The sequence below is a fragment of the Marinobacter pelagius genome, assembly GCF_900114925.1.
GTDB classification, from domain to species: Bacteria; Pseudomonadota; Gammaproteobacteria; order Pseudomonadales; family Oleiphilaceae; genus Marinobacter; species Marinobacter pelagius.
Window position 1 is genome coordinate 57672 of the sequence record NZ_FOUR01000010.1, and the last position, 57417, is coordinate 115088.

General features: G+C 57.0%; 52 protein-coding genes, 1 tRNA gene and 1 pseudogene (2 of these 54 running past the window's edge). 19 read left to right on the plus strand and 35 right to left on the minus strand.

What is annotated here, in order from left to right; translation table 11 throughout:
• The 3 genes and pseudogenes from BM254_RS16665 to BM254_RS16675 form a co-directional block, all read right to left on the minus strand.
• On the minus strand, window positions 1-377 hold the start of the coding sequence (locus tag BM254_RS16665) for an MFS transporter (protein WP_245777467.1). It extends 682 nt beyond the left edge of the window; only the first 377 of its 1059 coding nucleotides appear in the window; its start codon is at window positions 375-377; the stop codon falls past the left edge of the window.
• Window positions 370-558 carry a hypothetical protein gene (locus BM254_RS16670; protein ID WP_092006479.1) on the minus strand — a complete coding sequence of 63 codons (189 nt, stop codon included), beginning with the start codon at window positions 556-558 and terminating at the stop codon, window positions 370-372. Before BM254_RS16670 ends, BM254_RS16665 begins: the two co-directional genes overlap by 8 nt.
• A gap of 121 nt (window positions 559-679) precedes the next feature.
• Window positions 680-1813, minus strand: a pseudogene (locus BM254_RS16675) (IS3 family transposase).
• 210 nt (window positions 1814-2023) lie between these two features.
• Between BM254_RS16675 and BM254_RS16685 the strand changes: the two are divergent.
• The 3 genes from BM254_RS16685 (at window position 2024) to BM254_RS16695 (ending at window position 4734) form a co-directional block, all read left to right on the plus strand.
• The gene (locus tag BM254_RS16685) at window positions 2024-2440 is read left to right on the plus strand and encodes a very short patch repair endonuclease (protein WP_092006485.1); all 417 of its coding nucleotides are present in this window, start codon (window positions 2024-2026) and stop codon (window positions 2438-2440) included.
• A 140-nt stretch (window positions 2441-2580) separates the two neighbouring features.
• Window positions 2581-3570 (plus strand): DNA cytosine methyltransferase, encoded by a 990-nt coding sequence (locus BM254_RS16690; RefSeq protein ID WP_092006488.1) that lies wholly within the window; start codon window positions 2581-2583, stop codon window positions 3568-3570.
• A gap of 3 nt (window positions 3571-3573) precedes the next feature.
• Window positions 3574-4734, plus strand: a complete 1161-nt coding sequence (locus BM254_RS16695; protein WP_092006491.1) for a restriction endonuclease — start codon at window positions 3574-3576, stop codon at window positions 4732-4734.
• Window positions 4735-4807: 73 nt separating this feature from the next.
• On the opposite strand, the gene BM254_RS16700 is transcribed toward BM254_RS16695, so the two are convergent.
• The 3 genes from BM254_RS16700 to BM254_RS16710 are packed head-to-tail and all read right to left on the minus strand — an operon-like array spanning window position 4808 to window position 12953.
• The gene (locus tag BM254_RS16700; RefSeq protein WP_245777465.1) at window positions 4808-9826 is read right to left on the minus strand and encodes an FtsK/SpoIIIE domain-containing protein; all 5019 of its coding nucleotides are present in this window, start codon (window positions 9824-9826) and stop codon (window positions 4808-4810) included.
• Window positions 9823-11118, minus strand: coding sequence for a hypothetical protein (locus BM254_RS16705; RefSeq protein WP_092006494.1), 1296 nt, complete (start codon window positions 11116-11118; stop codon window positions 9823-9825). The genes BM254_RS16700 and BM254_RS16705 overlap by 4 nt, the downstream gene beginning before the upstream one ends.
• Entirely contained in the window at window positions 11118-12953 is a 1836-nt protein-coding gene (locus tag BM254_RS16710) for a hypothetical protein (protein ID WP_092006497.1), read from the minus strand. Before BM254_RS16710 ends, BM254_RS16705 begins: the two co-directional genes overlap by 1 nt.
• Before the next feature lie 683 nt (window positions 12954-13636).
• Between BM254_RS16710 and BM254_RS16715 the strand changes: the two genes are divergently transcribed.
• The 3 genes from BM254_RS16715 to BM254_RS16725 are packed head-to-tail and all read left to right on the plus strand — an operon-like array spanning window position 13637 to window position 15961.
• Entirely contained in the window at window positions 13637-14452 is an 816-nt protein-coding gene (locus BM254_RS16715) for a TIGR04255 family protein (protein WP_092006500.1), read from the plus strand.
• Window positions 14442-15122, plus strand: a complete 681-nt coding sequence (locus BM254_RS16720; protein ID WP_092006503.1) for a hypothetical protein — start codon at window positions 14442-14444, stop codon at window positions 15120-15122. The genes BM254_RS16715 and BM254_RS16720 overlap by 11 nt, the downstream gene beginning before the upstream one ends.
• Window positions 15122-15961, plus strand: coding sequence for a hypothetical protein (locus BM254_RS16725; protein WP_092006506.1), 840 nt, complete (start codon window positions 15122-15124; stop codon window positions 15959-15961). Before BM254_RS16720 ends, BM254_RS16725 begins: the two co-directional genes overlap by 1 nt.
• A gap of 334 nt (window positions 15962-16295) precedes the next feature.
• Here BM254_RS16725 and BM254_RS16730 read toward each other — a convergent pair.
• The 4 genes from BM254_RS16730 to BM254_RS16745 all read right to left on the minus strand — a co-directional run bounded on the left by BM254_RS16730 (window position 16296) and on the right by BM254_RS16745 (window position 20092).
• Window positions 16296-16371, minus strand: a tRNA-Phe gene (locus BM254_RS16730).
• A gap of 120 nt (window positions 16372-16491) precedes the next feature.
• Window positions 16492-16764, minus strand: coding sequence for an oxidative damage protection protein (locus BM254_RS16735; protein WP_092006508.1), 273 nt, complete (start codon window positions 16762-16764; stop codon window positions 16492-16494).
• A 65-nt stretch (window positions 16765-16829) separates the two neighbouring features.
• The gene (mutY, locus tag BM254_RS16740) at window positions 16830-17894 is read right to left on the minus strand and encodes an A/G-specific adenine glycosylase (RefSeq protein ID WP_092006511.1); all 1065 of its coding nucleotides are present in this window, start codon (window positions 17892-17894) and stop codon (window positions 16830-16832) included.
• Entirely contained in the window at window positions 17894-20092 is a 2199-nt protein-coding gene (locus BM254_RS16745) for an AsmA family protein (RefSeq protein ID WP_092006515.1), read from the minus strand. The genes mutY and BM254_RS16745 overlap by 1 nt, the downstream gene beginning before the upstream one ends.
• Before the next feature lie 208 nt (window positions 20093-20300).
• Here BM254_RS16745 and BM254_RS16750 point away from each other — a divergent pair, with 208 nt between their 5' ends.
• The 5 genes from BM254_RS16750 (at window position 20301) to hisF (ending at window position 23691) form a co-directional block, all read left to right on the plus strand.
• The gene (locus BM254_RS16750) at window positions 20301-20762 is read left to right on the plus strand and encodes an SRPBCC family protein (RefSeq protein WP_092006518.1); all 462 of its coding nucleotides are present in this window, start codon (window positions 20301-20303) and stop codon (window positions 20760-20762) included.
• A 107-nt stretch (window positions 20763-20869) separates the two neighbouring features.
• Entirely contained in the window at window positions 20870-21463 is a 594-nt protein-coding gene (gene hisB / locus BM254_RS16755; protein ID WP_092006521.1) for an imidazoleglycerol-phosphate dehydratase HisB, read from the plus strand.
• Window positions 21464-21493: 30 nt separating this feature from the next.
• On the plus strand, window positions 21494-22132 hold the full coding sequence (hisH, locus tag BM254_RS16760; RefSeq protein ID WP_092006642.1) for an imidazole glycerol phosphate synthase subunit HisH: 639 nt from the start codon (window positions 21494-21496) through the stop codon (window positions 22130-22132).
• 37 nt (window positions 22133-22169) lie between these two features.
• Window positions 22170-22907: a 1-(5-phosphoribosyl)-5-[(5-phosphoribosylamino)methylideneamino]imidazole-4-carboxamide isomerase gene (gene hisA, locus BM254_RS16765; protein WP_092006524.1), complete on the plus strand. Its 738-nt coding sequence runs from the start codon at window positions 22170-22172 to the stop codon at window positions 22905-22907.
• Between the two features lie 10 nt (window positions 22908-22917).
• Window positions 22918-23691 carry an imidazole glycerol phosphate synthase subunit HisF gene (gene hisF / locus BM254_RS16770; RefSeq protein WP_092006527.1) on the plus strand — a complete coding sequence of 258 codons (774 nt, stop codon included), beginning with the start codon at window positions 22918-22920 and terminating at the stop codon, window positions 23689-23691.
• A 195-nt stretch (window positions 23692-23886) separates the two neighbouring features.
• On the opposite strand, the gene BM254_RS16775 is transcribed toward hisF, so the two are convergent.
• From BM254_RS16775 to gpmM, 4 genes are all read right to left on the minus strand, one after another.
• Window positions 23887-24729 (minus strand): divergent polysaccharide deacetylase family protein, encoded by an 843-nt coding sequence (locus BM254_RS16775; RefSeq protein ID WP_425434503.1) that lies wholly within the window; start codon window positions 24727-24729, stop codon window positions 23887-23889.
• A 20-nt stretch (window positions 24730-24749) separates the two neighbouring features.
• Window positions 24750-26150 carry a S41 family peptidase gene (locus tag BM254_RS16780; protein WP_092006533.1) on the minus strand — a complete coding sequence of 467 codons (1401 nt, stop codon included), beginning with the start codon at window positions 26148-26150 and terminating at the stop codon, window positions 24750-24752.
• Window positions 26151-26256: 106 nt separating this feature from the next.
• Window positions 26257-27360, minus strand: a complete 1104-nt coding sequence (locus BM254_RS16785) for a murein hydrolase activator EnvC family protein (protein WP_175497296.1) — start codon at window positions 27358-27360, stop codon at window positions 26257-26259.
• Window positions 27361-27417: 57 nt separating this feature from the next.
• The gene (gene gpmM / locus BM254_RS16790; RefSeq protein WP_092006648.1) at window positions 27418-28965 is read right to left on the minus strand and encodes a 2,3-bisphosphoglycerate-independent phosphoglycerate mutase; all 1548 of its coding nucleotides are present in this window, start codon (window positions 28963-28965) and stop codon (window positions 27418-27420) included.
• 142 nt (window positions 28966-29107) lie between these two features.
• Here gpmM and BM254_RS16795 point away from each other — a divergent pair, with 142 nt between their 5' ends.
• Both BM254_RS16795 and secB read left to right on the plus strand, forming a co-directional pair.
• On the plus strand, window positions 29108-29524 hold the full coding sequence (locus tag BM254_RS16795) for a rhodanese-like domain-containing protein (protein WP_092006536.1): 417 nt from the start codon (window positions 29108-29110) through the stop codon (window positions 29522-29524).
• Between the two features lie 210 nt (window positions 29525-29734).
• Window positions 29735-30235 (plus strand): protein-export chaperone SecB, encoded by a 501-nt coding sequence (secB, locus tag BM254_RS16800; protein ID WP_092006539.1) that lies wholly within the window; start codon window positions 29735-29737, stop codon window positions 30233-30235.
• Window positions 30236-30439: 204 nt separating this feature from the next.
• On the opposite strand, the gene trmL is transcribed toward secB, so the two are convergent.
• From trmL to trhP, 13 genes are all read right to left on the minus strand, one after another.
• Window positions 30440-30904: a tRNA (uridine(34)/cytosine(34)/5-carboxymethylaminomethyluridine(34)-2'-O)-methyltransferase TrmL gene (gene trmL, locus BM254_RS16805; RefSeq protein WP_092006541.1), complete on the minus strand. Its 465-nt coding sequence runs from the start codon at window positions 30902-30904 to the stop codon at window positions 30440-30442.
• 5 nt (window positions 30905-30909) lie between these two features.
• On the minus strand, window positions 30910-32088 hold the full coding sequence (locus BM254_RS16810) for an acetyl-CoA C-acetyltransferase (RefSeq protein WP_092006544.1): 1179 nt from the start codon (window positions 32086-32088) through the stop codon (window positions 30910-30912).
• A gap of 127 nt (window positions 32089-32215) precedes the next feature.
• Window positions 32216-32962 (minus strand): pteridine reductase, encoded by a 747-nt coding sequence (locus tag BM254_RS16815; RefSeq protein ID WP_092006547.1) that lies wholly within the window; start codon window positions 32960-32962, stop codon window positions 32216-32218.
• Between the two features lie 8 nt (window positions 32963-32970).
• Window positions 32971-34095 carry a tRNA nucleotidyltransferase/poly(A) polymerase-related protein gene (locus tag BM254_RS16820; RefSeq protein WP_092006550.1) on the minus strand — a complete coding sequence of 375 codons (1125 nt, stop codon included), beginning with the start codon at window positions 34093-34095 and terminating at the stop codon, window positions 32971-32973.
• Window positions 34096-34395: 300 nt separating this feature from the next.
• Window positions 34396-35718, minus strand: coding sequence for a conjugal transfer protein TraF (traF, locus tag BM254_RS16825; protein ID WP_092006552.1), 1323 nt, complete (start codon window positions 35716-35718; stop codon window positions 34396-34398).
• Window positions 35719-36029: 311 nt separating this feature from the next.
• Window positions 36030-36494, minus strand: coding sequence for a SufE family protein (locus tag BM254_RS16830; RefSeq protein ID WP_092006555.1), 465 nt, complete (start codon window positions 36492-36494; stop codon window positions 36030-36032).
• A 205-nt stretch (window positions 36495-36699) separates the two neighbouring features.
• Window positions 36700-37242: a putative Fe-S cluster assembly protein SufT gene (gene sufT, locus BM254_RS16835; protein ID WP_092006559.1), complete on the minus strand. Its 543-nt coding sequence runs from the start codon at window positions 37240-37242 to the stop codon at window positions 36700-36702.
• Window positions 37243-37398: 156 nt separating this feature from the next.
• On the minus strand, window positions 37399-37755 hold the full coding sequence (locus BM254_RS16840; protein ID WP_092006562.1) for a HesB/IscA family protein: 357 nt from the start codon (window positions 37753-37755) through the stop codon (window positions 37399-37401).
• A 13-nt stretch (window positions 37756-37768) separates the two neighbouring features.
• Window positions 37769-39022, minus strand: coding sequence for an aminotransferase class V-fold PLP-dependent enzyme (locus BM254_RS16845; RefSeq protein WP_092006565.1), 1254 nt, complete (start codon window positions 39020-39022; stop codon window positions 37769-37771).
• A gap of 6 nt (window positions 39023-39028) precedes the next feature.
• Entirely contained in the window at window positions 39029-40315 is a 1287-nt protein-coding gene (sufD, locus tag BM254_RS16850) for a Fe-S cluster assembly protein SufD (RefSeq protein WP_092006568.1), read from the minus strand.
• A 12-nt stretch (window positions 40316-40327) separates the two neighbouring features.
• Window positions 40328-41101 (minus strand): Fe-S cluster assembly ATPase SufC, encoded by a 774-nt coding sequence (sufC, locus tag BM254_RS16855; protein WP_092006571.1) that lies wholly within the window; start codon window positions 41099-41101, stop codon window positions 40328-40330.
• Between the two features lie 61 nt (window positions 41102-41162).
• A complete protein-coding gene (sufB, locus tag BM254_RS16860) occupies window positions 41163-42611 on the minus strand; it encodes a Fe-S cluster assembly protein SufB (protein WP_092006574.1) in 1449 nt (482 codons plus the stop codon).
• Window positions 42612-43081: 470 nt separating this feature from the next.
• Window positions 43082-44401, minus strand: coding sequence for a prephenate-dependent tRNA uridine(34) hydroxylase TrhP (gene trhP / locus BM254_RS16865; protein WP_092006576.1), 1320 nt, complete (start codon window positions 44399-44401; stop codon window positions 43082-43084).
• Window positions 44402-44596: 195 nt separating this feature from the next.
• Between trhP and BM254_RS16870 the strand changes: the two genes are divergently transcribed.
• On the plus strand, window positions 44597-44953 hold the full coding sequence (locus tag BM254_RS16870) for a helix-turn-helix transcriptional regulator (protein WP_092006579.1): 357 nt from the start codon (window positions 44597-44599) through the stop codon (window positions 44951-44953).
• Here BM254_RS16870 and fabB read toward each other — a convergent pair.
• Window positions 44940-46151, minus strand: a complete 1212-nt coding sequence (gene fabB / locus BM254_RS16875) for a beta-ketoacyl-ACP synthase I (RefSeq protein WP_092006581.1) — start codon at window positions 46149-46151, stop codon at window positions 44940-44942. The two genes, BM254_RS16870 and fabB, sit on opposite strands and share 14 nt — an antisense overlap.
• A gap of 11 nt (window positions 46152-46162) precedes the next feature.
• Window positions 46163-46672, minus strand: coding sequence for a bifunctional 3-hydroxydecanoyl-ACP dehydratase/trans-2-decenoyl-ACP isomerase (gene fabA, locus BM254_RS16880; RefSeq protein WP_092006584.1), 510 nt, complete (start codon window positions 46670-46672; stop codon window positions 46163-46165).
• A 228-nt stretch (window positions 46673-46900) separates the two neighbouring features.
• On the opposite strand from fabA, the gene BM254_RS16885 reads away from it, so the two are divergent.
• A complete protein-coding gene (locus tag BM254_RS16885; protein WP_092006587.1) occupies window positions 46901-47422 on the plus strand; it encodes an SRPBCC family protein in 522 nt (173 codons plus the stop codon).
• Between the two features lie 32 nt (window positions 47423-47454).
• Here the strand turns inward: BM254_RS16885 and BM254_RS16890 are convergent, their stop codons facing one another.
• Entirely contained in the window at window positions 47455-48639 is a 1185-nt protein-coding gene (locus tag BM254_RS16890; protein ID WP_092006590.1) for an NnrS family protein, read from the minus strand.
• A 126-nt stretch (window positions 48640-48765) separates the two neighbouring features.
• Here BM254_RS16890 and BM254_RS16895 point away from each other — a divergent pair, with 126 nt between their 5' ends.
• Window positions 48766-49143: a SirB2 family protein gene (locus BM254_RS16895; RefSeq protein WP_092006593.1), complete on the plus strand. Its 378-nt coding sequence runs from the start codon at window positions 48766-48768 to the stop codon at window positions 49141-49143.
• Here BM254_RS16895 and BM254_RS16900 read toward each other — a convergent pair whose 3' ends face one another.
• The 3 genes from BM254_RS16900 to BM254_RS16910 form a co-directional block, all read right to left on the minus strand.
• Window positions 49144-49965, minus strand: coding sequence for an ion transporter (locus tag BM254_RS16900; protein WP_092006596.1), 822 nt, complete (start codon window positions 49963-49965; stop codon window positions 49144-49146).
• A gap of 89 nt (window positions 49966-50054) precedes the next feature.
• Complete coding sequence (locus tag BM254_RS16905; RefSeq protein WP_092006599.1) at window positions 50055-50510, minus strand: EVE domain-containing protein; 456 nt, start codon at window positions 50508-50510, stop codon at window positions 50055-50057.
• Between the two features lie 101 nt (window positions 50511-50611).
• Window positions 50612-51970 carry an MFS transporter gene (locus BM254_RS16910; protein ID WP_092006603.1) on the minus strand — a complete coding sequence of 453 codons (1359 nt, stop codon included), beginning with the start codon at window positions 51968-51970 and terminating at the stop codon, window positions 50612-50614.
• Window positions 51971-52248: 278 nt separating this feature from the next.
• Between BM254_RS16910 and BM254_RS16915 the strand changes: the two genes are divergently transcribed.
• From BM254_RS16915 to BM254_RS16925, 3 genes are all read left to right on the plus strand, one after another.
• Entirely contained in the window at window positions 52249-52710 is a 462-nt protein-coding gene (locus tag BM254_RS16915) for a universal stress protein (protein ID WP_092006609.1), read from the plus strand.
• A gap of 45 nt (window positions 52711-52755) precedes the next feature.
• Window positions 52756-54258: an MFS transporter gene (locus tag BM254_RS16920; protein WP_092006612.1), complete on the plus strand. Its 1503-nt coding sequence runs from the start codon at window positions 52756-52758 to the stop codon at window positions 54256-54258.
• Between the two features lie 114 nt (window positions 54259-54372).
• Window positions 54373-54981 carry an ankyrin repeat domain-containing protein gene (locus BM254_RS16925; protein ID WP_092006615.1) on the plus strand — a complete coding sequence of 203 codons (609 nt, stop codon included), beginning with the start codon at window positions 54373-54375 and terminating at the stop codon, window positions 54979-54981.
• A 74-nt stretch (window positions 54982-55055) separates the two neighbouring features.
• On the opposite strand, the gene BM254_RS16930 is transcribed toward BM254_RS16925, so the two are convergent.
• On the minus strand, window positions 55056-56648 hold the full coding sequence (locus tag BM254_RS16930; protein ID WP_092006618.1) for an MFS transporter: 1593 nt from the start codon (window positions 56646-56648) through the stop codon (window positions 55056-55058).
• Between the two features lie 255 nt (window positions 56649-56903).
• Window positions 56904-57417, minus strand: partial view of an NnrS family protein gene (locus tag BM254_RS16935; protein WP_092006621.1) — the final stretch only. It continues 638 nt past the right edge of the window; only the last 514 of its 1152 coding nucleotides appear in the window; its start codon lies off the right edge, out of view; its stop codon occupies window positions 56904-56906.

Genomic DNA, 57417 nt, shown 5'->3' on the forward strand with positions numbered 1-57417 from the left:
AACAGGGCGGGTAAGAGCAGCGCGGTTTCGGCTTCCAGATAACCAGTGACAATCAACAGCAGGCTGCCGCCCGCGAGCATGCCTACTTTGTAGCCTGCCACCTGGATGGTGTTGGCCAGCCCGCGCCAGTGAGGGGCAATCCGGCGCACTGCCAGGCCGTCGGTGACAATATCCTGGGTCGCCATCAGCAGGTTGATCGTCATGACCAGTAACGCGGCGACTGCCAGGCCGGAAGCGCTGCCGGGTACCAGTCCGAGCCATGCCAGCACAATCAGGAGCAATGCAGCGGTTAACTGCAGCCGCAACATCCAGGAGAAAGGCGTCTGGCCATGCATCAGGCTGCGGTCAACGAACGGCGCCCAGAACGCCTTAAGCACCCAGGGCAATAAGCAGTTTCAGCGCGCCAATCCAGGTGAGGGATACGCCGGCTTCCCGCCAGAATACGGGCAGGGCATGGGCGAACAGCCCGGATGGCAGGCCCTGGGCCACGTAAAGGGCCAGGAGGGTGGTCAGAATTCCCTTTGGTATTTCGGGCTGATGGACATTTGGCTGGGGCATGGGGTGTGTGGTCCAAACGATCCGGAAGTGGCTGGCCACAATGATACGGTTAGTTGAGTTCCGGCTGAATCACTGAAAAGGCCAATTGGACTTCTCCCACTAAGCGTGACACGCCCCAGCCTCAAACGGAGGCCATTTCAAAGGCCTCTGGGCTGACGCCACCCAGGTGGGTGTGACGTCGAGCCCGGTTGTAAAACACCTCGATGTAGTCGAACACATCCGCCTTGGCCAGATGACGGGGTTTGTAGATCCGCTGTCGGATACGCTCTTTTTTCAGACTACTGAAGAAGGATTTCGCCACTGCATTATCCCAACAGTTGCCTCGCCGACTCATGCTGGGATCCAGGTTGTGGGCGCGACAGAAACGATACCAGTCATCACTGCCGTATTGGGTGCATTGATCCGAACGGATGAGTACCTTTTCGTTCGGGCGTCGACGCCAGACGGCCATTAGCAGCGCGCCCACGACCAAGCTGCGATGCAGTGTCGATTTCATCGACCAGCCCATCACGCGACGTGAGAACAGGTCGACCACCACCGCCAGATACAACCAGACTTGCCAGGTACGAATGTAGGTGATGTTGGTCGCCCAGGCTTTGTCTGGGCGGCCCACAGTGAATTCACGTTGGAGCTTGTTTGGGTTAAGGATCGACGGTCTTCCGGCGATCACTCGCGGTGCTTTGTAGGCTCGCAACGCCTTGATTTTATGTTCTTTCATTAACCGGGCGACCCGGTTCTTGCCGCACGTTTCACTAGCCTCTCGAAGGTCCAGAAACACCCGCGGCGCACCGTACACGCCAGAGCTGCCTTGGTACGATGCCAGGATCTGCGTTAGCAGCCGCTGGTTATCAATAGCTCGGTCAGACAAGGGCTTATGCAGCCATTGATAAAACCCGCTACGGGCCACCTGGAGCGCGCGACACATGGCCATGGTTGAATTGGTGTCGGTGATCGTTGATGAATCGGTACTTCACTCGGGCTCTCTGGCAAAGTACCGAGCGGCCTTTTTTAGGATATCCCGCTCTTCTTCAATCCGACGCATTTGGGCCCGCAGCCTGAGAGTCTCGCTCTTGGCTTCGACCAACTCAGCGGCCTGTTCATCGGATTTATCCGGTTTCACGGCCTTAACCCATTTATACGAGCTGTGAGCCGAGACTCCCAGTCCTTGCGATACTTCGGCGACGGTATAGCCCCGCTCCAGCACCTGTCGGACCGCTTCATCCTTGAATTCCGAGGGATAACGTTGGTTGCTCACGGCAATTCCTCCTATGCTCTAATCATAGGCTAGGAGTGTCTACTGCACCGGGGTAAGTCCAACCATAGGCTAGGCGTGTCCACTAGAGTAGGGAAAGTCCAGTGTGTCATTTCACCTGAGTAGCGCGCCTTAAGATAACCGTTAGAGACTATCAACAAAACGAATAGAACTTTCGTTTCGACACATATCCTTGAGATCATGGGGTTGCCGATGGTAGACGTTTTGACAAGCAGCCAAAGATCCTTCTGCATGTCGCAGATACGGTCCAAAAACACTAAGCCGGAAATCGCTCTAAGAAAGGCGCTTTGGCATTGTGGCTTTCGCTACCGAGTGAAGAATTCTCTGCCAGGTCGCCCCGATATAGTATTCTCCGGCAGCAAGACGGCTATCTTTGTCGATGGTTGTTTTTGGCATAAATGTCCGGATCACTTCGTATATCCGAAAAACCGGGCAGGATTTTGGCGAGAGAAGATTGAAGGTAACGTGCAGCGCGATCGGCGAGTAGAGGAAATGCTCCGTACGCAGGGATGGTTCGCGCTTCGATTTTGGGAACACGAAATCATGGAATCCCCAGACGACTGTGTTCGACGAGTAGCAGAGATATTGGAGCAAAGACGCAGGATTTGAGAAGCTCGGGAATGACTGCCAAATTGGAAAATCTCATGGGAGCAAGGACATTAGGGGCTTAGTGGGGACTCTGGTAGACTTGGCCCGTGCGCTTTTAGCTGTATATTCTCTTTACTCAGTGGCTCTGGATGTGTTCTTCAATGGTAACTTTCGTGGATCTATTTTGTGGCGGCGGTCTGGGCGCTAGAGGCGCAGTAAATGCGGGCGCGACCCCCCTATTGGGGGTAGACGCTTGGGATCGCGCGACGGAAACGTATAAAGCTAATTTTCCCGACGCTCATGTCATCTGTGATCGGATCGAAAACATAGAGCCACTAAATTTGGCAAAAGAATATAGTCCGGATGTTCTTTTGACATCCCCCGAATGCACGTCGCACTCAATCGCTAGAGGCGCTAAACCGGCTCGCGAAGAAAGCCGGGAAACAGCTATCGGCATTATCCCATGGCTAGAAGCCATGAACCCAAGGTGGTTGATCGTTGAAAATGTAAACCGAATGAAACGTTGGGATAGGCACAACGAACTAGTCGAGTCGATTGAAGAATATGGTTACACCGTCAGCGATCTTTATCTGAACGCTGCTGATTTTGGTGCTTCCCAGGCAAGAAAACGAATGTTCCTAGTATGCGATCGGGAGGGAACCTACGTGACCAAAAAAGACCTGCTAAATAAGTTTGGCAAAAAAGAACTACCCGCGAGTTCCGTTATCGACACCAGTGGCAAATACAAGTCAAAACCGCTTTATCACCCCCGCCGGGCGAAAGCTACTCTCGACCGTGCCGAGAGAGGGATTGAGGCTCTTGGAAAAGGTGAAGACTTCATTATCGTCTATTATGGGTCGGATTATGCGGGGGGGTGGCAAAGACTCGATGCGCCTCTCAGAACCATAACCACGATCGACCGGTTTGGGTTGGTGACTTGGGATCGGGATACTCCGATGTTAAGAATGCTACAACCTTCGGAACTGATAAGAGCCATGAGCGGTGGTGAGGATCACTTGCTGCCTCATGGGAGTAGAAGGGAAAAAGTGAAGCTGTGTGGCAATGGGGTATGCTCGCCCGTTATGGAGGCTTTGTTCCGACACATAAGCTCGGAGATGGAGCAGGGTTGTTGTATATCTGAGGCATCGTAGTCCATGAGTCTCGAAGAAATGGATTTGGAGATAGACCAAGTATATGAAGGCTCACGAAACGGGAATTCTTCCGATGACCCTCTGCCCAGATTACTCGGTGTGGACAATGGAGCAGGCTTCAGGCACTTGGGCAAACGTCCAGGAACTGAAACACTTAAGCTTCTGGTTTTGAAGTCCAACTTTAACGACCCTGACTGGCCAGATCACCTCGATTATGAGACCGGTCTCTTAACTTACTACGGTGATAATAAAAAGGTTGGCGATCTTCATTCGACGCCGAGACAGGGAAACCTGATCTTAAAAAATCTCTTTGAAACGACACATGCAAGCTCACACTCGGCTCACTTTCCGGTAATTCTTGTTTTCGGTGGAACGGGGATTTATAGAGACGTCCGATTTTTGGGGCTTGCTGTTCCTGGGGCTGCATCACTCGGTCCTGACGAGGACCTCGTTGCCCTCTGGAGATCGAATGGGCCTAGTGAAACCCGATTTCAGAACTACAAAGCAAGGTTTACGGTTTTAGATGTGGCCAGGATTAGTCGCGCTTGGCTTACTGATGTCGCTAACGGAAATGCAGTCGAGTCCCCACATGCTCCAAAGGCTTGGCTTGATTGGGTTTTTAGTAGGAAATATCGCCCTCTCGTTGCCCCCCACAGCCTGGATATAAGGTCGAAAGCTCAACAGTTGCCTGCGGGGAAAGTTGATAAAAATATTATTCAACTAATCTACGAGAACTATTGTGACGATCCATTTGCCTTTGAGAGGTGTGCCGTAGCGATTGCGCAGCTGATGATGCCGGACATCGAGTATATTGACCTTACACGCCCATGGAGAGACGGTGGGCGAGATGCTATAGGTAAGTACAAAATCGGCACAGGAAAGAGTGCAATTGACGTTGAGTTTGCCCTAGAGGCAAAGTGCTACCAGAGCAATACAGGTGTTGGGGTAAAGGCTCTCTCTAGATTGATATCGAGATTGCGGCACCGACAGTTTGGCATATTGGTGACCACGTCTTACCTTTCAGAGCAGGCATATCAAGAGTTAAAAGAAGATGGTCATCCAATTGTGATTATCGCAGCAAATGACATTGTCAGGCTGATCAAGGAAAAAATTTCTTCAGACAAAATCGCAATCGCAAACTGGCTTGAGAGCTTGGCAAAATAGCCCCTCAAACTTTACGCGACGTTCGATATGGCGGCCGGAGCCGCCATTCTGTTCGAAATGCCCCCACTTTAGACTAAGTTTTCGCACATTGGACTCTGGTCAACTTGCCCTCTGCTTTGATTAGGGCATCACCTTTTCCGTTTAAAGTTTCCGCACCGGTCTCGTCAATAATCACCCGGCTTTCTGTGGCACTTTTAACCCTCAAGGCAAGCTGTGCTGGTAGGTTAGAGCGCAGGTTGGTGCTGATTACCTCAGCACTGGGTTTCTGCGTGGCAATAATCACATGAATACCCGCCGCACGAGCTTTTTGCGCTAATCGCTTGAGGTATGCCTCAATTTGCTTTTTCATTTCTTTTTCAGAAGTGAGATCGGCATACTCATCGAGCACAACGACCCACCATGGAATTCTCTGGTCCGGGTCAACTTTCGCGTTATATTCAGGAAGCGATCTGGTTTTCTGCTCCTTGAGCTTCTCATAACGGCGCTGCATTTCCTCTACTGCGCTCTCTAGCAATTCAAGCGCATCTGAGTCATCCCAACCAATCGCGCCTTCAAGGTAGCTGCTCTCTTCATACTGACTTAGCTCTGTGCCTTTAGGGTCGACCAGCATGAGCCTCAATTCATCTGGACTGTAATAGTGAATTAGGCCATCAAGAATAGTGTTTAGGGCCTCAGATTTTCCGCTTCCCGTTGTACCGCCTATGAGAAGATGGGGAGAGTTCGAGGAGGAAAAGTTAAGATCTACAATTTGCCCGTAACCATCCTCTCCGAGCGGAGCAGCAAGCTCATTGCTAGGTCGAGTCCATCTCTTCCACATGTCGGTCGCGTCAACGTAGTAGCGATCAGCTTGGCTCTTTGGTACGTCGATTGTCACATAGCCCTGATGGTTCCCAAATCGGATGTTCTGGTCTTGATCAAGTGTTAAAGCCAATTTCAAAACATCGGCTTTTTCTGACAGCCTCCGGGGATCTACCGCTTTGCCGGGTTTAACTCGATAAAGGATCGATGCAGGGCCCTCGATAAAGCGCATTGACGGGTCTTCAGGCTGCTGAACAGATACCCCGAATTCGCCAAATTTATCCAGAACCTTTTGGTATCGTTTAATTAAGTCTGCCTCACTGAGTTTTCCTCGGGGAGGGGGGGCGCCCTCATCAGCTTCGTTGGGCACCGAAGAAAGAACGCTTTCTGGCGGTTTATCTGATTCAGAGGGTACTAAAGGACCTGAAGACTCCTTGGTAGTTGGGTGCTGCTCCGTCTGAATGAACGTGGAGGTTTCGCCGGCTATCAAATCATGCACTTGGTTTTTATACGATTTGATGACTTGTATCGCCCCATCGCGCTCGTAGTCACCCTGAAGCTGTCCTTCCTCGCTATAACAACATATGGAATAGAGACCGGAGATGGATCTAAGCCTGTAATCCCCATTTCTGAAATCATTCCTCATCTTTTCCGGCAGGCGGTATTTGTCATCAGCAACTTCGTTTATGGCCATCCCATAGTACGCCCTTGCTTCTGGGTTCACGTTTTCCATGGCCGCCAGCAAGTGCTCTCGCCACAACCGGGCGTCGACAGCTTCTGTTTGATCGTCGTTAAAGTCGATTATCGATTTGAACAAATCCAATGAAGAATTAACTTGATCAATGCCGTGGTGGTCATAGGCGAGTCGGAATTTTCCTTCGACAATCATTACATCCACCTGTAACTCATCGCCCACTCGCTCCAGAGTAATTTTACAGAGGTCCGCCCTAGTTGAGCTGCTTCCGTTAAACCACTCAAGATGTTCATCCAAAGAAATCCACACAGTGACGCCATCATGGGGCTTTTCAGGATTATGCGCATCGGCTAGGTGCATGGCGATCATTAGGCCTAGAATTTCTTCCGTGACCCTTGAGATCCCCATAGCTTGGAGTACCAATCGCGGGGAAATCTTCCGCGTTTCATCGTAAATCTTCTCGGCAAGTTGGCCCAGTTGCTCTGTGGACATGCCGCTATGATGCCCAATCTTCTCAAGCTTTCTCTTCAACCGATGGATAATAAGCTTCTTCCCAGAATTGGATGACACGATCAGAGTGTATAGTCCGCTGGTTCCAACATTCTCGCGCACGGTTAGAACATCCGGTTGAGGTTCCAGGCTTTCTACCTGCTCACGTGAAATATATCGTTCGAGAAGGACAACCCAATGGGCCACTTCATGAAGCTGCTCGTAAAGTTTCGCGGAGTTTTGGAACCCAATCTTTAATTCGATAAAGTCAGTGTTGTCCGGCTGCTGTTTAGAGACCGGGCCTAAACGTGCGTGTCTGACAGACAGTGTTGACCAGTTGTTTAAAAGCTGATCAGAGGCTCGTGGAATCATTGATACTGCAATCTCGCCACCTTTGTGGCCACCGTATACACTGCTGGGTGGGTCGAGTAGTGAATCGAATTTACCCTCTCTTTCACCGCTAGGCTCAGTATTATGTTGAATGTTCAGTTCATCTCGCTGGAGACCTGGAACGAGCGCTATGTCGAATTGCTGTTTCAACACGTTTTCGCTGAGGGCGTCATCGGGGCCGAACTCATGCAAGCGAAGCTGCAGTGGTGGAAATAGCTTTCCTCCCTCATTGATACGATTTTCGGTTGGTAGCTTTTCGAAATGAGCGATCACTTCTTCCCAAATATCGAGCGGAGCAAGAACATGAATCGTTATCCTGGCGTTTTTGAACTCATTCCTGCGTATCTCTTTAATGAGTTCTGCAGCGAGTCGTCCTCCTCTATGGATAATCAGTAGGAGTTTAAGTCCGTCCTGTTTGTAAGGATGTGCTTCCAAATAGGCTCGAACTTGGCTTCCCATTTCGGAAATTGATGGAAAATCCAGTATCCCGCCTTGGCTGGTTCTTTCTCTATTTCTCTGAGAAAACTCTTCACACCACCCCTGCTCTCCAGAGGCAAATAACAGTGTTCGGTCAGAGGTGACAGCGATGGGTGGCTGTTGATGGGGAGAGAGGCTTGATAGCCATCGCAGGTATAACTTATCGTTTTTCTCATTGAGCTTAAGTTGATTGGCTAGTGCATAAGTTGCATTTTTATCAGATACCGCCAGGTAATCTGCGATCCATCTCAACCTAGTCGGATGGCTTGGTAGCATTAAGACTCGGGATGGACCATTGATTTCTAAGAAATCTCGGGTCAATAAAAACTCAAGAGTCGTATCAACCTTTCCGTCTGGGACGCATTGGACTTTTGCTCGTTCCAAAGTGCCATTCCAGCTGTCTAGATACTCGTTGATCGAATCGACAGCTAAACCCTTTGATTTGGACAATGAACTGAATACTTGGCTCTGATCCGCGAGCTCAGACAATGGTGCGCTGGTCAGAATCTCTTGTCGGTCCTCGGGAACCGAATAGTCTTTGAGTGATAAAGTCCGATTGCAAACATTAGATAACCACTCGTCCTGATCTGTGTCCGCAGGAATCTTCAAGCTGTCGTAGAAGTCTTGATTTGATTGCTCTGAAACCTTTATCCAAAACAGAGCAAAGAAAGGGTAGTCGTCCGGCAGCCATTCATAATTGCTGGAAATCTCCAACTCGGTTCCAGTAGCTATGTCGACTAAGGCGAACTCGACAGGGACGGGGTTCCATTCGATGTAAATTTCACCCTCTTCCTCCGGGATATCCTTTCGGTATTCCGAGGGGATCTTGGGATTCAAAAAGCTATCATCGACATGGAGTTCAAAACCACCAGGGTTGAGTAAAGAATTGTCCGAGACGGATTGCAGCGTTGCTCCGTATAGGAAAGCAAAAAGCCCGACAGAAGGAGATGTCTCATGGCCGTTTCTTCCTAATCGAACTTCGATCCTGCAAGGAGTATCGTGATCTATGGAAGCGTGGAAGTCTCTGGCCACTTCCGCTAGCTGGATAAGCGGGTTAAAAAAACGCTCGGGGGTAGGAGACGCATCCTTTTCCACCATGCGCCTAGTCTGTTTCGAAAGGAGGTCGATTAGAGGCAGTCCCGAATCAGCATTGTCGGCATCCAAAAGAGTTTGTGCCTGCTCCTGAGCCCGCTTATTCAAGCCATCCTTGACGTTTAGGTCAAGGAACTCGTCAACACGACCCAGGTCTGCATCTTCAATCTCTTTCTCTACACGATCACCCAATGCCAGTCCTTTAACATCTTTGGCGAAAAGTTGTTCAAAAATCTGAAATGGGATTAGTGCTCTGACTTGGGGGGATCGGTGGGTGCTATATTCTATACAGAGTTTCTTCCATTTTTCCTGTTCGCTCGGCGAGTATTCTTCGCCCTCCACATTTCGGAATTTTATCTTGGCGCAGATTTTGGCTACTTCATCTGCTTCAATATCAGAACTGTTCGTTGTGACCAACTCTGCGTAAGAGAGATTTAACTCAAGTCGTCTGGAAGTGCGAATTTCAGATCCTTCCCTCCGCCACAATGCATCTGGGAAAAGCCCCAGATGTGTTATATTCTCGCCAATCAATTCTTCTTGTTGCTCTGCGGTTAGGCTCTCTTGCCTCGAGTGGTATGCCTCACAACTCGCGAGTGCAAACTTAATAAAATTCCGAACTGGAACCTGCGTCTTTCCTGGATGGATATGGTTAAGAACCTCTAGTAAAAGGTTGCTAAAAAAACTTGGAACTTTCGAACCGTCACTCGAAACGATATTCCAGCATCGGCCAACTATTGTTTCGGGAACGTTAAATTCGAAGTCATCGAAAAAGCCGTCTAGGAAGTTTCGATCCTGAAGAGTAAAGATGTTCTTTAAACCTTGCTCATCACTCTCAGTTTTTGTCTCAAGGTATACGAGCCCCTTCTCATTGTTATTCCTGTACCAAGTTATTGAACGGTCTTTCTCTGCCTTGTACTCACTCGGATAGTCATCATCCGAGTCCCCAGCAATTATGACTTTGACATCTTGTAAGTCGTGAGCGGGCGATTCTTTTGACCAAACGTCGATTAGCTTCAGTATTTCCTGTTTTTGTAGGTTTTTTACTCGGAAGCAGTTCCGAGCTGATCCTTCGATATCTTTACCAAATGAGGTGGCAACTATAGAAAATACAGTTTCAGCGATGACTTGGTTGCACTTCTCAAAAAATGTCACAAAAGACCTCCAGTTCCAACCATCCTTGTGGTATCAGAGTATTCTGTCAAAAGGCCCGCGGCTCGCATCTGAACAGCTAGGGAGTTTTCATTATCTTCGAAGACGCTGGCGTCGAATGATTCTAGTAAATTATGCTTTTGTGCAGCTGCTCGACCGATAACCAGTCTACATCTGTCATATAACCAGTCGTCTACAAACTGCTCGAAGGGCATTTCGGATGTGCCCTTAATCCCTGCTAAAACCAGTGTTTCTGCAAGCTCCAATCCAAGTATGAAGTGCCGGCGACCTCGCCATGCATTTAACAGTTTTATCGTGGCTGCAGAGGCCCAGAAGAATCCTCGTAGTTTGGTGCGCTGTTTTGGCTTTAGCTCCGCGCCATCTGCGGCCTTTTCCGCAGCACCGAGGATGAGTGCTTCCATGTCTTTAAGGCAGCGTTGCGAGGCCCGCCTTAACTGTGCGTGGCAAGAGTTGCAGTCACATATAAGCGCTGATGGAGGGGTGCCAAGATAGTCGCTTGCCCTAGAATGTTGAATTAAGATTAGCCAGAAGGCTATCCAGCTCATGAGGGCTTTGATTCTTGCTACAGCTGACAGTTCTGCATGTCCAAGGATATTCGCTACACCGTCCCTCAATAATTCTTCTTTTTCGTCACCTTTTAGCTCACTCTCAGACTCCAGCCTGTCTTCTACCGCTTCTGAGTCGCTATAACCCTTTGCGAGTAATGTCTCCGCAAGCTTCTCCAGAGCGCTTTCATCATTATCCGAATATAAGTCGGAAAAGCCCTGCCGTATTTTTTCAAGTCGCGCTGAGTCTGGATCACTTCTCAAAATATGAAAGGCAAGAGCTCCACCACCTCGTAAATAGCGACGCTCAATCTTTATCCGGCCTGCCCTTTTACGCGCGTCCCAGTGAATTAAGGACTTAGTAAATGGGAAAAAGTGTGCGCGATCCCAGCCTGGTGATTTACTTGTACTCGGTATTGGGAGTTGGAGGCTCGATAGCAAGTGGCGTACTGCTTCCTCAGTGTGAATGTCATAAAGAACTTCATTTTTCTCTATCGTGTTTGCAAAACCATCATCCCAAACTAATCTTCTTGCAAAATCGTGAGACCTTCTTCTTATCTTAATAAAGTCGTCATCTGGTAACAGTGATTTGGCCTCAGTGCCAAATACTAAGTTAAGAAGTTCTAGCCCTGGGTATAGTCCTGCACCATCGTAGTCAAGGACGCCCCCAAATATTGTTCTGGACAGTGAAGGTGCAGTAACCTCTTCACTTTTTCTATCTACTGACATTAGAGGCTACCCCCAACCTGTATAACTCCTTCATCGATCGACACAGAATGTAGTTTGCCGTGAATAAAAAGAGATATGTTTCCGTCTTCTGAAACTTGATGGCGTGCGAGACTTCCGAGGAAGGTTTTTATTCTTCTAAGGTCGTGTGCATAGAATTCTTCAGCAATATAACCAGATCCAGCTCGTGCAATACAGTCAAAAACCATGAGGTTGATAGGGAAGTCCATTGGGCCTTTATCTTTATCTAGAACTCTGAGGACGATGTGTCTATCAAGCCAGTCAACCGTTGAGCTAATCTGCCAGCGTTCTTTTTCGGGATCGATGTCCCATGCGTCGCGCATAGGAAGTATTTTGATCGAAGTAGTCGGTATACTCCTCGCAATTATCGCTGAGTGGTTGCCTGCGTTTGCGAAAGAAGGGTCAACAATTTGTAGCATTGTTTCCCTCGCGCCTAGCTGCAAACCTTGAATTGTATGTAACCCAGCAACAATCCGGTTTTTGAGTGATCTCATTTGTGTTGCAGGCATTTGTCCCTTAAAGACTTTTAGAAAGTCGTCGCCATATTCAAAGCCTAGTTTTTGCATTACGTTTTCGCTGGGATCTTCGAAAAAGAATTTCCGTCGCAAAGAACGGACTACATCCTGCACAAATACTGCTTCGTTGATGCGTTCCTTCCGGTTTCTCGGATTGCCTATTACTTCGTCGATGCCATTCGCGGCGTCAACATCGATAGAGCTGCCAGCGCCACGGTATACAAATTGCAGGTCTGGTAAGTGGTCATCAAAAATGCCCTGATCATTCAGGAGCATCTCATCTATTTCTCTGATCGATCTCTGGCCTGGATCGAGCTTCGAGAAATCAGCAAGAACAGGAATTTTTTTCAGCTTGTCGGAATTTAATTCTGGAGGGGGGGCAAACATACTGTTGTAAAACGTGTATTTGCTTTGCCAGCCTCGTTTGCGATTGCTTAACTTTTGATGAACATTCTCACAGCTTAAGCCACCAGTAAGTAGGTAGGCGATGGCCATGAGTATTTCGCGAATCGTTACTACTGAGCCGAGGCGCTCAACTGTCGCAAAAAGTGTGTCAATGCGGCTGAGGCGAATTGTAGCTTGGTTTGAGGAGCTGGCTGAGAGCTGCTGTCTGTTGAATAGGATTGGACAGAAATCGCGGCTATCGCAGTGTTGGCAAACACTCCAACGCTTTCCATCCACCCATGAACGAATGGCTAGGTTGACTAAGCTATTCTGATGATCCGAAGCTACAGACTGGTAGTTCAGGTTGACGATATGGACTTGGCCGTCACTTGAGGCTAGTCCGTCAACGAAAGAGTCTCTAAACCTTTCCAGAAGGTTTTGACTGCCGGGGAGCTCTTTACCATATTCAAGTACTGCTCGAAGTCGGCCCTCATTGGCGCAGATTATGCTCACAGTATCAGACCCCGCTTCCACCTCAATTTGTTCTGAGGCAACACCTACTGTCATCTCAGAAAAATCTTTATAAATCCTGAGCGGGATTCTGCCGGTATTTTCTCCTATTAGTGCGCTTCCATCGCAGAGCTCATTAATCTTCTGTCTCGCATCTTCCTGGGAATAGCCAAAATGTTTTTCAAGCAGTCTTCGACAGAGATGGGTTTTGCCGTGGCCCGCATCTCCAGTCAGTATGATTAACTTTGCGCCGGAGCTGATGGCGCCCTCAAGATAATCAAGTGCTTCTGTTTTAAGGTTGAGCGCGTCGTCGGTGCTCTGGTACTCCTCGTAGATTTGGTCGTGAGAAGGGCTGAAAGGAAGGTATCGATGCAGGCGATTCACGTGTCCATTTATTTCTTTCGCCATTCTTTGTAGCTCCTGGTTCGCAGAATCCGTAAGGCGATTTACTACGCTTGGGATCACTTAGTCCCTAATAACTCTAGTAATTTAGCACACTACTTACTGTCTCGACACTCGTCATACCCGAGTGATGCACAGTTGTTAGGGGTGCAGTTCCTGCGGCTAGAGAGGTTCTATCGTGTGGGCGTCCCAGTGAGGTGTGCACGTCGAAGCGGTGAGGTATTACCGTCGAAATAGGACTCGCAGAAATAGAGCGGCTAGAGCCCGTATGACTCCAGGTGCTAGAAATTCAGGACAACCTCGTTAGCCAGTTCTTACACTAAATCTGCGTTTTCTCAGCTTGATGCAATGACCTGTCCCCAGTATTTAATCCAACTGTTCCCTAGTAATGTCCGGTGATGACCCTGAAGTTGTGGCGTCAAAGAAATTTTGAAGATAAGCCCGAACCGCGCTCAGCGATCCCCGCGGAAGGCAGATTCTTTGAGTAAGGACCCAAAGACGACTGGTTAAGATCGAGGACGAGGGCAACGCCAGTTTCCTAATGGCGCATGGAGGAGTTCAGCGGTCATTTCCGATTTGGGTTCTGCCAACGCAGTGAGTCAGTTGATTGGTTTTGCGCTATGATAGGTGTAAAGTGCGGTGTAAAGTGACACCGGTAAAAGGTTATAGCTATCTTGAGGGCGAATATAATGGGAGAAAACTATCGAAGAGGGGAGGTTAAGAATGCTCCTCTTATTTACGTATTCGCTATGATAAGAATACAAGATATCAAGTCCTACGCGCGATACATGTCGGAAGTCCAAGAGATTTTGCGCGATAAGTTGCCAAACTACTATGAACAGAAAAGCAACGATAGGAATATCCAGATTAATCAGGATGGAACTATTAATACCATTACCAACGATAGTGTGAATTTTTATTTTTCTGACTTGGATAATAAAAAAGGCGTAATGGTTAAAGATGACCGAATAGTTTTGCATAGCACCGTTTATTCGAGGTTCGCCGATTTTCGTGAATTTTTCGAGCCGATTGTTGAAGAAATAAAAAGAGCTATGAAAGTTTCCTATTATCGGGGTACTGGGATTCGTTACGTTGATCACGTTAAGCCAATAGGTGGTACTGGGATAGATCAGATAGTTTCTGATGAGCGCTTTTTGCCAAAGGTTTTTGGTGCAAATGAAGTTGTTAATGCTAACGAGCAAAGTCAAATTGAGTTATATAACACTACAAAGTTCGGTAATTTAATAGTCAGGGGAACTTATTTAAAGAAGCAGCCACCTGTTCATCCGTCGATATTGAATAGCTTTTCTGTGATAGGTGGTGATCAGCCGGTTGACAATACCTTGGTGATAGATACTGATCACGTTGATGATGAGCAGCAAAAGCTGAAAGATTTTGATGTTTCTAAAGTTTTTGATCATATCGACGAGCTTCATGAAGTTTGTCACAACGTTTTCGAAGAGACAGTAAATATAAAAATACTGGAATCTGCCCATGATGACTAAGAGTAGCAGTGAAAGTCCATTTGCTGATGCCCGCTTTGGTGGACTTTTGACACTAATGGCAATTGCTGGTGCTGGTGTTGTTACATCTTCTGACAACATGATTTACTCCAAAAGCTTGCACTCATCACAGTCTCAGGATTTTATGCGGGGGACCGTAGCTCTGCTATTTGAGGACGCATTTGCGCACCAAGAGCATTCTTCATCTGAGGATGTTTTAGAGCTGGCCGGCCATCCTGTTGGTGGTAGTGATTCCAGTGTGGCCGTTCCCGATGTCCTAAACCGCCTACTATCTGAGTCTAACCTATCGAAAAAATTGCTTTCCGAGATCCTGGGGGTAGCAAGGCCGACATTATATAGCTGGCTTAAAGGTGGTGCGATTGCTGACGAAAATTATGATCGGTTGGTCGTGATTTCTGAGCTTGTGTCTTCAATAGATGACTCGCATCGATTGGCGCTATCTAAGCTATTTAAAATGTTTGCGCCTGATTCGGGTGGTAAAAAATTTCTAGACCTGTTTAGTGAGGCTGTAAAAACGGGGGATAAGGACCACTTTTTCTCGTCCTATGTTGAAGTGAAAGAAAAGTTAGATAAGAGAATTCGGGTTGAGGAGCGCATATCTCGGAATTCAGATTCGGAGATCGCGACAAATCAGGCTTCGTCTTTCATTTAATGGGTGTCAATGTGTCGTCGAGAGCTGATGCGATAATTGAGAATGGTTGGCTTCAGTGGGCGACAGTGGAGCGTGAGCTCTTGCAGGAGCATTGTGATAGTGTTGAGTTGCAAGAGGATTTTTATGTGCTTGCTACTCAATCCTGTGATCTCGCTCATGGCGATTTTGGTAATGAGCCCTTTGTTGAGTTTATAGGCTTTTCTCTTGTCGATAGGGTGCAGCCAGAATTGACGAGGGCTAGTAATAGTAGAGTGTTGCATGTTGAAGTGCCAGTTGATGGTGAAACGAAATGCTTAGGGTTCTTTATTCGAGAGAGGGTTCTTTTCTCCAGAAAGTTGCTTGAGCGTTTTTCACCTAACAACCCTTTTTCGCTCAGCAGTGAAGTCTGTACCCAATTGACGACTTGGCTGGCGGCAAGGTACTACCGTCCTTCATTCTCGGATGAGTTCAATGATCATTGGAAAAAGGTATTAGGGAAAATTAAAGAAAAGGTCAAAAGGACATATGACCGATTTGGAGATGTAGTTACCGGTGTTTTTCTTGGCGCCAGAGACGATGTAGAAAATGAAGACTTTAGTGCCTCTTGGATCATTGTTTTCAGTGATGAAAGGGTTTCGGCTTCTGAGAATCGTGATGAGATAATGGACTTTTTAGGGGCTTGGGAGGCAAGCTTGAGTGAGTACATCGATTCGAATGGGTATGACGGTGTGGTATCCATTCTGTCCACGGCCGAACTTACTTTGAGTGACCTGGAGAAGCATAGAAGAATCTTTTTGGATGATATGTGTTTTCGAGGCGATGGCGAGGGAGAGGTTGAGCACCAAATGGAGGCACGTTAACGTTAATAGGCGCTACGTTTCCGGTGATTGTTTGTCATTTTCGTCCCCCACTCCCCACTCCTTTATTTGTGTCGCCCATTCGCAATATCCCAAATCGCTTTGCCTCAAACTTGAAAATGGATTGTCGACGGCAGATTCTTTGTGAATTTTCTATCGTGAACTGCTGTAGCTTCTTGATGTGCTGATGGCTATAGAGGATTGCTGTTCTGAAATAATCCTGAAGCGGAAAGGTTTTAAGGCAGGTCTTTTTCGAAACTGCTTACATATTGCTTACAAATCTCAATCCCACAGACAACAAAGCCCGCACAAGGGCGGGCTTCGTCAGAATTCTTAATGGTGCCCGGAGGCGGAATCGAACCACCGACACGGGGATTTTCAATCCCCTGCTCTACCAACTGAGCTATCCGGGCGTGTTGCGGTACTGCGCTGCAACGGGGCGCTATTAAACCGGTTTAGGGTTGATGAGTCAAGGCCGGCAGGCAAAAATTTCTGAATCTTTTCAGGGTTGCTCAGGCCTTGACCAATCGCCGTTATTTCTCGGGTGGAACGTAGCCTTCAGCCTGGTCGAAAGGCTCGTTATTGAAGAAGTGTTCCATCTGGGCCTGCAGGTATTTCCGGGTGTTCGGGTCCATCAGGCTCAGGTGCTTTTCGTTGATGAGCATGGTCTGCTGGGCCTGCCATTCTTCCCAGGCCTGTTTGGATATGTTGTCGAAGATGTCCTGGCCCTTGGCGCCGGGCATGGGCGGGAAGTCGAGGCCTTCCATTTCTTTCTGGTACTTGCGACAGAATACGGTGCGGCTCATGTCGGCTCCTGTGTCGATGTGAAATCTGGCTGAATGATAACAGATCGTGCGGGGGTGCCGCCGCCTCAGAGCAGGGCGGCCTGCTCCGGTTCGGTCAGCAGTGAGCGGATGGGGGCAGGGAGGCCCAGGGCCAGGGCTTCGTCCCGGTGCAGCCAGCGCTGTTGCGCGGTGTCGGCAACCTTTGTGCTGCCCGTGACGGGCAGTCGGGCGGGCTGGATGTGCAGGTGGTAGTGGCTGAACGTGTGGCGGAAGCCGCTGACCAGTTCCGGATCGCCACAGCTCATCCCCAGCCGCTGTTCGCAGGCTTCCGAAAGCTCTTCCGGGCCGTAGGCCGGGTCGAGTTCCGGCAGGCTCCAGAGGCCGCCCCAGATGCCGCTGGGTGGTCGCCGCTCCAGCAGGATACGGCCGTCGCTGTCTTCCAGGATGACCATCCAGGTGGTTTTTTCCGGTTTGGCTTTCTTTGGTTTTGAGCCGGGGTAAAGGGTTGTTTCGCCGAGCGCATAGGCCCGGCAGCCTCCGCTGACCGGGCAGGTTTCGCAGTCGGGCCGGGTGCGGGTGCACACCGTTGCACCCAGGTCCATGATGGCCTGGGTGTAGTCTCTGACGCGTTCGTCAGGCGTATGCTCTTCGGCGTGTTCCCAGAGTCGGTTCAGCACGGCGGTCTGGCCGGTCCAGCCGGGGACGGCATGGTAGCGGGCCAGTACCCGTTTGACGTTGCCGTCGAGGATGGTGGCTCGTTTGCCGAAGGCCTGGGCAATAATGGCGGCGGCGGTGGAGCGGCCGATGCCGGTGAGCGACTCGAGCTGTTCCTGATCCTTTGGAAACTCGCCGTCAAATTCCTCAACCACCTGTTGTGCTGCCTTGTGCAGGTTGCGGGCGCGGGCGTAGTAGCCGAGTCCGGACCAGTGGCTGAGCACATCATCCACCGGAGCATTAGCGAGGTCATGCACGGTCGGGAACCGGGCCATGAAGGCCTCGAAGTAGGGGATGACGGTAGTCACCTGGGTCTGCTGGAGCATGATCTCCGAGACCCAGACCCGATAGGCGTTGCGGTCATGGTGCCACGGCAGGTCGTGCCTGCCGTGCTGGTCGTACCAGGTGAGGAGCTTGTCGGCGAAACGGTCGGTCATTACTGGAACAGGCCCTTGAGCTTGTCGCCCAGTTTCTCCTCAATCTTTTCCTTCACCTTTTCTTCGGCTTCGTCCTTGGCCTTGTCGACCTCTTCTTTCACCTTGGCCTTGGCGGCGTTCTCCGCAATGGTCTTCAGGGTGTCCCGGAAGCGGGAGCCGTCAAAGGAGCATAGCCCTGCCGGGTCCTCGGAGAAGTTGCCACGGCATTCCACCGGGATCACCACATTCTCCACGTATTCGGTCACCCGGCAGGCGGGGTCCCGGTGCACTTCACCCACGATGCGCAGGCCCGCCTCGTAATCCAGGGTGGTCTGCTTCATGTCCACGGTGCCCTGTCCCTCCAGCTTCATGCCCGCGAGCGAGGCCACGAGATTTTTGTTGGCCAGGGTGTTGCCATTGATGTCCAGGGTGCCGCTCATGTCGTTGAAAGGTGTGGTGGTGCCCCAGTCGGTGGTGGTCAGCTGTTCCTGGTTGACCAGGGCGATGCCCTGGCACGCCATACGCGTCATGTTCATGCGGCGGAACTCACCCTCGGCCAGGTTGAAGCTGATCTGGCCATCGGCATTCTCACGCAGTGCGGAAATGCGATTGCCGGTGGTGGTGGCATTCACTTTCAGGTTGGCACCACCGCCGAGCATGTCCACTTCCGCCAGATCGGTGAGCAGGGGCAGAGTCTGCACATTGGTCACATTGGAGGCAAAGTTCCACTTCGGATTGTCGCTGCGGGCATCGATGGTGGCGTTAGCGCCGAAGCTGCCTTCGTACATCTTGCCGCTGAAGTCATCGACCTTGAGCACGCCGTTTTTGGCGGTGGTGCTGGCTTTGATCTCGTTGATGGTCAGGTTGCTGACGATCAGCTTTCCGAGACCGAAATCCACATCCAGCAGCAGTGTCCTCAGGGTTTCCAGCGGCAGCAGGTCAGATTCGGGGGCGGAGCCCGAGCCTCCCGCGGAGCCGGCCTCAGCGGTTTGCTGCTCCTCGCTGGCGGCAGCTTCCTCACCTTCGGCCTTGGGCGGCAGGTAACGGTCGGCATTGAGCTCATCACCCTGCAGATTGAAGACAATGCCGCCGTCGGCCAGGGTGTAGCTGCCAGCGCCGTTGAAGGTGGTGTCGTCGAGCTTGAAAGTGAGGTTCTCCAGGGCCGCCGTGCCCGGGGAGCCGCCGATGTCGGTGGAGAAGGCGACCGCTTTGAGTACGTCAGGATCGCTGGTTTCGATGGCTGGCTGCCCCAGGTTGCTGAGCAACTCTTTCAGGGAGAATTCCTGGATGTCCAGGTTGCCCTTCATCGCCGGTTTATCACCAAAGCCCTGCACTTCAAGCTCGGTGGACAGGGCCAGGTTGGCCAGGCTGGCGGTGAAACCGGAGAGTGTGGCGGTCTCGTTTTCCAGGTTGGCCCTGGCTGAACCGGCCAGCTCGGCCGTGACGGATTTGCCCCCGAACGGCTCGCCGCTCATGTCAAACACGGCCTTGAGTCCGGAGACGGCAAAGTCGTTGAGGGCCTCGTTCGCGGCCAGACGGGCATTGATGCTGCCATCAACCTTGAGCTGTGGCTTGGCGGTGTCCACCAGGAAACTGACTTCCAGCGGAAACTCGGAACCCAGGGTGATGTCGCTGGCGTTGACGGCAAAGTTCTCGAGGGTGACCGCCTGGCCGGTGCTGTTGTCGGTGTAATGCACCTGGGCGTTGCTGATCTGCACGTTTTCCACGTTGAAGTTCAGCGGCTCGCCGCCGGAGGCAGTCTGGGCTTCTTCTTGCGGTTGTTCGGCTGGCTGCTCTTCCGACGCCTGTGTTCCATCCGCAGCCTGCGGGGACTCACGCATGATCCGGGTCCAGTTGCCTTCGCCCTGTTCGTTGACTTCCAGGTTGGCTTCCAGGCCGTCCAGTACGAACGTGTTCACCCGGGGTGACATGGCAATGAGGGACCAGAAATCCACCTGTGCCACCAGCTGGTCGAGGGCCACGAAACGCTCTTCCTCGAGGTTGGCACTCACGTTGTTGAGCTCGAGGCCCAGGGGAATGAAGGACCAGCCGATATCGCCTTCCAGCTGCAGATCCAGGTTGGTCTGTTGCTCCACGGCCTTTTCAATCTGCGGCTTGTAATCGTTCGGATCGATGACCGCCATGGCGATCGCGATGGCCACTACTGCCAGAATAATGATGGCAACAATGGCAATCAGGAGGTAACGAACAGCTTTCATGATCAGGGCTTCCTTGTTCCGGTGAGCGTCGGGAGCTTGAGGGCGAATCCCCTGGCTAATAAAGTTAAGGATAACGCAGGGTTAACAAATTAACAGCGCAGGAGTATGACAATGGTGTAGTGATAGGCCAAAATACTCCCCCTGATTTTCCCCGTGAGGGGCCATTCGGCCTCCGCAGACAGTTTATAAAGACAAGAAGGAGTGGGCTGTGGCAATTACTGTGTCGATCGAGTTGAACCGCGATCTGGAGATCCCTGCGGGTTACGACGAAGTCTTTGAGTTGCTGGCCGACGTACCGCGTTCCGCCAGTCATTTCCCGAAGGTCGACAAGCTGACCGACCTCGGTGACAACAGCTATCGCTGGGAAATGGAAAAAGTCGGCGTGGACAAGCACGCCATCCAGTCGGTCTACGCCTGCAAGTATTACTCGGACAAGGAGGCCGGCAAGATTACCTGGGAGCCGATCAAGGGCGAGGGTAACGGCGTGGTGAGCGGTTCCTGGACCCTGGCGGCCAACGGCGACGATGCCACCAAGGTGAAGTTCCGCACCAGCGCGGAGTTGACCGTGCCCCTGCCCAGCCTGCTGAAACTGGCCATCAGCCCGGTGATCAAGCACGAGTTCAACAGTCTCGTGGACACCTACATGAACAACCTCAAGAAGGCGTTCTGAGCTATCAGGGTCATTAACGCGGTTGCGGGACTCCGGCGGGCATAAAAGGTATAATCCGCAGACAAATTGTTTTCGGCACCAAGCCGGTTTATGACGACGGAGTCTCCATGGCCGAACGTAAGGCTCGCGTAGAACGCAACACCCTCGAAACACAGATTACGGTCGAGATCGATCTCGACGGCACCGGCAAGTCCAGCTTTGACACCGGTGTGCCGTTCCTTGAGCACATGATGGACCAGATCGCCCGCCACGGGCTGGTCGACCTCAACATTGTCTCCAAGGGCGACCTGCACATTGACGATCACCACACCGTGGAAGACATCGGCATTACGCTGGGCCAGGCTTTCAAGCAGGCGGTGGGCGACAAGAAGGGCATCCGTCGCTATGGCCATGCCTACGTGCCGCTCGATGAGGCCCTGTCCCGCGTCGTGATCGACCTGTCCGGCCGTCCGGGCCTGTCCATGGACGTGCCTTATACCCGTGCCTCCGTGGGCGGTTTTGACGTGGACCTGTTCGAGGAATTCTTCCACGGTTTCGTCAACCACTCCATGGTGACCCTGCACATCGACAACCTGAAGGGCAAGAACACCCACCACCAGATTGAGACGGTGTTCAAGGCCTTCGGCCGTGCCCTGCGCATGGCGATTGAGATGGACGAGCGCATGGCGGGGATCACCCCGTCCACCAAGGGCTCGCTGTAACCGGTCACCAACAGGACATCGCATTTGACCATGAAAACCGTTGCCATCATCGACTACGGTATGGGGAACCTTCATTCTGCCCGCAAGGCGGTGGAGCACGTTGCCCCGGATGTCACCGTCCTGGTGACCGATAACGCCGACCATATCCGGGAGGCGGACCACGTCATCCTGCCCGGCGTCGGAGCCATCCGCGACTGCATGGCGGAGATTCGCCGGCTGGAAGTGGATACGCTGGTCCGGGAAGTGTCCCGGGATCGCCCCTTCCTCGGTATCTGTGTCGGCATGCAGGCGCTGATGTCCCGCAGTGAGGAGAACGGTGGTGTGGACTGTATCGGCCTGTTCCCTTCCGAGGTTCGCTACTTCGGCGACAACCTGGTGGAAAATGGTGAGCGCCTGAAAGTGCCGCACATGGGCTGGAACGAAGTCTTCCAGACCATCGACCATCCGCTCTGGCACAACATCCCGGACGGCGACCGCTTCTATTTCGTGCACAGCTATTACGCCGAGGCCAAGGGCAATGCCGACATGGCCGGCCGTGCCCATTATGGCGTCGACCTGGCGGCCGCGGTTGCCCGCGACAACATTTTTGCGGTGCAGTTCCACCCGGAGAAAAGTGCCCGGGCTGGCCTGCAGCTGCTGAAAAACTTTGTGGACTGGTCCGGCAAGTAACGCCGGCCATCAGAACGAACTACACGGACATTGCTCTATGCTGATTATCCCCGCCATTGATCTCAAAGACGGCAAATGTGTACGCCTGCGTCAGGGCCGGATGGACGATTCCACCGTCTTCGGTGACGACCCGGTCGAGATGGCAACCCGCTGGGTGGACGCCGGCGCCCGTCGTCTGCACCTGGTGGATCTGAATGGCGCCTTTGCCGGTGAGCCGGTCAACGGCGAGATCGTCCAGGCCATTGCCAGGAAGTATCCGGATCTGCCGATCCAGATCGGTGGCGGTATCCGCTCCGCTGAAACCATCGAGGCCTATCTGAAGGCCGGCGTTCAGTGGGTGATTATCGGTACCAAGGCGGTGAAAGAGCCGGAGTTCGTGACTGAGATGTGCAAGCGTTTTCCCGGTCACATCATCGTGGGCCTGGATGCGAAAGACGGCCGGGTGGCCACCGATGGCTGGGCGGAAGTTTCCGAAGTCATGGCCGTCGATCTGGCCAAGCGTTTCGCCAACGACGGGGTTGAAGCCATCGTTTACACCGATATCAGCCGTGACGGCATGATGCAGGGCGTGAACGTTGAGGCCACTGCCAAGCTGGCGGAAGAGGGTGGCATTCCGGTCATCGCCTCCGGCGGCGTGACCAACATGGATGACCTCAAGCGCCTGGCCGAAGTGGCGGAGAAGGGCATCCTCGGCGCCATTACCGGCCGTGCCATCTACGAGGGCACCCTGGATGTCTCCGAGGCCCAGGCCTTCTGCGACAGCCTGAACGGCTGAGGGAGTTAGCATGGGACTGGCAAAACGCATCATTCCCTGCCTGGACGTGGACAAGGGCCGCGTGGTCAAAGGGGTGAACTTCGTGGATATCCGGGATGCCGGGGATCCGGTCGAGGTGGCCCGCCGATACAACGAGCAGGGCGCCGACGAAATTACCTTCCTCGATATCACGGCCAGCCATGAGAGTCGCGACACCACCTATGAGACGGTGGAGCGCATGGCGGCGGAGGTTTTTATCCCGCTGACCGTCGGTGGCGGCGTGCGTACCGTTGAGGATATCCGCAAGTTGCTCAATGCCGGCGCCGACAAGGTGTCCATCAACACTGCGGCGGTATTCAATCCTGAATTCGTGCGTGAGGCCGCCGAGCGGTTTGGCAGCCAGTGCATCGTGGTCGCCATCGACGCCAAGCAGGTCAGTGCCGAAGGCGAGGAGCCGCGCTGGGAAATCTTCACCCACGGCGGTCGCAAGCCCACCGGGCTGGATGCCGTGGAATGGGCCAGAAAGATGGTCGAGATGGGCGCCGGTGAACTGCTGCTGACCAGCATGGACCGGGATGGCACCAAGATCGGCTTCGACCTGGGCCTGACCCGCGCCATCAGCGATGCGGTGGCGGTGCCGGTGATTGCCTCAGGTGGTGTAGGTGAACTGCAGCATCTGGCGGATGGTGTGACCAAGGGTGGGGCGGATGCGGTGTTGGCTGCCTCCATTTTCCACTTCGGGCAGCATACGATTCCCGAGGCGAAGGCGTTTATGAAGGCGCAGGGGATTGAAGTCCGGGATTGAGCGGGCATGAATGAAAACGGGGTCAGAAGAAGGCTTTCTTCAGACCCCTGGCTATTGCTAGCTCGGAGTCAGGCCTGAAAACGGGGTCAGATGAAAGCTTTCATCTGACCCCAACTTAGCGCCTGTCTCCGAGTTCAGGTATTCCCCAGGGGGCTGATGAAAACCTTCATCTGACCCCAACTTGGCGCCTGTCCCCTAGTTCACGTCTTTCTTCGGGGTCTGATGAACGCTTTCATCTGACCCCAACTTGATCTTTGCCGCGTAAGCCGGCCGAATCGCCTGCTTCTCCCCCTCCGCAAACATCGCCCGGTTCCCGTTACGCATGGCCCACAGCCCGCTCACGGTCGCCACGGCAATGCCCTGCTCATCCAGCAGCGGCAGGTGCTTCTCCAGGTAATCCACAGTGACCTTGTGCGGGTGCCCGATACCAACTGCGCTGCCATTCTCCTTGGCGCGTTTGATCAGCAGCTTGAACTGGCGGTCAACGAACTCTTCGGTCTGTTCGTGGTCCAGGAACACATCCCGGGTCATGTTCGGTATCCGGTAGGCGGTGGCCACATCGCCGGCGACGGAGGAGGCGATGGTGCGGCTGTCCACGAAGTACACCGGGTACTTGTCGAGCTCCTTCATGACCCAGTCCATAGCTTGCAATTGCTGGGTCAGCAGACTGCCCATGTGGTTGTTGACGCCACTGACGTAGGGGATGGACTGGAGTGAGCGACGCAGGGTCTGGCTCAGGGTGTGTTCGTCCATGTCCGGTGTAAGCCCGCCGGCGCCAAGGCTGAAGTTCTGGGTGTTGGCCATGGGCGCGTGCAGCATGATCTCCTTGTTCTGCTGGTGCGCCAAGTTGGCCAGTTGTTCGGTGAAGCGCCGATAGGGCAGGAAGGCCAGGGTCAGGGGCTGGTCCATGTTGGCCAGGCGCCGGCCTTCGTGAAGGTTGTGGCCCATATCGTCAATGATGATGGCGATCGTGGGCGGCAGTTCCCGCGGGGACTCACCCGCGCTCGCGCTGGCAGCGGCCAGGCAGGCAGCTGCCAGCACCAGGTAACGAATCAGACTCACTCGCCGTTTCCTTCTCCGGAAGCTCCATCCCTGCGGTTCAGAATGTTCATGCCCTTGAGCAGGTTCAGGGCTGAGCGCAGTTGGTAATCCCGCTCGACCATGGAGGCGGAATCCGGTGCCTGCTCATCAGAGCTGTCCGGCTCCTTGCCCTCGTCCTGGCCTTCCAGGTGGCCGCTGAGATCGGCTTCGGTGAAGAACGGCCCGCCCTCGAGTTCGGTCAGTTCCGCCGGGCGCACCACGATATCCGGCTTGATACCGGTGGCCTGGATGGAGCGGCCATCCGGCGTGTAGTAGCGGGCAGTGGTCATCTTGATGGCATGGGTCTCATCCAGCGGGATAACGGTCTGGACGCTACCCTTGCCAAAGGACTGGGTGCCCATGATGACGGCGCGCTCGTGATCCTGAAGAGCTCCGGCCAGGATTTCGGAAGCCGAGGCGGAGCCGCCGTTGATCAGGACCACAATGGGTGTGCCTGCCATGACATCTCCGGACTTGGCGCTGAAGCGCAGCCGCGAGCTCTGGATCCGGCCTTCGGTGTAGACGATCAGGCCACCGTCGAGCAGGGCGTCAGCGGTTTCCACCGCGGCCTGCAGAACGCCGCCGGGGTTGTTGCGCAGGTCGATGACCAGGCCATCCAGGTCGGCGCCATATTCGCTTTCGAGCTTCTTCAGGGTGTCCTTGAACTGGCCACCGGTATCGGCCTGGAACTGGGTAACGCGCACGTACCCGTAGCCGTTATCCAGCATGCGCGATTTCACGCTGGTAACCTTGATGATATCCCGGGTAACGTCGATCTCGATTGGCGCACTCTCGCCTTCGCGCATGATGGTCAGGGTGAGTACGGTGCCGGGCTTGCCCCGCATCAGCTTTACCGCTTCTTCCAGGGACATGCCTTTGACCGGCTTTTCATCCAGTTTGATGATCAGGTCGCCGGCCTGCACACCGGCTTTCTGGGCCGGGGTGTCGTCGATCGGGGAGATGACTTTGACAAAGCCGTTTTCCATACCCACTTCAATGCCGAGGCCGCCGAATTCGCCGGAAGTGCTTTCTTCCAGTTCTTCGTAGTCCTTGGGAGCGAGGTAAGTGGAGTGGGGGTCGAGGTCAGACAGCATGCCCTTGATGGCGCTTTCGAGCAGTTGCTGGTCGGAGACTTCCTCGACGTAGGCATCCTTGATGCGGCTGAATACTTCGGTGAATTTGCGCAGGTCGTCCAGTGGGAGCTGTTTTTCGGGATCGGGCAGGCTGATTTCCACTTTCTCGCCGTCCTGGATGCCTTCCAGCAATTCCTCGGACTGTGGATCCTGGGCAAAGGCCAGGCTCGATGCGGTCATGAAACAGGTGGCGAGCGTGAGTTTGCATAAAACCCTTGGCGGAAGTGTACTTCTGACCCGTTTCATCGATATATCCCGTTTTGTTTCCACTAGTTGGACGGATTTCCCTGATTCACGACAGTATGGCGTCAGCCGGGCCGTTTGTCAGCCCTTGAGTGGGTTCGTCGGAGCTTCAGTTTGCCAGCCAGCGCCTCGGGTTGTCCGGTTTGCCGTTATGGCGGACCTCAAAATACAGCGCGGGCGTATCGGTACCGCCGGTCTGGCCCGCCACGGCAATGGTCTCGCCGGCCGCTACCCAGTCGCCGGGGCTGGTGAACAGGCTGCTGCTGTGGCCGTAGAGTGTCATGTAGCCATCGCCGTGATCAATGATGGTGATCAGGCCAAAACCGCGAAGCCAGTTGGCGAACACCACGCGGCCATAATGAATTGCCTTGATCTGGGCTTCCTCATTGGTGCTGATCAGCAGACCATTGCGCCGTAACTTGCCATCGGCGTAGCGATCGCCAAAGCCGCTGACTACCTTGCCCTTGACCGGCCAGGGCAGCTTATCCTTCAGAGAGCGGAAGGGCCGGGATTCGTTGGGGGCGGGAATGCTGGCGATGGCCTGCTGCACTTCCTCGAGCAGTTTTTCCAGGCGCTTGCGGTCCGCTTCCAGGTCATCCCGTTCGCTCCGCCGGCTCTGGATCTCGGTTTTCAGGGCTGCCAGGGTCTGTTCCCGTTCCTTTCGGGATGCTGACAGTTCCTGCTGGCGCTTGCTGAGGGTGGCTTCGGTGTCGGTCAGTTCGGCCCGGGTTACGACGACTCTGGCCTGGGTCTGCCTCAGCTCCCGGAGGCTTTTCTGGAAGGCTTCGAGGCGCTCAACCGTATTTCGGCTCAGGTACTCGTAGTAGGTCATGGTCCGGGCCATCTGGTCCGGGTCGATCTCGTTGAGCAATACCTTGACGGCGGGGGCGTCGCCTTCCATCCAGGCGGAGCGGATCTGTTGTTTCAGGCTTTCGCGCTGGCGGCTGAGGGTTTCGTTGAGGGAGGCTTCCTGCTCTTCCAGTTCCTGCAGCTGCTGTTGTTGCTGCTCGGCCTTCTCACGCAGGTTCCGGCGCTCGCGGGTCAGTTCGCCGATCCGACGCTCTGTCGCTGCCAGCTGCTGTTCCAGGTCGGAACGATCTTCCTCGGCGTCAGCCAGCCACTCGTCGATATCCTCAATGCGATCCTTGAGGTCTTCGATCTGGGCAGGGGTAACTTCCTGCTGCTGCGCCTGTGTGGACGTCGCCCCCAGCATAAAGCTGAGGGCGAGTGCCAGGACGGGTAAAGGCTTCAAGGCCAAGACTGGTCCGGATCAGTCCAGCTCGACCAGGCTGTGCCCGGTCATTTCCTCGGGCTGCTCCAGACCCATCAGGGTCAGCAGGGACGGGGCCACGTCACTGAGGCTGCCGTCGTTCTTGAGATGGACCTTGCGGTGGCCGGTATAAACCAGCGGCACCGGCCCGATGGTGTGAGCGGTGTAGGGCTGGCCGGAGCTCGGGTCGGTCATCTGCTCGCAGTTGCCGTGATCGGCGGTGATCAGTGCTTCGCCGCCGACCTCGTCCAATGCCTCAACGACCCGCTTGATGCACCGGTCGATGCATTCGGCGGCCTTGATGGCGGCGTCGAGCTTGCCGGTGTGGCCGACCATGTCGCCGTTGGCGTAGTTGCACACAACCAGGTCGTACTTGCCGCTCTTGATGGCCTCAACCAGCTTGTCGGTAACCTCCGGCGCGCTCATTTCCGGCTGCAGGTCGTAGGTGGCGACTTTCGGAGAGGGCACCAGTATGCGGTCCTCACCCTCGAACGGGGTTTCCATGCCGCCATTAAAGAAGAAGGTCACGTGGGCGTACTTCTCGGTTTCGGCGATGCGCAGCTGGGTTTTGCCCTGCCTGGATATGTATTCGCCCAGGCCGTTGGTGAGCTGCTCGGGCGGGTAGGCGCAGGAGGTCTTGATGTCCGCGGCGTACTCCGTGAGCATCACGAAATCGGCCAGCTCCGGGTGCTTGCGGCGCTCGAAGCCGTCGAAATCCTTGTCCACAAAGGCACGGGTCATTTCCCGGGCGCGGTCGGCCCGGAAATTCATGAACAGGACCGTGTCGCCATCGTTGATGGTGCCGTCCGGTTCGCCCGGAGCCTGGATGCGGGTGGCTTTGACGAACTCGTCGTTCTCGCCGCGCTCATAGGACTGCGCCAGGGCGGTAACCGGATCGGTTGCGGTGTACTCGGCCTCGCCCAGAGTCATGGCGTTATAGGCCGTCTCGATACGATCCCAGCGGTTATCCCGGTCCATGGCGAAATAGCGGCCGACGATGGTGGCTACCCGGCCGACACCCAGTTCCTTGAGCTTGGCAGAGGCCTTCTCCAGGGAAGGTTTGGCGCTTTGTGGCGGCATGTCGCGGCCGTCCAGGAAGGCGTGGATGTAGACTTCCTTTGCGCCCCGGTTGGCAGCCAGCTCGGCCGCCGCCAAGATGTGGTCCTCGTGGCTGTGCACGCCGCCCGGAGACATCAGCCCCATCAGGTGCACGGCGCGGCCACTGCTCACCGCCTTGTCGATGGCGGCGCACAGTACTTCGTTCTTCTGGAATGTGCCTTCTTCCAGATCCTTGTCGATCCGGGTAAGGCTCTGGTAGACCACGCGGCCGGCCCCGAGGTTCATGTGTCCCACCTCGGAATTACCCATCTGCCCCTTGGGCAGCCCCACGAACATGCCCGAGGTGTTGATCAGGGTCTTGGGCTGGTTAGCCCACAGCTGATCCCAGAACGGGGTGTTGGCGTTGCTGATGGCATTGTCTTCGGCGGGGTCACGGTAACCCCAGCCGTCCAGGATAATCAGTGCAGTCGGCTTGCGCGTCGCGGTCATCACATCATCCGGTTGGTTGGAAAACTTGATAAAAGAGAAGGTCAGATTGTAACCGTTTTCATTCGCGCAAGCCATGTCCCCGCCTTCTTTGCAGCAGGCTGGGTGTGTATAATCCCGCCAAACAAATTTTCAGGGTGTTTTCATGGACCGCTTGTTCGAATTCGTTGTCAATCACTACATTCTGGTGTCGCTGTTTGTGGCCTTCCTGGTGGCGATCCTGATCCTGGAGGCCCGCCGTGGTGGTGCCAAGGTATCCGCCCAGGCGGCGGTCAACCTGATCAACAAGGACGAGGCCGTGGTGGTGGATATCCGTGACCGCAAGGAATTCGGCGAAGGCCGCATCACCGGCTCCGTCAACATTCCCCTGAACAGCCTCAAGAGCCGTGCTTCGGAACTGAACAAGTTCAAGGACAAGCAGATCATCGTTGCCGACAAGATGGGCCAGCATTCGGCCATGGCGGTCAAGCAGCTCAACGCCGAGGGCTTCACCAACGTGGTGCGCCTCAATGGTGGTGTCAGCGACTGGAAGGCCAGCAACCTGCCGCTGGTGAAAAAGTAACGCCGAGATGGCCCTTGATCTCGGGCCCGATCTGCCGCACTGTTTGACCTTCGCCGGAGCCGGCATGAGTTTAACAAGGGGTCAGAAGAAAGCTTTCTTCTGACCCCGTTTTCAGACTCCGGGGTCTGATGAACACCTTCATCTGACCCCATTTTCGAAACAAGACAATAACCGGGCACCCAAGCCCACCAAGAGCACAAAGGACCGAACATGGCTGAGAATCAGCAAGCCGCAGGCAATGAAAACCAGAACCAACCCCAGTTTGCCCTTCAGCGTATCTATGTGAAGGATCTGTCGTTCGAGTCACCGAACGCGCCGCTGGTATTCCAGGAGCAGTGGAAGCCCCAGGTGAATCTGGACCTGAACACCTCCCACAACAAGGTGAGCGACAACCAGTACGAAGTGGTCCTGTCCCTGACCGTCACCACCAAGATCGGTGAGAAAGTCGCCTACATCGTGGAAATCCAGCAGGCGGGTGTGTTCCTGGTGCAGGGCATCGAAGGTGCTCAACTGGGCCAGATGCTCGGTGCCTACTGCCCGACCATCCTGTTCCCGTATGCCCGCGAGTCCATTGATAACGTGGTTGCCAAGGGTTCTTTCCCGGCCCTGATGCTGGCACCGGTCAACTTCGACGCCATTTACGCCCAGGCGCTGAAGCGCAAGCAGGAAGAGGGTGCTGGCGAAGGGAGTGGGGAGCAGCAGGCTCACTAAGGGGGTCGGTGAAAACGGGGTCAGATGAACGTGTTCATCAGACCCCTGAGTTGAGACTTGGCCCCTGGGGGGGGGGGATGCGAAATTGGGGTCAGATGAAGGTTTTCATCAGACCCCTGAGTTACCTCAGACCATTGAGCCAAAGATCAGCGCCGAACTCCGGGGTCAGATGAAAGCCTTCATCTGACCCCATCTTCATTTCTGTCAAACCCCACCATCAAACCCAAGCTGCCGCCAAGCTTCGTAAACCACCAGCGCCGCCGTATTCGACAGGTTCAAGCTCCGGCTCTCCGGCCGCATGGGCACCCTGATCCGGTGGCCCTCCGACAGGCTTTCCCTCACCTCCTCAGGCAACCCCCGGGTTTCCGGGCCGAACATCAGGTAGTCACCATCCTGGTAGTTCACTTCGTGATAGAACCGGCTGCCCTTGGTGGTCAGTCCGAACAGTCGTGAGGGTTGTTCGGTTTCCAGAAATGCCTGGTAACTGGCATGCACCTTGACGGTGGCGTACTCGCTGTAATCCAGCCCGGCCCGCCGCATCTGTTTGTCTTCCAGGGTGAACCCAAGGGGCTCGATCAGATGCAGCTGGCAGCCGGTATTGGCGCAGAGCCGGATGATGTTGCCGGTGTTGGGCGGGATCTCCGGCTCGTACAGCACCACATGGAGCATTGGCTTCAGCGTTCCACTGCCAGGGCCACGCCCATGCCGCCGCCGATACACAGGGTCGCGAGGCCCTTGTGGACATCACGGCGAACCATCTCATGCAGCAGGGAAACCAGGATGCGGCAGCCGGAGGCACCGATGGGGTGGCCGATGGCAATGGCGCCGCCATTCACGTTCACCTTGTCGGTATCCCAGCCCAGGTCCCGGTTGACGGAAATGGCCTGGGCAGCAAAGGCCTCGTTGGCCTCGACCAGGTCCAGGTCATCCACGCTCCAGCCGGCCAGTTTCAGGCAGCGCTGGCTGGCGGGAATCGGGCCGGTGCCCATGATGGTCGGGTCCACGCCGGCATTGGCGTGGGCCTTGATGGTGGCAATCGGGGTCAGGCCCAGTTCTTTCGCTTTCTCGGCGCTGCACACCATGACGGCTGCGGCGCCGTCATTCAGGGAGGAGGCGTTGCCGGCGCTGACGGTGCCCTCCTTTTTGAAGGCCGGACGGAGCTTGGCCAGGCTCTCGGCGGTCACGCCATCCCGGGGACATTCGTCCTTGTCCACCACCAGCGGGTCACCCTTGCGTTGGGGGATGGTGATCGGCACGATCTGGCCGTCGAAGTAGCCGGCCTTCTGGGCGGCCACGGCTTTCTGCTGGGAGGCTGCGGCAAAGGCGTCCTGCTCCTCGCGGCTGATGCCGTATTTCTCGACGATATTCTCTGCGGTGATGCCCATGTGGTAATCGTTGAATGCGTCCCACAGGCCGTCCTTGATCATGGTGTCGATCATGGTCCAGTCGCCCATGCGCTGGCCGTTACGGCTGTTGGGCAGCACGTGGGGCGCCTGGCTCATGCTTTCCTGGCCGCCGGCGATCATCAGCTCGGCATCGCCGCAGCGGATGGCCTGGACGGCCATGTGCACGGCCTTGAGGCCAGACCCGCAGACCTTGTTGATGGTCATGGCTGGTACCGAAGCCGGAATGCCGGCATGGATTGCGGCCTGGCGGGCCGGATTCTGGCCGCAGCCAGCGGTCAGTACCTGGCCAAGTACCACTTCATTGACCTGGTCTCCGGCGACACCGGTTTCTTCGAGCAGGGCTTTGAGTACGGCAGAACCGAGCTGGTCAGCGCTCAGGCTGGACAGGCCACCGCCGAAACTTCCGACGGCGGTCCGCTTGGCGGCAACAATGACGACATCACGCATGGAATCTCTCCGGTATTTACTGGCGCGGGTTGATGGCCCCGCGCTCTGGGATGGAAAACTGCCGGCATTGTATCCGGAAAGGGGTGGGTGGCCAAAACCTGGCCGCGGCGAGATGGAGCGGCCGGGCTTACATGTTCAGGCTGCGGCCGCCATCCACGGAGATGATCTGCCCGGTCACAAACGGGGCGTCACACATCAGAAAAATCACCATGCTGGCGATGTCGTCGGGATTGCCGGTGGTGGCCAGTGGAGTCTTCTCGACGATGGCCTTCTGGTAACTCCGGTCAATCGCGCCGTCGTTCTCCGGCCACAGAATCGCTCCCGGCGATACCCCGTTGACCCGGACGTTTGGTGCCAGATCCTTGGCCCAGGAGCGGGTCAGAGCGGCCAGTCCAGCCTTGCTGGCACAGTACAGCGGGTGGTTGCTCAGGGGCTTTTCGCTGTAGATGTCGATCAGGTTGACGACGCTGCCGTGAGAATTCTTCAGTGCAGTCAGGCAGGTCTGGAGCAGGAAGAAAGGGGCGCGGAGGTTGGTGTTCATGATCCGGTCCCAGTCGTCGTACATGGCTTCGCCATTGGGGGTGGGGTAGAACACCGAGGCGTTGTTGACCAGGCCATCCAGCCTGCCCCAGTGGGCGAGTGCCTCCTTGCCGAGACGGTGGACATCGTCCATCCGGGTCAGGTCGGCCTGCAGGCAGATGGCCGAGCCGGGGCGTGCCTCGTTGAGTTTCTCGGTCAGCGCCGTGGCCTGGGTCTGCCGGGTACGGTAATGAACCACCAGGTTCCAGCCGCGGTCGTGCAGCATCTCGGCGGTGCGGGCCCCCAGGCGGTGGGCGGAACCGGTAACCAGTGCAACGGGCGCATTGTCAGTCATGTCTGTCCTCAGCTGTTGGATGCGGGCAATGCCTGTTCTATACGCTTGAGCCGCTCTGCCCGGATTGCCTCGCCCATGGCCTTACCCTTGAATCCCCGGGCCAGGAGTTCCCTGGGGTTGACTCCGGCGGCCGCCCGGGCGGCGATCTGCAGGGCGTGAACCCCGGCCCGGAGGTCTTCGGGCAGGGCATAGTCCAGCACCTGCAGCAGTGCCTCGAAGCGCGTCTCGCGGCGCCAGAGATCGGCGTAATCCAGCAGTTCGAGAAGCGCCGAAGCGGTTGCGTCTTTGCTTGAGGATAAATCAGCCAGCCCCGTTTTGAAATGGCAGGCCAGCCTCGCCAGATCCCGGCAGTCGTTCGGGGCCTTCATGGCCTCGGCGCGGGTTATTGCCTGCTCGGCGGACAGCGGCAGTAGCAAGGCGGCAAAGCGCTGACCGGTACTGGTATCGTGCCGCGCGACACTGCGAAGTGCGGACAGCGCCATGGCCAGGGTGTCATCATCTGCCAGTTCGGGAATTAGAACGGGCAGGGCTCCGCAGTCCCGCAAAACCTCGAAAAAGGTTCCGGGCTCCTGTTCGTGCAGGGCGCGCTGCACTTCCTGCCAGACCCTCTCCGGTACCAGATGATCCACCTCGCCCTCGGCGACCATCTGGCGCATCAGTGCCATGGTGTCCGGATGTACCTTGAACCCCATGGGCTGGAAGCGGGCGGCAAACCGGGCAGTGCGGAGAATGCGCAGGGGGTCTTCGGCAAAGGCCGGGGAAACATGGCGCAGCTGCCGGGAACGCAGGTCCTCAAGCCCGTGGAAGGGATCCACCAGCTCGCCCTGCTCATCTCTTGCCATGGCGTTGATGGTCAGATCCCGGCGCTTTAGGTCCTCTTCGAGAGTGACGTCGGGAGCGCTGTAGACGCTGAAGCCGTGGTAGCCGCGGCCCTGCTTGCGCTCGGTGCGGGCCAGGGCATATTCCTCCCGGGTTTTCGGGTGCAGGAAAACCGGAAAGTCCGCACCCACCTGCTTGAAGCCCTTGGCCAGCATCTCGTCCGGGGTGGCGCCGACCACCACCCAGTCACGATCCTTGACGTCAATGCCCAGCAGTTCGTCACGGACAGCGCCGCCGACCAGGTAGGTTTGCATGGGAATGCCTTTGGTTTTGGTTCGGGTGTTGAGGGGATTATCGGGCGTGGGCGGGAGGTTGGCAAATAGTGGGGGAGGAGACGGGAGTGAAAGAGGGGTCAGATGAAAGTGTTCATCAGACCCCGGTCCGAGTCAGGTGGTGGCGGCTGGCTCAGGGGTCTGAAGAAAAGCTTCTTCTGACCCCAAGTTAGATCAGGCCCCGAGGTTGGAACCTAAGACGGGGTCAGAAGAACGCTTTCTTCTGACCCCATGTTCACAAGAGCGGTCAGATGAAGGCTTTCATCAGACCCCATGGCAACGTCAGAACGCGCTGCCAATCTCGATGGCCGCACCCACATCCGCATCGCTGTAGAGCGCACCCAGATCCAGGCGCGCCCCCAGAATGTTCAGGCCGAGGCCGGCAGTGAACTGGGTATCTTCTTCGATGCCATCGTTGTTGTCGTTGCTGGCCAGGTTGTGGCGCACGCCGACGCGCAGCTGGGCATAGCGCCAGGCATCAAACTCGGCGCCCAGGGCGAGCCACTGGGTGTCATCTTCAAAGCCGAAGGCTTCCTTCTTGGTGAGATCCAGCTCGGCAGTGACCACATGGTGCTCGCTCTTGTGGGCAATCCCGGCGGTGACCATGGGATTGAGTTCCAGGGTGCGAACCTGTTCGCCCAGCTCCGGCCGGCTGGCGGCAGAGTCCAGCTCCATGGGGATCAGGTTTTTAACGGCAACGCCTGCGTTCCACTGGTGCTCATCGCCAAAGGCATAGGCGGCGCCGAGGTCCACGTTGAAGCCGCTCTTGTCGGTCTCGTACTGGTCGCCGTCGAATTCATCGTCCTCAAACCCGGAGACGGTCTCGGTGTACTGGAAGGTTCTCAGCTCCACATACTTGGGCGAGATACCCAGCTGGAAGCGGTCACCGCTTTGCAGCTCGAAGGCGCGGGCAAAGGCAATACCGACTTCACCGACGGCCGAGGCGAGGATGCGGCCCCTGGAATCAAAGCGGATATCGCCCTGGTCATCGACTGCTGCTCCGTCGATGATGGCCTGCACGTTGGAGGGCGAGCCGGAGCCCGCCGCGGTTACGATGTTGTCCAGCAGGCTACGGTCTCTGTCGGACAGCTCGCCGCGCACGGTAGCGGTCAGGTTGGCGTTGGTGAAGACGCCGACAGATAGGCTTTGCCCCGGTACGGCCAGGCCAAGTCCAAGGCCCGCATTGACTCGCATGGTGTCTTCGTCAAAGGCAACCAGACGGTCCCGGAGATCCGCGGCGCTGGCGGCCAGGTTCTCGGCATTCTCGCGGTTGGAGGTGTTTTCGAATTCGGTAACCAGTCGGTCGAACTCCTCGATCACATCCTGGATATCGTCGATCTGGTCTACGGTCTCTGCTTCATCGGCGGCGCGGGCGTTCACCGATGGCAGCATCAGCCCGAAATCGTCTGACCAGTCGTGGTGATCTGCCGCCATCATGGCCGGGTTGGTCATGGCAGCATCCGCCGGGTGCGCGGTGGCAACGCCGGTGCCGGCCATGCCAAAGGAACGGGCGGACATGAACTGCTGGGGGCTTGCCAGGGCGGAGCTGGTGGCAATGGTGAGGCCGACGGCCACAGAGAGTCTGGTCAGACGGTTACTGCTCATTCGGATACCTGTCTTGGGTTGTAAAAAGAGGCAAATATTACGGAGCAGACAGGTTAGAGCAGGCGCCTTTCGCGAACATGACAGAAGTGGTAACAGATTGTTTTAGAAGTGTAAGTTGGGGGTGGGAGTGAAAATGGGGGCGGTTGGCTCTGGGGTCTGATGAACGCTTTCTTCTGACCCCGTCCTGGATTGCAAACACGGGGGCATGATCGAACTCGGGGTCAGAAGAAGGTTTTCTTCAGACCCCTGAGGCGAAAATGGGGTCAGATGAAAGCGTTCATCAGACCCCGGAGGCGACCCCGGTTCCCCAATCAGGACTCGGCGGCTTCCGCCGCGGCCAGATCGCGGATCTTGCCTACCATGGCCCTCAGGCCGTTGCCGCGGGTGGGGGAGATGTGGCGGAACAGGTCCAGTTGTTCGAACAGTTCGTCGATGTCGGTGGTCAGCAATTCCCGGGGGCTCTTGCCGTTCAGGGCCACCAGGATGATCGCCGCGAGTCCGCGCACGATCATGGCGTCGGAATCAATCAGCAGGTACAGCTTGCCGCTGGCTTCGTCGTAATGGTGGATCAGCCACACCTGGCTCTGGCAGCCGTGCACGTAATTTTCCTCGGTGCGGGCGTCGTCCGGGAACGCCGGAAGTTGCTTGCCCAGGTCGATGATGTAGGCGTAGCGCTCTTCCCAGTCATCCAGGAATTCGAAGGCGTCCAGGACATCTTCCAGGGTGGTTTTGGTTCCGAGGGGGTTGTTCAGGAAGTCTTCTTTGGTGGCGGTCATGTGATTGCTGCTGTTTTCGGCGCTGAAATTGAAGATGGGGTCAGAAGAAGGCTTTCTTCAGACCCCGGTTGGGCTTCGGACCCCGGGGTCGGGTTCTAAAACGGGGTCAGATGAAAGCGTTCATCTGACCCCATGTTAGCGGTTCAGGCCCGGAGGATGAAGTCGGGGTCAGAAGAAAGCCTTCTTCTGACACCATGTTCAGGCCTCACAGCATCCCGAGCTCGAGCTTGGCCTCGTCGGTCAGCATGTCGTTGTTCCAGGGCGGATCGAAGGTGAGTTCGACGGTCACCTTGTCCACGTTGGGCACGTGCTCGACCTTGCGTTTGACGTCGTCACAGATCACCGGGCCCATGCCGCAACCGGCGGCGGTGAGGGTCATCTTGATGTAGACGTGGTTGCCTTCCCCGGTGTCGTTTTCGATCTTGCACTCGTAGATCAGTCCGAGGTCCACCACGTTCACCGGGATTTCCGGGTCGTAGCAGTTGCGCAGGGCTTCCCAGACCTGGTTCTCGTTGACGGTGCCGTCTTCCGGGGTCTCGAAGCTGCTTTCCAGCGGTTGCTTGCCCAGGGCATCGGCGTCATGGCCTTCAATCCGGGCCAGGTTGCCGTTGACGGCCACCGTGAAGGTGCCGCCAAGGGACTGAGTGATGGTCACAAAGGTGTCCGCTGGAATCATGATCTCGGTTCCGGCGGGAACGAGGCGTGCTTCCACCTCGCGTTTGGTCAGGACCACTTCCCGTTCTTGCATACCTGGTCTCGTAATGTGCTTTGGTTTGTTTAAGTTGGGGTCAGAAGAAAGCTTTCTTCTGACCCCGTTTTAAGATGTCTGCGGGGTTTACCTAAGTTGGGGTCAGATGAAAGCCTTCATCTGACCCCGTCTTCTCATCTGCCCCGTTTTCACCGATCAGGCGACGGTAAAACTCTCCCCGCACCCGCACTCTGCCGTGGCATTCGGGTTGCGGAACTTGAAGAGTGAATTCACGCCCTCGGTAACGAAATCGATCTCGATGCCGTTCACCATCGGCAGGTGCTCCTCTTTCACGAACACGTCTACGCCGTCGATGTGGAACACGCGGTCATCGGTTGCGGTTTCGTCCACCCACTGGGTCTCGTACTTGAAGCCGGAGCAGCCACTTTTCTTGATGGCCAGACGAATGCCCTTGGCATCCGGCTTCTTGTCGAGTTGCTTGCGCACGTGCCTGACCGCACTGGGGGTCATGGTCACGGTTACGTCACTTGGGGTGAAGACTTCGGCTGTCATGATTCCACCTCCATCAGGCAAACAGGCGCTGGATCTTCTGCAGGCCGGTGAACAGTTTGTCCACCTCGTCCAGCGTATTGTAGAACGCAAAGGAGGCCCGGGCTGTACCGGGTACTCCGTAGAAATCCATCAGCGGCATGGCACAGTGATGGCCGGTGCGGATGGCGATGCCCTGCTGATCCAGCAGCGTACCTATATCACTGGGGTGCAGGCCGGCGATTTTAAAGGACATGACCGGAACCTTGTTGGCGGCGGTGCCGATGATCTCCATGCCCGGTACCGTCTCCACCAGCTGGTTTGCGCGCTCAAGCAGGGCCTTCTCGGCCGCTTCCATGGCGCCACGGTCCAGGCTGTCGAGGTAATCGATGGCGGCACCAAGGCCGACTGCCTCGGCAATCGCCGGCGTGCCAGCCTCGAATTTGTAGGGCAGCACGTTCCAGGTGGTGCGCTCGAACGACACCCGTTCGATCATCTCGCCGCCACCCTGGTACGGAGGCATTTCCTCCAGCAACTGGGCCTTGCCGTAAAGCACGCCGATACCGGTGGGGCCAAACAGCTTGTGGGACGAAAACACGTAGAAGTCGCAGCCCAGTGCCTGCACATCCGGCTTGAAGTGCGGGACCGCCTGGGCCCCGTCAATCAGGGTGAGGATACCGCGCTTCTTGGCCTGTTCGATCAGCGGAGCCACAGGGTTAACCGTGCCCAGTACGTTGGATACATGGGTAATGGCCAGGATCCGGGTACGGTCGTTTAGCAGGCTGTTGAAGGAGTCCAGATCCAGTTCGCCCTCGGGCGTGACCTGAATCGGCACCACTTTCGCGCCGGTACGCTCGGCGATCATCTGCCAGGGCACGATGTTGGCGTGGTGCTCCATGTGGCTGACCAGGATCTCGTCGCCCGATTTCAGGCGGGGAGCCAGACCGTTCGCCACCAGGTTGATGGCTTCGGTGGTGCCGCGGGTCCAGATGATTTCCCGGGTGCTGGCGGCATTCACGAAGTTACGCACGGTCTCTCTCGCGCCTTCGAACGCGGCGGTGGCACGGTCACCCAGGGTGTGGGCGCCCCGGTGCACGTTGGAGTGCATTTCCCGGTAATAACGGTCCATGGCATCGAGTACGGCGACCGGCTTCTGGGCCGAGGCGCCGTTGTCCAGGTACACGAGGGGCTTGCCGTTCACCTGCTGGGACAGGATCGGGAAATCACGGCGCACTGCTTCCACGTCGAACGCGGCGGCGCTGGCGCTGTTTGCCACGGACAGGTCAGTCATTACCGGTCACACCTCCTGGAAGGTCTGGTCAAAGAACTGGTTCAGCCGGGTGTGGGCGGTCTCGCGCACCGTCTCCAGCGGAATCTGTTCAACCAGCTCATTGATGAAGGCCATGGTCAGCAGCACATTGGCTTCGCGCCGGGCGATGCCACGGGACACCAGGTAGAACAGGGAAATCTCGTCCAGCTGGCCGATGGTGGCGCCATGGGCACACTTCACATCGTCGGCATAGATCTCCAGCTCCGGCTTGGTGTCGATCTCTGCACCGTTGGACAGGAGCAGGTTCTTGTTGTTCATATCCGCATTGGACTTCTGGGCGTCCTGGTGGATATGAATCCGGCCGTTGAACACTGCGTGGGACTGGTCCGCCGCGATGTTGCGGTAGGTCTCCTCGCTGTTGCAGTGGGCGGCCACGTGCTCGATGGTGGTGTGGTTGTCAAAGTGTTGTTTGCCCTGGGTGACCACCACGCCGTTGAGTTTGCACTCGCCGCCTTCACCTTCCAGGCGAACGTGCAGGTCGTGGCGGCGCAGGGGGCCACCGAAGCCGACGGTGTGGCTCTCGAAACGGGCGTTGCGCTGTTGGCGGACACCGGTAGCACCAATGTGCTGCACGTTCTCGCCTTCCATGGTCAGGCGGACGTTGGTGATCTTGGCGCCGTCGGCCAGCTTGAACTCGGTAACGGTGTTGACCATGACCGGTTCGGAGCCACTGGAGCGGTACTCCTCCACCAGGGTCGCCTGGCTGTGGCGGCCCGCGTCGACGAAAATGCGCGGGAAGGCGGAGCCACTGGCGTCAGCCGTGACTTCGTGGATTACAAACAGGGGCTGGTCAAGCACGGCGTCCGGCTTCAGACGGATCAGCAGGCCATCTTCGAAACGGGCGGCGTTCAGGCGGGCCAGCTGTACCGCCTTGTCGTCCAGGGTGTTGTCCAGTTGATCGGCCAGTTCGGCGGCTTCCTGGTCATCCAGGTCGCGGAAGCTGGCTACCCGAATGCCATCAGCTTTCGGAAACTCGCTGGCTTCCGGCTGAATTACGCCGTTCAGGAACACGATCCGGTAGCCCGGTACCTCCTGGCCAGTGAGCGCCTTGCCCTGCGAGGGCAGGGTGCTGGCCATTTCATCGGTCAGCTTGAGATACTTGCTGGAGTACTTCCAGTTCTCGGTTTTCCGCGTCGGCAGCGGCATGTCCACCAGGGCGGTACCGCGCTGCTTGCGCAGCTCCAGTAGCGCCTTGGGCAGGGACTGGCCGGCGGATTCGAGGAACGCGGCAGAAAGAGTCGGTGCTGGTTTCATTCCGCGGCCTCCTTAGTTGGCAGCACTGTCGGCAGTTTCTTCGTCCTTGATGCCGAGCCAGCCATAGCCTTTCTCTTCCAGTTCCAGAGCCAGTTCGCGGCCGCCGGACTTGATGATTCTGCCACCGGCCAGGACGTGAACGTAGTCCGGCACGATGTGGTTCAGCAGGCGCTGGTAGTGGGTGACCATCAGAATGGCGCGGTCTTCGGAGCGCAGGGCGTTGACGCCATCGGACACGACCTTCAAGGCGTCGATGTCGAGGCCGGAGTCGGTCTCATCCAGGATGGCCAGTTTCGGCTGCAGCAGCAGTGCCTGCATGATCTCGTTACGCTTCTTCTCACCACCGGAGAAGCCTTCGTTGACACCCCGCTTGAGGAAGGACGGGTCCAGGTCCACCTGCTTGGAGACTTCCTTCGCCAGTTTCATGAACTCGGCGGCGTTCATCTCTTCCTCGCCGCGATGCTTGCGCATGGCGTTGACGGCGGTGCGCAGGAACTGCAGGTTGCTGACGCCGGGGATCTCCACCGGGTACTGGAAAGCCAGGAAGATGCCTTCGCGGGCGCGTTCCTCGGTTTCCAGGTCCAGCAGGTTCTCGCCGTTCAGGATGACTTCACCCTCGGTGACTTCAAATGCTTCGTTGCCTGCCAGCACCTGGGACAGGGTGCTCTTGCCCGAACCGTTCGGGCCCATGATGGCGTGAACTTCCCCGGCCTTGATCTCCAGGTTGATGCCCTTGAGGATCTCTTTGCCCTCAACGGATGCGTGCAGGTTCTTGATGCTAAGCATTTGTTCGCGTCTCTCTATCTCTGAATCTGTGTGAATTCGTTGCCTGTGGTGTCCGGCCGGATCAGCCCACCGAGCCTTCGAGGCTGACTTCCAGCAGCTTGCCGGCTTCCACCGCAAATTCCATCGGCAGCTCCTTGAACACTTCCTTGCAGAAGCCGTTCACAATCATGGAGACGGCCTGTTCCGGGTCGATACCACGCTGGCGGCAGAGGAACATCTGCTCGTCGCTGACCTTGGAAGTGGTGGCCTCGTGCTCGACGATGGCGGATTTGTTCTTGCTCTCGATGTACGGGAAGGTGTGGGCACCGCAGCGGTCGCCGATCAGCAGCGAGTCACACTGGGTAAAGTTGCGCGCACCTTCCGCGCCCGGGCCGAATTTCACCAGGCCCCGGTAGGCGTTGGAGCTCTTGCCGGCAGAGATACCCTTGGAGATGATGGTGCTCCGGGTGTTCTTGCCCAGGTGGATCATCTTGGTGCCGGTGTCGGCCTGCTGGTAATTGTGGGTCAGCGCTACGGAGTAGAACTCGCCGACGCTGTTCTCGCCCCGCAGCACACAGCTCGGATATTTCCAGGTGACGGCGGAGCCGGTCTCCACCTGGGTCCAGGAGATCTTGGAATTCTTGCCGATACAGGCGCCGCGCTTGGTAACGAAGTTGTAGATGCCGCCCTTGCCGTTCTCGTCGCCCGGATACCAGTTCTGGACGGTGGAGTACTTGATCTGGGCGTCGTCCAGGGCTACCAGCTCAACCACGGCGGCGTGCAGCTGATTTTCATCCCGCATTGGTGCGGTGCAGCCTTCCAGGTAGCTTACATAGCTGCCTTCGTCGGCAATGATCAGGGTGCGCTCGAACTGGCCGGTGTTGGCGGCGTTGATGCGGAAGTAGGTGGACAGCTCCATCGGGCAACGTACACCTTTCGGTACATACACGAAGGTGCCGTCGGAGAAGACCGCGGAGTTCAGGCCGGCAAAGAAGTTGTCGCCGTGGGGGACAACAGTTCCCAGGTATTTCTGCACCAGTTCGGGATAGTCCCGGACGGCTTCTGAAATCGAGCAGAAGATGACGCCGGCCTTGGCCAGCGGCTCCTTGAAGGTGGTGGCAACGGAGACGGAGTCGAATACCGCGTCGACCGCGACGCCAGCCAGCTTTTCGCGCTCGTGCAGGGGGATGCCCAGTTTTTCGTAGGTTTTCAGAAGCTCCGGATCGACTTCGTCCAGGCTCTGGGGCATGTCTTCCTTGCGCTTGGGCGCGGAATAATAGGAAATCGAGTTGTAGTCAATTTTCGGGTAACCGACGTGAGCCCAGTCCGGCTCGTCCATCTCGAGCCAGCGACGATAGGCTTTCAGGCGCCATTCCAGCATCCACTCCGGCTCTTTCTTGATGGCGGAAAGCCGGGCAATGACGTCTTCGTTCAGTCCGGGTTCGAACGTGTCGGCTTCGATGTCGGTCACAAAGCCGTGTTCGTATTCCCGTTTGATCAGCTCGTTCACCTCTTGGTCGGTGGTCGCCATGATCGTCGCTCCGTAATTCTCTCATCTCGGGCTCTTGGCCCTTGGTGTCACCGGCAGCCGTTTGGTCGGGCTGGCGGGCGGCTATCATCAGTCTAGTTGGGTGTTGCAGTGGTCGCTCACGGTGTGAGTACGCCCCGCAATCGGTTTTTGGATGACGGATTTGTGGTGCCCGATGCTTTCAAGTGGGCGAATCCGTTGCTTCTGGCGAGCGATTATACAATACCAGAGTAAAATAGTCAGGTATTAAATCGAGCGTGTAGGGATTATACCTTAATCGGCCTTTGGGGCACTAAGGTAGCGGCAATCGGGGGGATAGGTTTTACCCGTAGGGCTGCATTGATTGGGGGTGGCCTCCGGTCGGGCTTCCCTCCCAAAACACGCCGTGAACCCGTCCCTGGGGGCTCGGCATTGCCATCCATGGCAATGCACGGTTTTGGGAGGGAAGCCCGACCGGAGGCTTCGACTAATTGCTATTCGCCGGCGGGCAGGATTCGAGTCAGGTAGGTGAAGTCCAGTGACTCCGGTAGATTTCCCGGCTTCGGAATTCTCACCACATGCCCGCTGCCCGGCGCATAGTCCATGGCCTCGCCATTCCGGTTTTCCATGCTGTCTGCACTGAACCGCAGGTTACCCGCCGGGGTGATCAGTTCCAACTGGTCGCCGGGGGCGAACTTGTTTTTGACGTCGATGGTCAGCCATCGGTCATCCGCATCAGCAACAGTGCCTATGACCTGCTGGGTGCCCAGGAAGGAGGAGCCCTGTTCGTAGGTCTGGTATTCCTGTGGCACGTGGCGGCGGAGGAAGCCTTCGGTGTAGCCGCGGTTGGAGAGGGCTTCGAGTTCGTTCATCAGGCCCATGTCGAAGCCTTTGCCGGCGACGGCGTCGTCGATGGCGCGGCGGTAGACCTGGGTGGTGCGGGCGACGTAGTAGGTGCTTTTGGTGCGACCTTCGATTTTCAGGGAGTGGACGCCCATTTTGACCAGTTCCGCCACATGCTGGACGGCGCGCAGGTCCTTGGAATTCATGATGTAGGTGCCGTGTTCATCCTCGTAGGCGGGGATGAAGCCGCCGGGCCGGTTGGGCTCTTCCAGGAGAATTTCACGGGGTTCCACTTCCTGCACGTCGCTGGCGGCCGAGGTGGCGATCAGGTCGCCGGTCTGGTCGTGGCTGTGCTGGACTTCTTTGTAGTTCCAGCGGCAGGCGTTGGTGCAGGCGCCCTGGTTGGCGTCGCGGTGGTTCATGTAGCCGGAGAGCAGGCAGCGGCCGGAGTAGGCCATGCATAGGGCGCCGTGGACGAAGACTTCCAGTTCCATGTCGGGAACCCGTTCGCGGATTTCGCGGATTTCGTTCAGGGCCAGTTCCCGGGACAGGATGACCCGGCTGATGCCCTGGCGGCGCCAGAATTCGACGGTGGCCCAGTTCACCGCGTTGGCCTGTACCGAGAGGTGGATCGGCTGGTCCGGCCATTTTTCCCGGACCAGCATGATCAGGCCGGGGTCGGACATGATCAGGGCGTCCGGGCCCAGTTCGATCACCGGTTCCAGGTCTTTGAGGTAACTGCGCACCTTGTTGTTGTGGGGTGCGATGTTGGAGACCAGGTAGAACTGTTTTCCCAGTTCGTGGGCACGGTTGATGCCGGCGCCCAGGGCTGCAACGTCTTTGAAACTGTTGTTTCTTACTCTCAGGGAGTAGCGTGGCTGGCCCGCGTAGACCGCGTCGGCGCCGTAGGCAAAGGCGGTTTCAAGGTGTTCGGGGGTGCCCGCCGGGGCAAGCAGTTCCGGGGTGATCATGGCAAAACTCCGGGTATTCTCGGTGCGGGGCGGGTACAGTCCCGCCATGGTGACATACAAGGGCGCGCAGTTTGCCGGAAAACGTGAGGGCGGGCTTTGATCTCGCTCAAAGGTCTTATTGATTGTTTTCGGCTAACATGTGTACGCTAAGCCGCTTGGCAGATAAGGCCAGATAGAACACAGGAGGAATTGTTCATGGCATCAGAGCCTCTGAGGCCGGAGGTTGCGCGGGCGTCGCTGAGTGCCCGTGTGAGTTCGCTGATCACCGTGCAGCTTGCCCGTGGCAAGGTCGGGGTGGAGGTTGTGGCTTCCCAGTTGCACATGAGCCGTTACACCCTGCACAAGAAGCTGAAGCGCGAAGGATTGACCTTTGCCAGCTTGCTGGAAGAGGTCCGCCGTAAGCAGGCGCTTACCTACATGCAGGATAAAACCAAGCCGCTGGTGGAAATCGCCGAGCAGCTTGGGTTCTCGGAGTTGAGTGCATTCAGCCGGGCGTTCAAGCGCTGGATGGGCACTTCCCCGGCTGAATACCGTTCCCTCAGACTTTCTTGAAGATCAGGGTGGCATTGGTGCCACCGAAGCCGAAGCTGTTGCTCATCACCAGGTCCAGCTTCTGATTGTCCATGCGCTCACGGACAATCGGGTAGCCCTCGGCACCCTCATCCAGGTTCTGGATGTTGGCGGACGGTGCAATGAAACCTTCCCGCAGCATGATCAGGCTGTAGATGGCTTCGTGCACCCCGGCCGCGCCCAGGGCGTGGCCGCACAGCGGCTTGGTTGAGCTCAGCGGCGGGATCTTGTCGCCGAAGGTTTCCTTCAGGGCTTTCAGTTCGGTGATGTCACCGGCCGGCGTGCTGGTGCCGTGGGTGTTCACGTAGCTGATTTCGCCATCCAGATTCTTCATGGCCTGCTTCATGCAGCGTACCGCGCCTTCGCCGCTGGGGGCGACCATGTCTGCACCGTCGGAGGTGGCACCGAAGCCGACCAGTTCGGCCAGGATGTTGGCGCCACGGGCCTCGGCATGTTCCAGGGCTTCCAGGGCCAGCACACCGCCACCGCCGGAGATAACGAAACCGTCGCGGTCGGCATCGTAGGTGCGGGAGGCCAGTTCCGGGGTGTCGTTGTACTTGGTGGACAGGGCGCCCATGGCGTCAAACAGCAGGCTCAGGGTCCAGTGGATGTCCTCGCCGCCGCCGGCAAACATGACATCCTGACGGCCCAGGGCGATCAGGTCGGCGGCGTGGCCGATGGCGTGGGCGCTGGTGGCACAGGCGGAGGTGATGCCGTAGTTGATGCCGCGGATGCCGAAGCCGGTGGCCAGGGACGCATTGATGGCACTGCCCATGGTGCGGGGCACCCGGTAAGGACCGACCCGGCGGATGCCTTTTTCGCGATGGGTGTCGATGGAGTCCAGCAGTTCCACGGTGGACGCGCCGCCCTGACCGAAGATCAGACCGGTGGTATCCGCCTTGATGTGCTCGTCGGTGAGGCCGGCCTGCTCGATGGCTTCGCGCATGGCCAAGTAGGTGTATCCGGAAGCCGGGCACATGAAGCGCCAGAGCTTGCGATCGATCAGCTCGGGCAGGTTCAGGTCAATCTGGCCACACACGTGACTGCGCAGGCCGTTGTCCTTCGCTTCCTGGCTGAAGCCAATCCCCGGCTTTGAGTCGCGGAGGGACTGGGCTACTTCTTTCTGGTTGGTTCCCAGGCTGGAGACAATCCCCATGCCGGTGATTACAACGCGACGCATCCTGTTAACTCCTAAAAATCATCGGTCGAGGTGAACATGCCAACCCGGAGGTCCTTGGCGGTGTAGATTTCCCGGCCATCCACTTCCATCCGGCCATCGGCAATCGCCATGGTCAGCTTGCGCCGGATCACACGCTTGAGATCCAGACGGTAGGTTACCTTTTTGGCGGTGGGCAGCACCTGGCCGGTAAATTTCACTTCACCGGAGCCGAGCGCGCGCCCTTTGCCTTCGCCGCCACCCCAGGCCAGGAAGAACCCGACCAGTTGCCACATGGCATCGAGGCCCAGGCAGCCGGGCATGACGGGATCATCAACAAAGTGAACCTTGAAGAACCAGAGGTCCGGGTTGATGTCCAGTTCGGCAACGACACTGCCCTTGCCATACAGGCCATCGTCGTCGGCGATGTGAGTGATGCGGTCGAACATCAGCATCTGGTCAATGGGCAGGCGCATGTTGCCGGGGAACAGGTCGCCATGGCCACACTTGATCAGGTCTTCTTTGTCAAAATGATCCGGGTTCATAGTGCCAGTGTCTCAGTTACAAAATGATTTACTCATACTTTAGCGCCTATTCCGGCCGGTGCTATTGACCTTTAGTGGATGATTGTCGGTTGATTGTGTGAATTCGGGGTGCCAAAGCCCGGGCAAGGGTCAATTGACAGTCATCAAAGATCCTATGCCGGCGCTTTGCTAGCCTGATCCGAACCTGAATCTGGAATCGTCATTAAACGGGATTCCCCGGAGGTATCTATGAATGGCGAAGAACTGGCAATCGAGGGCGATCTGGCGCTGCAGGGTGACCGGGTCGAGATTCAACTGGAACGGCAGATTGAGCATTCGCCGGTACGGGTGTGGGAGATGTTGACCGATTCCGTGCACCTGGCTCGCTGGCTGGCGCCGGGCGTTATCGAGCAGCGGGCCGGTGGCAGGGTACAGCTGGAGTTCGGCAATAGCGGAACACCCATCGACTGTCACATCCGGGCCTGTGAGCCACCACGTCTGCTGGCCTATTCCTGGAGTGCGGGTGACGACCCGGAGCGGCCACTGACCTGGAAACTTGATCCGCTCGAGTCCGGTGAGGCAACCCGGCTCCGGCTGACACTGTCCCTGCCCAATGACGATCTGGTGCCCATCGCCTGCGCCGGCTGGGATGCGCACCTGGAAATGCTGATGGCCGCCCTTGAGGGTATCAGCATCCACTTTCCCGCCGACCGGTTCCGGCAAGCCCGCGCGGTCTTTTCCGAGTTGGCAAAAGAAAAGCTGGCTGCCTGAGTGGCAGCCAGCTTTATTACTCCCTTCCTGATTTACCCTTCCTTTCCGTCCGGCCGTGGTGAAGCCAGTACCCCGGTGTAGCGGATCAAAAACAGCCCGAATGCCACGAACCACAACACGGTGCTGCTGCCGATGCCCGGGTGCCAGGGAATGATGTCCAGGGCCGTGAGTACCCGGATCAGCGCCGCCAGATGAATGGCAACGAAGGCCAGCACCATGCCCCGGGGCAGTACCAGCGGGCGACCGGTATGGCCCAGGGAAACCCGGGCGATCACGCCGAGGATCAGACAGCTGACAGCCCCGGTGCCGGCGGCGTGGCTCCAGGCATTGGACGGCCATCCGGCCAGCAGGGTGCCGGCCAGCAACGCCAGCGCCACCGGAACCCAGAGAATGGACAGGTGCAGGATCCACAGCAGCGGTTCCTTGCGGACCAGCCAGCCCTTCCAGCCGGCCAGTCGTACCAGCATCAGGGTTGCGGCAACGATGGCGAGCAATCCACTCAGGGTGTGCCAGCCGGTGACCAGGGTCGCCATCAGCAGGATCATGGAGAACAGGGTGGCCATGTCCAGCGCGGGTATCATGCGGATTCCGGAGGCATCGAGGCCGCGCTGGCGCAACCAGCCACCGGAAAAGGCCGGGGTGATGCGCCCGCCGATGATACTGATCAGCGCCATGGCCATGATCAGGGCACCGTAGCTGTACGTCATGTCCAGGCGCAGTACAAACCCGATCTGCATCAGCCAGAGCAGGCCCAGAACCACCAGGATCATCAGTTGCCGCTTCTGCCGGGCATGCCAGACGCGCCAGCCCGCATCAATCATGACCAAAGGCAGGAACGCCAGGTTGACCGTATGCACCAGCCAGTCCGGCAGACCACCACCGAAGGCGAGCAGCAAGCGACCGGCGAGCCAGACGCCCCAGAGGGCCGCCAGTCTGGCGCCATGGGTCCGGTTGGTGCCGGTCCAGACGCAGACCGCGGTCAGCAAAAAGCCGGCAATGGCCGCACTCAGGAACCCGAACAACATTTCGTGCTGGTGCCAGAACAGGCCGGGCATGGCCAGGGGCAGGTTCAGCACACCGGTCAACTGCATGACCCACACCGGAACCACCAGCAGGGCCAGCAGGGCCATGGACAGGAAGAAGATGCGGAACGGATAGCTGAACAGCTGGCGGATGCTGGCTGCATTCGTGGTCGCCGAGGTCGGGATTGCCTGCATGGCGGGCCTCCATTAATACATATATTTATATTATATGTTATTGCCTTGTGCCGGAAATGACCATACCCCCAACCGGGTATCTTTGCGTACAATGCCTCTATCACATTGATTCAGAATGGAAGTCTTATGAGTGCTTACCTGATCTTGAAACACCTGCACATGACTACAGCGTATATCACGGTGGTGCTGTTTGCCCTGAGGTTGCTGATGGATGCCGTTGGCCGACCGGAATGGCGGCGTACGCCGCTGCGCTGGATTCCCCACGCCAACGACACCGTACTGCTGGTGGCGGCCATCAGCCTGCTGTTCGTGACACCCTGGATGCCCTTCGTCCATGGCTGGCTGACGGCCAAGATCTTCCTGCTGATCGGCTACATCGTGGCCGGCATCTTTGCCCTGAAAACCACCCTGGGCACCCCGACCCGGGTAGTGGCGGCCATTCTGGCGTTTGTACAGATTGGCGCCATTTTCCATCTGGCCATGACCAAGCCGGTATTCAGCTGATCAGCGCCGCTCCGAGATCGTCCGGGTCAGCTCCTGCAACTGCGCCTGCACTGACTGGAGCTGGCGGGCGATCTCATCCCGTTCGTCGTGGGCCTTCTGGGCCTGCTTGGCATTCTGCTCCTCGCTCATGACTTCCAGGATGGCGCCGATCATCATGTTCAGGAACACGAACGCCGTCAGGAAGATGAAGGTGAGGTAGTACAGCCAGCTGAGCGGGTACTGCTCCATGGTGGCGTACATCACATCAGTCCAGTCCTCGAACGTCGCGACCCGGAACAGGGTGAGCATGGCAATCGCGACGTCCCCCCACAGCTCCTTGTCCACATCCGCGAAGAACAGGGCGCCCATAGCCGCGTAAATGTAGAAGATGATGAACATCAGCAGGGCGATGTAGCCCATGCGTGGGATCGCCTTGAGCAGGGAGTTGATCAGGAACCGGAGCTCCGGCACCACGGATACCAGGCGCAGGACCCGGAACACCCGCAGCAGTCGGCCCAGTAACACGGCCTCGGAATTGTCCAGGGGGATCAGGCTGCCGATCACCACGATGGTGTCGAACAGGTTCCAGCCATCAAACAGGAATCGGCGTTTGGTCGGGCAGGCGGCAAACCGGAACAGGATCTCGATCAGGAAGAATACGGTGATGGCGTTGTCCATCACGGTCAGACTCTGCTCCACCAGCGGTGGCAGGTCATAGGTCTTGGCGCCGATGGTCAGGGCCGACAGGATGATGATGGCAATGACCGCGCCCTGAAAGATTCTGCTGGATTCGATCCGGCGCAGGGTGTTGAAACCGGCAACAGGACTCAATTCCGGGGACATGCTGGAGCTCCGCGTATAGAAAACCGGCGCCAATTCTAATGGCTGGCGGGGGTTGGGGGTAGGGTATTTACCCTGATGTCACGTTTGGTTCAGGCCTGGCCGAGGATGATCTGCCATTCCGATTCGCTTACCGGCATCACCGATAGCCGATTGCCTTTGCGCACCAGGGGCAGATTCTCGAGGCCCGGAAGGGGCTTGAGTTCGTCCAGCGGAATCAGGCGGGGCAGTGTGCGGACATATTTCAGATCCACGGCGTCCCAGCGAGGGCTGTCCGGAGCGCTCTTCGGATCGTGATAGGGAGAGCGTTCGTCAAACTGGGTGGGGTCCGGATAGGCGCTTTTGACCACCTCCACTATCCCCGCAACACCGATGTGTTTGCAGCTGGAGTGGTAGATGAAGACCTCATCCCCTTCTTTCATTTCCCGCAGGAAGTTCCTCGCCTGGTAATTCCGGACGCCGTCCCAGGGGATGGATTGCCGAGGTGCCCGGGCAAAATCCTCGATACCGCACTCGGAAGGTTCCGTTTTTACCAGCCACTTCGCCATGATGTCCTCACTTGGTTAGCTGCCCCAGTATACCAGCAAAAAAAGCCCCCGGAGGCCGGGGGCGTACCGTTGCAAGCGAAGCTTGCCGGAGAGAACCCGTGTCAGTCCCGTTTCGGTGGAGTCTTGCCGACCGGAGGCTGGTGGTGCGGGCGGTTCAGCGGGTAGAACAGATGCGGCGTTGCCAGTTCCGGCAGGTCGGTCCGTTCCTCATGGGCAGCCCACTCTTCCCGTTCCGCGGTGCGGATGGCGTAGTGCATCCAGGCCAGTGCGGCGGCCACGATCACGAACATCAGCATGAAACAGCTCTGCCAGATTCCGGTGATGTCGTTCAGGGCCCCGAAAGTCAGCGGCAGTATGAAGCCGCCCAGGCCCCCGATCATGCCGACAACTCCGCCAACCGCGCCGACGTGCATGGGGTAATACACCGGGATGTGCTTGTACACCGCGGCCTTGCCCAGGGACATGAAGAAGCCGAGGGTGAAGATCAGCACGATGAACATTGGCAGGCTCATGTCCAGGGTGAACCGGATATCACCCTCGATACCATGGACCACGTAATCCGTGGGCGGGTAGCTGAGCAGGAAAGTGCAGACGACCGAGGCGATGAAGGTCCAGTACATCACGCGCCGGGCGCCGAAGCGGTCAGACATCCAGCCGCCGAGGATGCGGAACAGGGAAGCGGGGATGGTATACAGCGCCGCGATCATGCCGGCGGTTTTGATATCCAGCCCGTAAACGCCGATCAGGTAGTGCGGCAGCCAGAGGGCCAGGGCCACGAAGGCGCCGAACACGAAAAAGTAGTAGAGGGCGAAGCGCCACACCCGCAGTTCCCTGAGCGGCTCCATCTGCTCCATGAAGGATTTGGCTTTCTCGCCGCCGCGCTCGGCGGCGAGCGGATCTTCCTTGGCGAGGATAATGAACACCACGCCCATGATGGCCAGCACCGTGGCATAGATCTGGGCGGTCTGCTCCCACCCGAAAGCCACCAGCAGGAAGGGCGCGCCGAAGTTGGTCACCGCAGAACCGACATTACCCGCACCGAAGATGCCCAGCGCGGTGCCCTGGCGTTCCTTCTCGAACCAGGCAGCGGTGTAGGCCACCCCGACGATGAAGGAGCCGCCAGCCAGGCCGACACCAAGGGCGCCAACCAGCAGCATCGGGTAGGTGGTGGCGAAGGTCAGCAGGTACACGCAGGCGGCCGTGGTGAGCATCAGGATGCCGAATACCCAGCGCCCGCCGTAGCGGTCGGTCCAGATACCCAAGAATAACCGGCTGATGGAGCCGGTGAGGATCGGGGTGGCCATCAGCAGCCCGAGCTGGGTATCCGATAGCCCCAGGTCCTCGGCAATCCGGATCCCGATGATGGAAAAGATGGTCCACACCGCAAAACACAGGGTGAACGAGAAGGTCGAGAGACCCAGTGCACGGTACTGCTGTGGTCGTGTCGGAGTAGTGGTCATTGCTGCCCTCCATTCCAGCATTTGATGATGCTTTAACCATAACAAATACAGGGTTTTTTCATGCGGGGCATTGGAGGTACCTCCACATGGATGCAGTGGTGGTAGGAAAGCGACAGGTTTGGCCGGCAAGGGGATAGGTACTTGATTTCTCTCGTGGGGTACGCGCCAGAAGCGTTGACTTACGTCAATTATGGCGGGAATGGAAAGTGGGCTAATGGCTGACAGATGTCAATTGATGCCCCTTTCGGGGGCGCGGATACCTGCCTTCGGAGAAGCCCATGAAGATCATGATTGCCTACGATGGTTCGCGTAATGCGCGGCTCGCGCTGGCGCAGACCATCACCATGTTTCGCGACCTCAAACCCCAGCTGACCCTGGTGGCTGTGGCGGAAAACCCTCGGGATATCACCTCGGGTAATGAAGACCTGTTCCAGCAGGAAGTCACCGAACTGAAGGATTACCTGAATGAGGCCATGGAGGTGTGCCAGAACGAGGACGTGGCCGCCGAGACCATGCTGCTCGAGGGTGACCCCCGCAAGATGCTGCTGTACGCCGCCGAGAAAAAGATCCACCCGGACATGCTGGTTATCGCCCGCCACAGCCATGAGCCGGACGGCGGTTTCATTGCCCGCTCGCTTACCTATTTCGTGGACGAACTGGATTACATGACTTTCGGCAGCGTGAGCTCGTTCCTCGCCCGCCGGATCCAGTGTCCGCTGCTGATTCTGCCCAGCCGTTGAACCGGCCAGTAACGAGATTCCGTTTGATAGCCCGAGGAGGCTGAAATGAAAGTCGCAGACGTCTTCCGCTTCAGGAACGCCGAGATCAAGGCGCTGCACCTGACCTGGATTGCATTCTTTATTACCTTTTACGTGTGGTTCAACATGGCGCCGTTGGCGTCCAGCATGCTCAAGAGTGTGGACTGGCTGACCACCGATGACCTTCGCCTGTTTGCCATCTGCAACGTGGCGCTGACCATTCCGGCCCGGATCGTGGTGGGCATGGCCCTGGACCGGTTCGGTCCCCGCCGGGTGTTCTCGGTACTGATGGTGCTGATGTCCATCCCGGCACTGTTCTTCGCTTTCGGTGACACCATGACCCAGCTGCTGGTCAGCCGCTTGGTGCTCAGCTCCATCGGCGCCAGCTTCGTGGTGGGTATCCACATGACCGCCATGTGGTTCAAGCCCAAGGACATCGGCTTCGCCGAAGGCTTCTACGCCGGCTGGGGCAACTTCGGTTCTGCCGCCGCCGCCATCTCCCTGCCTACCATCGCCCTGCACATGTATGGCGGTGAAGACGGCTGGCGCTGGGCCATTGCCCAGAGTGCCATTGTCATGGCGGCCTATGGCGTTTACTACTGGTTCGCCATCACCGACGGCCCGGTCGGCACCGTGCACCGCAAGCCCCGCAAGGCGGTGGCCCTGGAGGTGAGCACCTGGGGTGACATGGTCAAGCTGATTCTCTGGACCATTCCCCTGGTGGGCGTGCTGGCTATCCTGGTCTGGCGCATCCAGAACATGGGTTACCTCAGCACCACCGGTGCGGCCATCTGCTACGCGGTGATCTTTGCCATCGTCTGCTACCAGATCATCCAGATCCTGCGGGTCAACGTGCCCATCCTGAAAAAGGGTGTGCCAGAGGATGACAAGTACCCGTTCAACAGTGTCGCGGCCCTGAACAGCACCTACTTCGCCAACTTCGGCGCAGAGCTGGCGGTGGTCTCCATGCTGCCCATGTTCTTCGAGGAAACCTGGAGCCTGAGCGCCACCGCAGCCGGCCTGATTGCCGCCTCCTTTGCCTTCGTGAACCTGGTGGCCCGTCCCATGGGTGGCCTGGTCTCCGACCGCATGGGTAATCGTCGCTTCGTAATGCTCAGCTACATGTTCGGTATCGCAGTCGGCTTCGCCATGATGGGCCTGATGAACTCCAGCTGGCCGCTGATTATTGCCGTCGGTATTACCGTGTTCACTTCCTTTTTCGTGCAGGGTGCCGAGGGAGCCACCTTTGGCATCATTCCCTCCATCAAGCGCCGGCTCACCGGCCAGATCTCCGGGATGGCGGGGGCCTACGGTAACGTTGGCGCGGTGGTCTATCTCACCATCTTCACCTTCGTCACCCCGACCCAGTTCTTCTACATCATCGCCGCCGGCGCCTTCATCAGCTGGGTGCTGTGCGTGATGTGGCTGAAGGAGCCGGAAAGCGGTTTCTCCGACGAATACCACGTCTCTTCCGTGGACCGCGAGATTGAGGAAGAGGAGCGTCTCCGGGCGGCAAGAGCGACTGGCTGATTCCGGATACTCGTTCCCGCATACAACCCGCCGTGCATTATGCCGGCGGGTTTTTTTGTATTCTTTTTCTGGCATGGCGCATGATTTGCTGGTCATCGGTTCAGGAGGTGCAGTGTGAGCGTGGTGGAACGTTGGTCCGGAGTCCTGGGAGGATTGGCGGCAGTGCTGGTGCTGGCGGCGCTCTGGTTGCTGTTTTTTGATGGCGAGGATTATGAGGCTCGTGATCTGCGCGGGCGCACGCCGATCATTGTTGCTGCGGAGGAAGGTGATCTGAAACGGGTCCGGTTACTGCTGGAGAAGGGGGTCAGGATCGATGCCGGAGATGACTGCAACTGGACAGCCATGATGCGTGCAGCGGCGGGCGGCCATCGCGAGATCATGGAGCTCCTGCTGGACGAGGGGGCTGACATAAACCACCTCGAGAAATCGGGTTATTCAGCCCTGATGGGGGCGGTCGTCAATAACCGGCTGGAGACAGCCCGTGTGCTGGTCGAACGGGGTGCAGACCTGGATGTGCAGGAAACGGAGAGTGGCCAGTCAGCCTTGATGTGGGCAGTCAGAAATCGTAATCCGGAGATGGTTCGGTTGTTGGTCGAGGCGGGCGCCGATACCACCCTTAGCAATGGTAAGGGGCAAACCGTTGAAGATCTTGCCAGGGCCATGGAAGCGGATACCAGTCAGCCCGTGGCGAGGATTCGGGAAGTGCTTGGGTGCAGCCCCTGATTCAATTTCTTTGCAGGATACTCCAACGAAAAGCGGCTCCCTTGGGAGCCGCTGGTTTTGATGGCTAGATGAAGTTATGGGTTCTTGATGTACGCGTTCTTGCGCAGGTAGAACCACCAGTTAACCACCAGGCACACGGAGTAGAACACCGCGAAGCCGTACATGGCTACCTCCGGTGTACCGGCCTGGATTTCCTGGCCCATGACCCGGGGGGCAATGAAAGCGCCGTAGGCGGCGACGGCGGAGGTCCAACCCAGGACCGGTCCCTTCTGCTGCTGGTCGAAGATGAAACCGATGCTGCGGAAGGTGGAGCCGTTACCGATGCCGCTGGCGGCAAACATGATAATGAACAGGATCAGGAACAGGGCGAAGTAGCTGTTCGGATCGGTGGAGTTGTAGGCCAGCATCATCACGTAACCGGTTGCCACGGAAGCGACCACCATGATCACAGAGATAATCTGGGTCACGATGGAGCCGCCCATCTTGTCGGAAATCCAGCCGCCCACCGGACGTATCAGGGCACCCACGAACGGTCCCATCCAGGCCCAGGTCAGAGCGCTTGGGGCATCCGGGTTGACCACGCGGGTCATGGTGCCGTCGGCACCTACTTCCATCATGTTGCCGAAGATAACGCTGATGGACAGTGGCAGGGCTGCGGAGAAGCCGATGAAGGAGCCGAAGGTGAGGATGTAAAGCACGGTCATGGACCAGGTGTGCTTGTTACTGAAGATGGCAAACTGCTTCTTGATGTTGGGCTGGATATCACCCGGAATCAGACGCAGCAGGACCACGGTCAGGATGATGGTCAGCGGCAGGGCAATCCACATATTCAGGATGCCCAGAGCCCAGACGCCGATGACGGAGGTCACTAGGCCCACACCATAAAGTCCCAGGATCTTCCCGAAGGCGGACATCGGGTTGCCCGGGTTCGGAGTAACAACTTTCAGGTTGTTCATGCCGAACCAGCCGGCGAAGGCGAGCGGAATCAGGAACACCAGCCAGATGAAGCCGGCATTCTGGATCCAGGTCTCGGTGCCGGCATCAATGCGGCCGATCAGGGTGCCACTGGGACTTTGAAGTTCCATGGGGCCGCCCGCAACAGCACCGAAAATGCCCACCGTCATTACCAGCGGGATCAGGATCTGCATGGTGGTAACGCCGAAGTTACCGAGCCCGGCGTTCATCCCCAGGCCATAGCCCTGTTTGCTCTTGGGGTAGAAGGCGCTGATGTTGCTCATGGAGCAGGCGAAGTTACCGCCGCCAATACCGGAGAGCAGGGCCAGGGCCTGGAACACGATGAACGGGGTTTCCGGGTTCATCAGGGCGATACCGGTGCCCAGGGCCGGGATCATGAGCAGTGCCGTGGTCAGGAAGACCGTGTTGCGCCCGCCGGCAATCTTGATCATGAAGGATGCCGGAATCCGCAGGGTGGCGCCGGAGAGACCTGCAATCGCACTCAGGGTAAACAGCTGGTCCACCGTGAACGGGAAGCCCAGGTTCTTCATCTGGGTGGTGATCATGCCCCACATCAGCCAGATGGCGAAGCCCATCAGCAGGCTGGGGATAGATATCCACAGGTTGCGAGAGGCAACGCGCTTGCCCTCCCGCTCCCAGAACTCTTCACTTTCGACATCCCAGTGTTCGATGTCTGCGTTGGTTTTAGCCATTTTCTGCTCCTTGATTTACTGCCCTGCCACCACGGAATCCCGTGGCTCTTTGGGTTTGGTGTCATTGTGCAAATCAAGTGGCGGAACCATTCTTGATATTGATCAAGGAATCTATTGATCGAATTGTGGTGCCAAAACCCACCCTGGTTCTGTTGCCTTGAGGGCTTGTTAAAGGCTTTTAAAAACAATTAGTTGTAAGAGTTATATTTCTAAAGTGGTAGCCTTTTATGGCCTTGGCGCAGAAGGGGTAGCCAATCATTTCCGACGGTTGTGAGCGGGCCGATAGAGCATCAGAAGCTGCAGGGCGACCCCCAGATAGGCCGCGCTCCAGAGCCCGGCAGACAGCCAGAGCCAGCCTGGGCTGGCGAAGGGGGTGGGGCCGGCGAGATACCGGAAAATCGCGGACAGTCCGATCAAGGCCGACAGGCTGATGGGCTGCCATCCCGGGGGCGGGCAGCGCGAGGCCCGCTGCCACGCCAGCCGCAGCATCACGCTGACCGAAAGCGTGCCCAGGGCTCCCACCGTTATCAGGTGCAGGGCGGGAGTGGCGGGGATGCCGGCGAGCAGATGGGTGCCGGTGATCGCGGCGCCGGCGGCAAGCCAGAGATAGCCGGCCGCAAACACGAGAAGATCCGGGCGCTCCGGGCAGTGCCAAAGACGCCAGCGCAGGATCCTGACAGCAACCAGCACAGCGGCGGGCAGGAGCATGGCACCGGCCAATCTCTCAGTGGCTGCGCTCATCGCCAAACCCATGGCCAGGATCAGCAGA

Bases quoted from the DNA above. Each gene is read 5' to 3' on its own strand.
- mutY (WP_092006511.1), bottom strand. From the start codon at position 17,894: ATGACCGACCGTTTCGCCGACAAGCTCCTCACCTGGTACGACCAGCAC.
- traF (WP_092006552.1), bottom strand. From the start codon at position 35,718: ATGAGCAGTAACCGTCTGACCAGACTCTCTGTGGCCGTCGGCCTCACC.
- hisB (WP_092006521.1), top strand. From the start codon at position 20,870: ATGGCCGAACGTAAGGCTCGCGTAGAACGCAACACCCTCGAAACACAG.
- trhP (WP_092006576.1), bottom strand. From the start codon at position 44,401: ATGATCACCCCGGAACTGCTTGCCCCGGCGGGCACCCCCGAACACCTT.
- BM254_RS16870 (WP_092006579.1), top strand. From the start codon at position 44,597: ATGGCATCAGAGCCTCTGAGGCCGGAGGTTGCGCGGGCGTCGCTGAGT.
- hisA (WP_092006524.1), top strand. From the start codon at position 22,170: ATGCTGATTATCCCCGCCATTGATCTCAAAGACGGCAAATGTGTACGC.
- fabA (WP_092006584.1), bottom strand. From the start codon at position 46,672: ATGAACCCGGATCATTTTGACAAAGAAGACCTGATCAAGTGTGGCCAT.
- BM254_RS16695 (WP_092006491.1), top strand. From the start codon at position 3,574: ATGAGTCTCGAAGAAATGGATTTGGAGATAGACCAAGTATATGAAGGC.
- BM254_RS16710 (WP_092006497.1), bottom strand. From the start codon at position 12,953: ATGGCGAAAGAAATAAATGGACACGTGAATCGCCTGCATCGATACCTT.
- fabB (WP_092006581.1), bottom strand. From the start codon at position 46,151: ATGCGTCGCGTTGTAATCACCGGCATGGGGATTGTCTCCAGCCTGGGA.
- BM254_RS16905 (WP_092006599.1), bottom strand. From the start codon at position 50,510: ATGGCGAAGTGGCTGGTAAAAACGGAACCTTCCGAGTGCGGTATCGAG.
- BM254_RS16795 (WP_092006536.1), top strand. From the start codon at position 29,108: ATGGACCGCTTGTTCGAATTCGTTGTCAATCACTACATTCTGGTGTCG.
- BM254_RS16670 (WP_092006479.1), bottom strand. From the start codon at position 558: ATGCCCCAGCCAAATGTCCATCAGCCCGAAATACCAAAGGGAATTCTG.
- BM254_RS16690 (WP_092006488.1), top strand. From the start codon at position 2,581: ATGGTAACTTTCGTGGATCTATTTTGTGGCGGCGGTCTGGGCGCTAGA.
- BM254_RS16720 (WP_092006503.1), top strand. From the start codon at position 14,442: ATGATGACTAAGAGTAGCAGTGAAAGTCCATTTGCTGATGCCCGCTTT.
- BM254_RS16885 (WP_092006587.1), top strand. From the start codon at position 46,901: ATGAATGGCGAAGAACTGGCAATCGAGGGCGATCTGGCGCTGCAGGGT.
- BM254_RS16920 (WP_092006612.1), top strand. From the start codon at position 52,756: ATGAAAGTCGCAGACGTCTTCCGCTTCAGGAACGCCGAGATCAAGGCG.
- BM254_RS16715 (WP_092006500.1), top strand. From the start codon at position 13,637: ATGGGAGAAAACTATCGAAGAGGGGAGGTTAAGAATGCTCCTCTTATT.
- BM254_RS16930 (WP_092006618.1), bottom strand. From the start codon at position 56,648: ATGGCTAAAACCAACGCAGACATCGAACACTGGGATGTCGAAAGTGAA.
- BM254_RS16845 (WP_092006565.1), bottom strand. From the start codon at position 39,022: ATGACTGACCTGTCCGTGGCAAACAGCGCCAGCGCCGCCGCGTTCGAC.
- BM254_RS16785 (WP_175497296.1), bottom strand. From the start codon at position 27,360: ATGCTGGGGGCGACGTCCACACAGGCGCAGCAGCAGGAAGTTACCCCT.
- gpmM (WP_092006648.1), bottom strand. From the start codon at position 28,965: ATGACCGCGACGCGCAAGCCGACTGCACTGATTATCCTGGACGGCTGG.
- BM254_RS16820 (WP_092006550.1), bottom strand. From the start codon at position 34,095: ATGCAAACCTACCTGGTCGGCGGCGCTGTCCGTGACGAACTGCTGGGC.
- BM254_RS16780 (WP_092006533.1), bottom strand. From the start codon at position 26,150: ATGAAACGGGTCAGAAGTACACTTCCGCCAAGGGTTTTATGCAAACTC.
- secB (WP_092006539.1), top strand. From the start codon at position 29,735: ATGGCTGAGAATCAGCAAGCCGCAGGCAATGAAAACCAGAACCAACCC.
- BM254_RS16830 (WP_092006555.1), bottom strand. From the start codon at position 36,494: ATGACCGCCACCAAAGAAGACTTCCTGAACAACCCCCTCGGAACCAAA.
- BM254_RS16900 (WP_092006596.1), bottom strand. From the start codon at position 49,965: ATGTCCCCGGAATTGAGTCCTGTTGCCGGTTTCAACACCCTGCGCCGG.
- sufD (WP_092006568.1), bottom strand. From the start codon at position 40,315: ATGAAACCAGCACCGACTCTTTCTGCCGCGTTCCTCGAATCCGCCGGC.
- sufC (WP_092006571.1), bottom strand. From the start codon at position 41,101: ATGCTTAGCATCAAGAACCTGCACGCATCCGTTGAGGGCAAAGAGATC.
- BM254_RS16735 (WP_092006508.1), bottom strand. From the start codon at position 16,764: ATGAGCCGCACCGTATTCTGTCGCAAGTACCAGAAAGAAATGGAAGGC.
- BM254_RS16910 (WP_092006603.1), bottom strand. From the start codon at position 51,970: ATGACCACTACTCCGACACGACCACAGCAGTACCGTGCACTGGGTCTC.
- sufT (WP_092006559.1), bottom strand. From the start codon at position 37,242: ATGCAAGAACGGGAAGTGGTCCTGACCAAACGCGAGGTGGAAGCACGC.
- sufB (WP_092006574.1), bottom strand. From the start codon at position 42,611: ATGGCGACCACCGACCAAGAGGTGAACGAGCTGATCAAACGGGAATAC.
- trmL (WP_092006541.1), bottom strand. From the start codon at position 30,904: ATGCTCCATGTGGTGCTGTACGAGCCGGAGATCCCGCCCAACACCGGC.
- BM254_RS16745 (WP_092006515.1), bottom strand. From the start codon at position 20,092: ATGAAAGCTGTTCGTTACCTCCTGATTGCCATTGTTGCCATCATTATT.
- BM254_RS16810 (WP_092006544.1), bottom strand. From the start codon at position 32,088: ATGCGTGATGTCGTCATTGTTGCCGCCAAGCGGACCGCCGTCGGAAGT.
- BM254_RS16725 (WP_092006506.1), top strand. From the start codon at position 15,122: ATGGGTGTCAATGTGTCGTCGAGAGCTGATGCGATAATTGAGAATGGT.
- BM254_RS16705 (WP_092006494.1), bottom strand. From the start codon at position 11,118: ATGTCAGTAGATAGAAAAAGTGAAGAGGTTACTGCACCTTCACTGTCC.
- BM254_RS16685 (WP_092006485.1), top strand. From the start codon at position 2,024: ATGGTAGACGTTTTGACAAGCAGCCAAAGATCCTTCTGCATGTCGCAG.
- hisF (WP_092006527.1), top strand. From the start codon at position 22,918: ATGGGACTGGCAAAACGCATCATTCCCTGCCTGGACGTGGACAAGGGC.
- BM254_RS16895 (WP_092006593.1), top strand. From the start codon at position 48,766: ATGAGTGCTTACCTGATCTTGAAACACCTGCACATGACTACAGCGTAT.
- BM254_RS16815 (WP_092006547.1), bottom strand. From the start codon at position 32,962: ATGACTGACAATGCGCCCGTTGCACTGGTTACCGGTTCCGCCCACCGC.
- BM254_RS16890 (WP_092006590.1), bottom strand. From the start codon at position 48,639: ATGCAGGCAATCCCGACCTCGGCGACCACGAATGCAGCCAGCATCCGC.
- BM254_RS16915 (WP_092006609.1), top strand. From the start codon at position 52,249: ATGAAGATCATGATTGCCTACGATGGTTCGCGTAATGCGCGGCTCGCG.
- hisH (WP_092006642.1), top strand. From the start codon at position 21,494: ATGAAAACCGTTGCCATCATCGACTACGGTATGGGGAACCTTCATTCT.
- BM254_RS16840 (WP_092006562.1), bottom strand. From the start codon at position 37,755: ATGACAGCCGAAGTCTTCACCCCAAGTGACGTAACCGTGACCATGACC.